Origin of the sequence: Sulfurovum sp. TSL1, from assembly GCF_019972135.1 — a bacterium.
Classification (GTDB): Bacteria; Campylobacterota; Campylobacteria; order Campylobacterales; family Sulfurovaceae; genus Sulfurovum.
This window is the reverse complement of record NZ_BPFI01000002.1, coordinates 230,687-288,357: the sequence shown is the minus strand read 5'-3', so window position 1 is coordinate 288,357 and position 57,671 is coordinate 230,687. Positions and strand designations below refer to the sequence as shown.

Annotated in this window: 63 protein-coding genes, 1 pseudogene and 1 riboswitch (1 of these 65 cut by a window edge); of the genes and pseudogenes, 18 read left to right on the top strand and 46 right to left on the bottom strand. The window is 41.2% G+C overall.

Annotation, left to right across the window (positions count from 1 at the left end):
• The 12 genes from LDM98_RS10360 to LDM98_RS10305 form a co-directional block, all read right to left on the bottom strand.
• The gene (locus LDM98_RS10360) at positions 1-810 is read right to left on the bottom strand and encodes a thiazole synthase (RefSeq protein ID WP_223899333.1); all 810 of its coding nucleotides are present in this window, start codon (positions 808-810) and stop codon (positions 1-3) included.
• 1 nt (position 811) lies between these two features.
• On the bottom strand, positions 812-1,015 hold the full coding sequence (thiS, locus tag LDM98_RS10355; protein ID WP_223899332.1) for a sulfur carrier protein ThiS: 204 nt from the start codon (positions 1,013-1,015) through the stop codon (positions 812-814).
• Positions 1,012-2,040, bottom strand: coding sequence for an FAD-dependent oxidoreductase (locus tag LDM98_RS10350; protein ID WP_223899331.1), 1,029 nt, complete (start codon positions 2,038-2,040; stop codon positions 1,012-1,014). The genes thiS and LDM98_RS10350 overlap by 4 nt, the downstream gene beginning before the upstream one ends.
• Before the next feature lie 4 nt (positions 2,041-2,044).
• Complete coding sequence (thiC, locus tag LDM98_RS10345; protein WP_223899330.1) at positions 2,045-3,934, bottom strand: phosphomethylpyrimidine synthase ThiC; 1,890 nt, start codon at positions 3,932-3,934, stop codon at positions 2,045-2,047.
• 96 nt (positions 3,935-4,030) lie between these two features.
• A riboswitch (TPP riboswitch) is annotated at positions 4,031-4,156 on the bottom strand.
• Positions 4,157-4,305: 149 nt separating this feature from the next.
• Positions 4,306-4,860 (bottom strand): porin family protein, encoded by a 555-nt coding sequence (locus LDM98_RS10340; RefSeq protein WP_223899329.1) that lies wholly within the window; start codon positions 4,858-4,860, stop codon positions 4,306-4,308.
• Between the two features lie 151 nt (positions 4,861-5,011).
• Positions 5,012-5,269 (bottom strand): hypothetical protein, encoded by a 258-nt coding sequence (locus LDM98_RS10335; RefSeq protein WP_223899328.1) that lies wholly within the window; start codon positions 5,267-5,269, stop codon positions 5,012-5,014.
• Positions 5,270-5,345: 76 nt separating this feature from the next.
• Positions 5,346-6,095, bottom strand: a complete 750-nt coding sequence (locus tag LDM98_RS10330) for a metal ABC transporter permease (RefSeq protein ID WP_223899327.1) — start codon at positions 6,093-6,095, stop codon at positions 5,346-5,348.
• A complete protein-coding gene (locus LDM98_RS10325) occupies positions 6,092-6,970 on the bottom strand; it encodes a metal ABC transporter solute-binding protein, Zn/Mn family (protein ID WP_223899326.1) in 879 nt (292 codons plus the stop codon). Before LDM98_RS10325 ends, LDM98_RS10330 begins: the two co-directional genes overlap by 4 nt.
• Position 6,971: 1 nt before the next feature.
• Entirely contained in the window at positions 6,972-8,246 is a 1,275-nt protein-coding gene (locus LDM98_RS10320; protein ID WP_223899325.1) for an OprO/OprP family phosphate-selective porin, read from the bottom strand.
• A 66-nt stretch (positions 8,247-8,312) separates the two neighbouring features.
• Entirely contained in the window at positions 8,313-8,666 is a 354-nt protein-coding gene (locus tag LDM98_RS10315) for a hypothetical protein (RefSeq protein ID WP_223899324.1), read from the bottom strand.
• Positions 8,667-8,722: 56 nt separating this feature from the next.
• On the bottom strand, positions 8,723-9,091 hold the full coding sequence (locus tag LDM98_RS10310) for a Fur family transcriptional regulator (RefSeq protein ID WP_223899323.1): 369 nt from the start codon (positions 9,089-9,091) through the stop codon (positions 8,723-8,725).
• 182 nt (positions 9,092-9,273) lie between these two features.
• Entirely contained in the window at positions 9,274-10,464 is a 1,191-nt protein-coding gene (locus LDM98_RS10305) for an Mrp/NBP35 family ATP-binding protein (RefSeq protein ID WP_223899322.1), read from the bottom strand.
• A 201-nt stretch (positions 10,465-10,665) separates the two neighbouring features.
• Here LDM98_RS10305 and LDM98_RS10300 point away from each other — a divergent pair, with 201 nt between their 5' ends.
• From LDM98_RS10300 to LDM98_RS10285, 4 genes are read left to right on the top strand one after another with little or no spacing between them, the layout of a single operon-like run.
• The gene (locus tag LDM98_RS10300) at positions 10,666-11,787 is read left to right on the top strand and encodes a bifunctional 2-C-methyl-D-erythritol 4-phosphate cytidylyltransferase/2-C-methyl-D-erythritol 2,4-cyclodiphosphate synthase (protein WP_223899321.1); all 1,122 of its coding nucleotides are present in this window, start codon (positions 10,666-10,668) and stop codon (positions 11,785-11,787) included.
• Entirely contained in the window at positions 11,784-12,665 is an 882-nt protein-coding gene (locus LDM98_RS10295) for a response regulator (protein WP_223899320.1), read from the top strand. Before LDM98_RS10300 ends, LDM98_RS10295 begins: the two co-directional genes overlap by 4 nt.
• Entirely contained in the window at positions 12,643-13,833 is a 1,191-nt protein-coding gene (locus tag LDM98_RS10290) for a sulfate adenylyltransferase (RefSeq protein ID WP_223899319.1), read from the top strand. The genes LDM98_RS10295 and LDM98_RS10290 overlap by 23 nt, the downstream gene beginning before the upstream one ends.
• A gap of 13 nt (positions 13,834-13,846) precedes the next feature.
• Positions 13,847-14,338, top strand: coding sequence for a phosphatidylglycerophosphatase A (locus tag LDM98_RS10285; RefSeq protein ID WP_223899318.1), 492 nt, complete (start codon positions 13,847-13,849; stop codon positions 14,336-14,338).
• On the opposite strand, the gene LDM98_RS10280 is transcribed toward LDM98_RS10285, so the two are convergent.
• The 27 genes from LDM98_RS10280 to LDM98_RS10150 all read right to left on the bottom strand — a co-directional run bounded on the left by LDM98_RS10280 (position 14,331) and on the right by LDM98_RS10150 (position 42,279).
• Complete coding sequence (locus LDM98_RS10280; RefSeq protein WP_223899317.1) at positions 14,331-15,017, bottom strand: hypothetical protein; 687 nt, start codon at positions 15,015-15,017, stop codon at positions 14,331-14,333. The two genes, LDM98_RS10285 and LDM98_RS10280, sit on opposite strands and share 8 nt — an antisense overlap.
• Positions 15,010-16,425 carry a DUF3482 domain-containing protein gene (locus LDM98_RS10275; RefSeq protein WP_223899316.1) on the bottom strand — a complete coding sequence of 472 codons (1,416 nt, stop codon included), beginning with the start codon at positions 16,423-16,425 and terminating at the stop codon, positions 15,010-15,012. The genes LDM98_RS10280 and LDM98_RS10275 overlap by 8 nt, the downstream gene beginning before the upstream one ends.
• Positions 16,412-17,839: a DUF2868 domain-containing protein gene (locus LDM98_RS10270; RefSeq protein WP_223899315.1), complete on the bottom strand. Its 1,428-nt coding sequence runs from the start codon at positions 17,837-17,839 to the stop codon at positions 16,412-16,414. The genes LDM98_RS10275 and LDM98_RS10270 overlap by 14 nt, the downstream gene beginning before the upstream one ends.
• 3 nt (positions 17,840-17,842) lie before the next feature.
• On the bottom strand, positions 17,843-19,117 hold the full coding sequence (locus LDM98_RS10265; RefSeq protein ID WP_223899314.1) for a malic enzyme-like NAD(P)-binding protein: 1,275 nt from the start codon (positions 19,115-19,117) through the stop codon (positions 17,843-17,845).
• Positions 19,118-19,178: 61 nt separating this feature from the next.
• Positions 19,179-19,652, bottom strand: coding sequence for a hypothetical protein (locus tag LDM98_RS10260; protein WP_223899313.1), 474 nt, complete (start codon positions 19,650-19,652; stop codon positions 19,179-19,181).
• Positions 19,649-20,125 (bottom strand): hypothetical protein, encoded by a 477-nt coding sequence (locus tag LDM98_RS10255; RefSeq protein WP_223899312.1) that lies wholly within the window; start codon positions 20,123-20,125, stop codon positions 19,649-19,651. Before LDM98_RS10255 ends, LDM98_RS10260 begins: the two co-directional genes overlap by 4 nt.
• A 2-nt stretch (positions 20,126-20,127) precedes the next feature.
• A complete protein-coding gene (locus tag LDM98_RS10250) occupies positions 20,128-21,240 on the bottom strand; it encodes a 4Fe-4S dicluster domain-containing protein (protein ID WP_223899311.1) in 1,113 nt (370 codons plus the stop codon).
• Between the two features lie 3 nt (positions 21,241-21,243).
• Positions 21,244-21,882: a molecular chaperone gene (locus tag LDM98_RS10245; RefSeq protein ID WP_223899310.1), complete on the bottom strand. Its 639-nt coding sequence runs from the start codon at positions 21,880-21,882 to the stop codon at positions 21,244-21,246.
• Positions 21,883-22,036: 154 nt separating this feature from the next.
• Entirely contained in the window at positions 22,037-25,366 is a 3,330-nt protein-coding gene (locus tag LDM98_RS10240) for a molybdopterin-dependent oxidoreductase (RefSeq protein WP_223899309.1), read from the bottom strand.
• 13 nt (positions 25,367-25,379) lie between these two features.
• Positions 25,380-26,330, bottom strand: coding sequence for an NrfD/PsrC family molybdoenzyme membrane anchor subunit (nrfD, locus tag LDM98_RS10235; RefSeq protein WP_223899308.1), 951 nt, complete (start codon positions 26,328-26,330; stop codon positions 25,380-25,382).
• A 1-nt stretch (position 26,331) separates the two neighbouring features.
• On the bottom strand, positions 26,332-27,090 hold the full coding sequence (locus LDM98_RS10230) for a 4Fe-4S dicluster domain-containing protein (protein WP_223899307.1): 759 nt from the start codon (positions 27,088-27,090) through the stop codon (positions 26,332-26,334).
• Positions 27,091-27,333: 243 nt separating this feature from the next.
• The gene (locus tag LDM98_RS10225) at positions 27,334-28,311 is read right to left on the bottom strand and encodes a DUF302 domain-containing protein (protein WP_223899306.1); all 978 of its coding nucleotides are present in this window, start codon (positions 28,309-28,311) and stop codon (positions 27,334-27,336) included.
• A gap of 74 nt (positions 28,312-28,385) precedes the next feature.
• Positions 28,386-28,823: a DsrE family protein gene (locus tag LDM98_RS10220; RefSeq protein WP_223899305.1), complete on the bottom strand. Its 438-nt coding sequence runs from the start codon at positions 28,821-28,823 to the stop codon at positions 28,386-28,388.
• 10 nt (positions 28,824-28,833) lie between these two features.
• Positions 28,834-29,601 (bottom strand): thioredoxin fold domain-containing protein, encoded by a 768-nt coding sequence (locus tag LDM98_RS10215; RefSeq protein ID WP_223899304.1) that lies wholly within the window; start codon positions 29,599-29,601, stop codon positions 28,834-28,836.
• Positions 29,598-30,515: an MBL fold metallo-hydrolase gene (locus LDM98_RS10210; RefSeq protein WP_223899303.1), complete on the bottom strand. Its 918-nt coding sequence runs from the start codon at positions 30,513-30,515 to the stop codon at positions 29,598-29,600. Before LDM98_RS10210 ends, LDM98_RS10215 begins: the two co-directional genes overlap by 4 nt.
• 8 nt (positions 30,516-30,523) lie before the next feature.
• Positions 30,524-32,044, bottom strand: coding sequence for a hypothetical protein (locus LDM98_RS10205; protein ID WP_223899302.1), 1,521 nt, complete (start codon positions 32,042-32,044; stop codon positions 30,524-30,526).
• 146 nt (positions 32,045-32,190) lie between these two features.
• Complete coding sequence (gene soxB, locus LDM98_RS10200; protein WP_223899301.1) at positions 32,191-33,969, bottom strand: thiosulfohydrolase SoxB; 1,779 nt, start codon at positions 33,967-33,969, stop codon at positions 32,191-32,193.
• A gap of 9 nt (positions 33,970-33,978) precedes the next feature.
• Positions 33,979-34,755, bottom strand: coding sequence for a sulfur oxidation c-type cytochrome SoxA (gene soxA, locus LDM98_RS10195; protein ID WP_223899300.1), 777 nt, complete (start codon positions 34,753-34,755; stop codon positions 33,979-33,981).
• A 3-nt stretch (positions 34,756-34,758) separates the two neighbouring features.
• Positions 34,759-35,094 carry a thiosulfate oxidation carrier complex protein SoxZ gene (gene soxZ / locus LDM98_RS10190; RefSeq protein WP_008245280.1) on the bottom strand — a complete coding sequence of 112 codons (336 nt, stop codon included), beginning with the start codon at positions 35,092-35,094 and terminating at the stop codon, positions 34,759-34,761.
• A gap of 103 nt (positions 35,095-35,197) precedes the next feature.
• Entirely contained in the window at positions 35,198-35,665 is a 468-nt protein-coding gene (gene soxY, locus LDM98_RS10185) for a thiosulfate oxidation carrier protein SoxY (RefSeq protein WP_223899299.1), read from the bottom strand.
• 13 nt (positions 35,666-35,678) lie between these two features.
• A complete protein-coding gene (gene soxX / locus LDM98_RS10180) occupies positions 35,679-36,254 on the bottom strand; it encodes a sulfur oxidation c-type cytochrome SoxX (RefSeq protein ID WP_223899298.1) in 576 nt (191 codons plus the stop codon).
• Positions 36,255-36,451: 197 nt separating this feature from the next.
• The gene (locus tag LDM98_RS10175; RefSeq protein ID WP_223899297.1) at positions 36,452-36,958 is read right to left on the bottom strand and encodes a DsrE family protein; all 507 of its coding nucleotides are present in this window, start codon (positions 36,956-36,958) and stop codon (positions 36,452-36,454) included.
• A 218-nt stretch (positions 36,959-37,176) separates the two neighbouring features.
• Entirely contained in the window at positions 37,177-37,683 is a 507-nt protein-coding gene (locus LDM98_RS10170) for a DsrE family protein (protein WP_223899296.1), read from the bottom strand.
• A 13-nt stretch (positions 37,684-37,696) separates the two neighbouring features.
• Entirely contained in the window at positions 37,697-39,097 is a 1,401-nt protein-coding gene (locus LDM98_RS10165) for an OprO/OprP family phosphate-selective porin (protein WP_223899295.1), read from the bottom strand.
• Between the two features lie 254 nt (positions 39,098-39,351).
• Positions 39,352-40,497 (bottom strand): HAMP domain-containing sensor histidine kinase, encoded by a 1,146-nt coding sequence (locus LDM98_RS10160; protein ID WP_223899294.1) that lies wholly within the window; start codon positions 40,495-40,497, stop codon positions 39,352-39,354.
• Positions 40,487-41,146, bottom strand: a complete 660-nt coding sequence (locus tag LDM98_RS10155) for a response regulator transcription factor (protein ID WP_223899293.1) — start codon at positions 41,144-41,146, stop codon at positions 40,487-40,489. Before LDM98_RS10155 ends, LDM98_RS10160 begins: the two co-directional genes overlap by 11 nt.
• Positions 41,143-42,279: a cache domain-containing protein gene (locus tag LDM98_RS10150; RefSeq protein ID WP_223899292.1), complete on the bottom strand. Its 1,137-nt coding sequence runs from the start codon at positions 42,277-42,279 to the stop codon at positions 41,143-41,145. Before LDM98_RS10150 ends, LDM98_RS10155 begins: the two co-directional genes overlap by 4 nt.
• Positions 42,280-42,362: 83 nt before the next feature.
• On the opposite strand from LDM98_RS10150, the gene LDM98_RS10145 reads away from it, so the two are divergent.
• Positions 42,363-42,830 carry a DsrE family protein gene (locus LDM98_RS10145; RefSeq protein ID WP_223899291.1) on the top strand — a complete coding sequence of 156 codons (468 nt, stop codon included), beginning with the start codon at positions 42,363-42,365 and terminating at the stop codon, positions 42,828-42,830.
• A gap of 33 nt (positions 42,831-42,863) precedes the next feature.
• Here the strand turns inward: LDM98_RS10145 and LDM98_RS10140 are convergent, their stop codons facing one another.
• From LDM98_RS10140 to LDM98_RS10110, 7 genes are all read right to left on the bottom strand, one after another.
• Positions 42,864-43,850, bottom strand: a complete 987-nt coding sequence (locus LDM98_RS10140) for a sensor histidine kinase KdpD (RefSeq protein ID WP_223899290.1) — start codon at positions 43,848-43,850, stop codon at positions 42,864-42,866.
• Between the two features lie 32 nt (positions 43,851-43,882).
• A complete protein-coding gene (locus tag LDM98_RS10135; RefSeq protein WP_223899289.1) occupies positions 43,883-44,410 on the bottom strand; it encodes a thioredoxin family protein in 528 nt (175 codons plus the stop codon).
• A gap of 6 nt (positions 44,411-44,416) precedes the next feature.
• Entirely contained in the window at positions 44,417-44,800 is a 384-nt protein-coding gene (locus LDM98_RS10130) for a thioredoxin family protein (protein WP_223899288.1), read from the bottom strand.
• Positions 44,797-45,906, bottom strand: a complete 1,110-nt coding sequence (dapE, locus tag LDM98_RS10125) for a succinyl-diaminopimelate desuccinylase (protein ID WP_223899287.1) — start codon at positions 45,904-45,906, stop codon at positions 44,797-44,799. Before dapE ends, LDM98_RS10130 begins: the two co-directional genes overlap by 4 nt.
• Positions 45,903-46,460 carry a YqiA/YcfP family alpha/beta fold hydrolase gene (locus tag LDM98_RS10120; RefSeq protein WP_223899286.1) on the bottom strand — a complete coding sequence of 186 codons (558 nt, stop codon included), beginning with the start codon at positions 46,458-46,460 and terminating at the stop codon, positions 45,903-45,905. The genes dapE and LDM98_RS10120 overlap by 4 nt, the downstream gene beginning before the upstream one ends.
• A 1-nt stretch (position 46,461) precedes the next feature.
• Positions 46,462-46,806, bottom strand: coding sequence for a rhodanese-like domain-containing protein (locus LDM98_RS10115; RefSeq protein ID WP_223899285.1), 345 nt, complete (start codon positions 46,804-46,806; stop codon positions 46,462-46,464).
• An 82-nt stretch (positions 46,807-46,888) separates the two neighbouring features.
• The gene (locus LDM98_RS10110) at positions 46,889-47,230 is read right to left on the bottom strand and encodes a ferredoxin-thioredoxin reductase catalytic domain-containing protein (RefSeq protein ID WP_223899284.1); all 342 of its coding nucleotides are present in this window, start codon (positions 47,228-47,230) and stop codon (positions 46,889-46,891) included.
• A 103-nt stretch (positions 47,231-47,333) separates the two neighbouring features.
• On the opposite strand from LDM98_RS10110, the gene gatC reads away from it, so the two are divergent.
• The 13 genes and pseudogenes from gatC to LDM98_RS10045 form a co-directional block, all read left to right on the top strand.
• Entirely contained in the window at positions 47,334-47,624 is a 291-nt protein-coding gene (gene gatC / locus LDM98_RS10105) for an Asp-tRNA(Asn)/Glu-tRNA(Gln) amidotransferase subunit GatC (RefSeq protein ID WP_223899283.1), read from the top strand.
• A gap of 9 nt (positions 47,625-47,633) precedes the next feature.
• Positions 47,634-47,975 carry an arsenate reductase family protein gene (locus LDM98_RS10100; RefSeq protein ID WP_223899282.1) on the top strand — a complete coding sequence of 114 codons (342 nt, stop codon included), beginning with the start codon at positions 47,634-47,636 and terminating at the stop codon, positions 47,973-47,975.
• Between the two features lie 12 nt (positions 47,976-47,987).
• The gene (locus LDM98_RS10095; RefSeq protein WP_223899281.1) at positions 47,988-49,046 is read left to right on the top strand and encodes a type IV pilus twitching motility protein PilT; all 1,059 of its coding nucleotides are present in this window, start codon (positions 47,988-47,990) and stop codon (positions 49,044-49,046) included.
• Positions 49,047-49,129: 83 nt separating this feature from the next.
• The gene (locus LDM98_RS10090; protein WP_223899280.1) at positions 49,130-49,780 is read left to right on the top strand and encodes a CvpA family protein; all 651 of its coding nucleotides are present in this window, start codon (positions 49,130-49,132) and stop codon (positions 49,778-49,780) included.
• Positions 49,777-50,214 carry a Fur family transcriptional regulator gene (locus LDM98_RS10085; RefSeq protein WP_223899279.1) on the top strand — a complete coding sequence of 146 codons (438 nt, stop codon included), beginning with the start codon at positions 49,777-49,779 and terminating at the stop codon, positions 50,212-50,214. The genes LDM98_RS10090 and LDM98_RS10085 overlap by 4 nt, the downstream gene beginning before the upstream one ends.
• A 130-nt stretch (positions 50,215-50,344) precedes the next feature.
• Positions 50,345-52,000, top strand: coding sequence for a lysine--tRNA ligase (lysS, locus tag LDM98_RS10080; protein ID WP_223899278.1), 1,656 nt, complete (start codon positions 50,345-50,347; stop codon positions 51,998-52,000).
• Positions 52,001-52,044: 44 nt separating this feature from the next.
• Positions 52,045-53,295: a serine hydroxymethyltransferase gene (locus LDM98_RS10075; protein WP_223899277.1), complete on the top strand. Its 1,251-nt coding sequence runs from the start codon at positions 52,045-52,047 to the stop codon at positions 53,293-53,295.
• Positions 53,296-53,304: 9 nt separating this feature from the next.
• Positions 53,305-53,487, top strand: a pseudogene (locus LDM98_RS11830) (DUF1882 domain-containing protein); the annotation flags it as partial.
• Between the two features lie 27 nt (positions 53,488-53,514).
• On the top strand, positions 53,515-53,799 hold the full coding sequence (locus LDM98_RS10065; RefSeq protein ID WP_223899276.1) for a hypothetical protein: 285 nt from the start codon (positions 53,515-53,517) through the stop codon (positions 53,797-53,799).
• A 66-nt stretch (positions 53,800-53,865) separates the two neighbouring features.
• A complete protein-coding gene (locus LDM98_RS10060; RefSeq protein ID WP_223899275.1) occupies positions 53,866-54,762 on the top strand; it encodes an SPOR domain-containing protein in 897 nt (298 codons plus the stop codon).
• A 6-nt stretch (positions 54,763-54,768) separates the two neighbouring features.
• Positions 54,769-56,175, top strand: a complete 1,407-nt coding sequence (locus tag LDM98_RS10055) for an anthranilate synthase component I family protein (RefSeq protein WP_223899274.1) — start codon at positions 54,769-54,771, stop codon at positions 56,173-56,175.
• A 19-nt stretch (positions 56,176-56,194) separates the two neighbouring features.
• On the top strand, positions 56,195-56,989 hold the full coding sequence (locus LDM98_RS10050) for a shikimate dehydrogenase (RefSeq protein ID WP_223899273.1): 795 nt from the start codon (positions 56,195-56,197) through the stop codon (positions 56,987-56,989).
• Positions 56,990-57,058: 69 nt separating this feature from the next.
• A protein-coding gene (locus LDM98_RS10045) for a response regulator transcription factor (protein ID WP_223899272.1) crosses the window boundary here: on the top strand, positions 57,059-57,671 show its 5' portion. It continues 41 nt past the right edge of the window; the window shows 613 of its 654 coding nt (coding positions 1-613); its start codon is at positions 57,059-57,061; its stop codon lies off the right edge, out of view.

The following is a 57,671-nucleotide window of genomic DNA, read 5'->3' as shown; positions in this document are numbered from 1 at the left end:
TTAATTAAACTGATGCCAAAAAGGTGTACCGACAGTAGGAGTAGAAGGTGAAGCAAACTCACGCTCTTTCATCACACCTGCTTCATACCCCAAACGTCCTGCCTCAACAGCCAGTCTAAAAGCATCCGCCATCTTTACCGGGTCCTGTGCCAAGGCTATGGCCGAATTCAACAATACTCCATCATATCCTAGCTCCATCGCTTGTGCTGCATGGGAAGGTTTTCCTATCCCAGCATCAACAACCAGCTGTAGGTCAGGGAACTGCTTACGAATAGCGGTAAGGTTGTCCGGATTCATCAGTCCTTTACCTGAACCTATCATCGATCCCCATGGCATAATGATCTTACAACCCACATCTGCCAGACGTTTTGCAACGACCAGATCATCTGTCGTATAAGGAAACACTTCGAATCCTTCTTTGATGAGTACTTCAGCCGCTTTTACCGTTTCAAACGGGTCCGGCTGCAGATTGTACTGGTCGCCTATGACTTCGAGTTTTACCCAGTTCGTACCAAAAACCTCTCTAGCCATCTGTGCCGTAGTGATCGCCTCTTTGGCAGAGTGTGAACCTGCTGTATTTGGCAGAACCTCTATGCCTAAGGATTTGATAATATCCCAAAACGGATTACCCCTTCCCTCACCGGCTGCTTGTCGTCTCAAAGAGACTGTAACGATCTGGGCACCGGAAATCCTAATCGCATCTTCCATATTTGCCGGACTCGGATAGAGTGCAGAGCCTATGAGCAGCCTGCTGCTTAAGGTTTTTCCGCCTATCTGCCATGTGTTGTTACTTTCTAACTTTTTGGTCATTTTATCCACCTTGTACGGGAGCCAAAATATCTATGGTATCTCCCTCTTTTATAATTGTCTCATCATATTTGGCAATGGGAACAAATGTCGTATTGACAGCGACAGCAAAACCTTTGACTTTATATTCAAGTGCTTCTATCATCTGACTGACATTTAAATTTGTTTCAAGCTCTTTTACTTCACCGTTCACTGATACATTTATCATCTGTATACCCCTCCATTTAATGCTTCTTCTACGACAGCAGGTGCCAATAGATAACCATGTCGATACAACCCGTTGATACACGTCATCTTTGCACCATGCTCGATCTTTGGTAAATTGTCTCTGAGTGCCGGACGACAATTTGTCAGCATATTGACGATACGTGCTTCTGCAAATCCGGAATGCATACTGTAGACTGCTGAAAGCAGCTCCAGACTTGAACGTACAGACATTGGACTTTTATCTTCGCTCTCTATCTCGGTCGCACCGATAACGTATCTGTTATTAGGCCGTGGAACGATATAGATCTTATAGCGTGGGTGCAGCATACGTGTAGGTCTGGTGATCTTTACTTCAGGTGCATCAAGCCAGAATACCTCACCTCGTACACCGCGCAAACCATCCATATCCTCTTGCGCACCCAGACCTCTTGCATCAAAAACCCAATCAAATGGTTGACGCTCATCACCCACCGTGATCGTACCATCAGAGACATGGGTTACTTTAGACTCCTGATGCCATGTCACATCCGGATGTGCAAGCAGATAATCACTTGACGCTTTCATAAAACGCTGTGCATCCACCTGCCCCTCATGTGGTATAAAGAACGCTTTGGCATGTTGATCCAGATCTGGTTCAAGCTGTGTCAATGCCTGTCTGTCCAGAAGCTTGATCTCTGATGCTTCCTCTACCTTTGACTTTAGTGTATCGATAAAATGATCCAGCTCATTATAATCTTGAGGATGTGCCGTAATAATGCTCCCCTCCTGCTGATACGCATCTGCAATCCCGATCTGTTCTAACAGAGCAGGCCACAGTGAAATAGAACGATTTCCATGGTCAAAAATGACAGACTCTGCACTTTCCAGTTCTGCAAAGACAGCCAGCATACCGGCAGCAGTGATGCCTGCCGCCTTGTCACCATAGGCTGTATCTTCATCAAAAAGTGTGATTGTATGGCCACGTTGTAGTAGATTAAGTGCCAGCACTCTACCTACTAAACCAGCACCTGCAATACCTATCTTCATGTTTTTACTTTTCTTCTATCTTGGATGCTTCAACATAGACTTCTGAACCCATCTCTTTGAACTTCATGGACATTTCATTCATTCCCTGTTGTTTTGCACTCTCTACATCTGTTCCCAGTGAATCTGCATATTCACGTACATCTGCAGAAATTTTCATAGAACAGAACTTTGGTCCACACATTGAACAGAAGTGAGCCACTTTCGCTGCTTCCATAGGAAGGGTCGCATCATGGTAATCACGTGCACGTTCAGGATCAAGACCGATATTGAACTGGTCTACCCATCTGAACTCAAATCTTGCTTTACTCATCGCATCATCTCTGGCGCGTGCACCAGGATGTCCTTTAGCCACATCTGCAGCATGTGCAGCGATCTTATAGGTAATAAGCCCCTCTTTCACATCTTCTCTGTTAGGAAGTCCCAAGTGCTCTTTAGGTGTCACATAACAAAGCATCGCACATCCGTACCAGCCTATCATTGCTGCACCGATCCCTGATGTAAAGTGGTCATACCCCGGTGCGATATCCGTCGTTAACGGCCCGAGTGTATAGAACGGCGCTTCATGACACCACTCAAGCTGCTTATCCATATTCTCTTTGATCATATGCATTGGCACGTGGCCAGGACCTTCGATGATCGTTTGAACGTCATGCTTCCAAGCAATTTGTGTTAAACGTCCCAGCTCCTTAAGTTCAGCGAATTGTGCTTCATCGTTTGCATCTGCTCCGGAACCTGGACGTAATCCATCACCAAGAGAGAAAGTTACATCATACGCTTTCATAATTTCACAGATATCTTCAAAGTGTGTGTTCAAGAAATTCTCTTCGTGGTGATGTATCATCCATTTTGCCATGATCGCTCCACCACGAGAAACGATACCCGTTACACGCTTCGTTGTCATTGGTACATGGTGCAGTAAAAGCCCGGCATGAATGGTAAAGTAGTCTACCCCTTGCTCTGCTTGTTCGATGAGTGTATCTCTAAACACTTCCCATGTAAGATCTTCAGCAATACCGTTTACTTTCTCCAGTGCTTGATAGATAGGCACTGTCCCGATAGGTACCGGAGAGTTACGTAGGATCCAGTCACGGGTCGTGTGGATGTTTTTACCAGTTGAGAGATCCATCACTGTATCTCCACCCCAACGTGTTGACCATACCATCTTTTCTACTTCTTCTGCGATAGAAGATGTCGTTGCTGAGTTACCGATGTTTGCATTGACTTTTACAAGGAAGTTACGGCCGATGATCATAGGCTCCACTTCCGGGTGGTTGATATTACAAGGAATCACCGCACGACCGGCTGCTACTTCTTGACGTACAAACTCAGGTGTGATCACCTCTGGGAGGTTTGCACCAAAATTTTCACCTTTAAGTCTTGCTTCTCTCTCTTCATCTTGAAGATACATTTCATTCATCGCTCTGTCTTGATTTTCACGAATGGCGATGAACTCCATCTCCGGTGTAATGATCCCCTGTCTTGCATACCAGAGCTGAGAGACATTTTTGCCTTTTTTGGCACGAAGCGGTGTACGTACAAGCCCTTTTGCGCCTGCTGTTACGAACTCAAGCTGTTCATCCGTGTTGTAGCCATTGTCTTCAGGCGCCATAATGCGTCCTTCATACTCTTCTACATCACCACGCCCTACGATCCATTCTTTACGGATGGCAGGAATACCTTCTCCTACATCGATCGCAACACTCGGGTCTGTATAGGGACCGGATGTGTCATAGACTCTGAGTTTTGATTCGTCACCTAGCGTGATCTCACGCACCGGTACTCTAATATCTTTATGTATTTCACCCTTGAGATACACTTTTTGAGACGCAGGAAATGGGTCTCTTGTTAAAAGTTCGTTCGATGTCGTTAATGTGTCTTTATATGCTTTTGTCATAATATTCCCTTAAAATGTTATATTTAGGGAAGAGGTGTAGAAATTAATGAAGTTATAAATAAAAAAGCCCTCGTGGCATGATATTTATAGTTAATAATTAGATACAAGTCTCTTCCTTACGCTGGTATTGTCCAGTTCAAGTTCGACGGGTCAAGCAATTGCTATCTCAGCTATGCATCAGATATGTTGCCATAAATGATCAAAGCTCCCCGAGAGGTTGAAGCCGTACTATAATATAAAAATGATAAAAATAAGCTTAACTGAATCTGTAAAATAGTGGAAAGATATTTAGAGAAGAATTGAAAATAGTTGTTTGGAAACAGCCTTTGGCGGTCAGAAAAGATCTGACCGCCCGCCGGATCAGTATTTACTTAGAAAGTATACGTTACACCTACGTTGATAGCATCAGCAGTCACATCTTCCCTAACAGAAACATTATCAAATCCTGTATCATCATACAGTTTTGTATAGTCAGCGAAAACACCGATATTTTCAGTCACTGCATAGTTTGCACCTAGACCCCATTGGAAACCACTTTCTGAAAATGAAGGACCCTTGTCAAATGTAGTTTCTCCGTATCCAAGCAATGCATATACTTTAGCATCACCGAATGGGTACATTGGCTTCACATAGATAGCAGCATTTTCAAGACAGTCTGTAAAACCGGCATATCTAGCTTCTACACCGATATATGGGTTGAAGTTATACCCTGCCAATAAAAGTGCTGCATCACCATCGTGCTCACCAAAGTTCCCTGAAGCATCCAAATTCATATAAGAATACCCTGCACCTACATAGAAAGATCCTGTTGATTCAGAAACTTCCGGTACTGTAATTTCTGGTTCTACCGGAGCGATATCTCCACCTGCGAATACGAATGTATTCATTGCCAATACAGCAATGATTGATAGTGTAACTTTTTTCATTTTTTTTCCTTGTTTTTTGAATTATTAAAAAATCTGCGGATTATACTCCTATCTATATAGGAAAGTCAATGGAAAAATGAAAGTTTTTTGATGATTTTTTTGGTGTCAAAATGGGGGGGGTAACCCTTACTGAAAAACAGACAAATATTGTCTATTCTTCAGTCTTCATATCTACAAGTTCGGCTAAAAGTTCTTCGATCTCTTCTTCTTCAAGCTCATTACGTCCAAGTTCTTCAATGATAGCGAAACATTCTGTACGCATCTCTCTCATCTCTTCCAGGTCTTCTTTTTGCTCTTTTGAAGCAGATTTAGCTTTGTCTATGGCCGCAAAAAGTTCGTCAATAGCGACTTCCAGATCAGGAATGATCTCAAGTTCTAATAGGTTTTTTAGTTTTTCTGCTGATGTCATTGTCTGTTCCCTGTGTTTCTTTTTACGTATTGTAGCGAAATAAATGTGCAATCGCTCAAAAAAATGATCTCACCGATCATTTTTTCTGTGCGCTTTTGGATGCCATCATAACGATAACAACAGTGAGAAGTGCACCCATAAAGACAATGCTGTACCCTGTCGGAAGATCATAGAAATAAGAGATCACAATGGCACCGATACTAAAGAACCATCCAAAAATAAAACTGCTAAGCAATGGCCTTTTCGCATTGAGAGAAAGAGAGACAAAGGGTGGAGCGATCAGAAGTACAAACACTACGAACACACCTGCAAGAGAAACGGAAGACGTGACCGTTATCGCAAGAAGCGAAAAGAAAAAGAGTTCCCTGAAAAACCCGTTTAATTTCGGATAGACAAAGTAAAGTGCCATGGCGATAAAAGCATAGATAATCGTACTTTGCAACACATCATTAAGGGGCGTGAAAAGTATATCGCTTGCAAGAAGTGATTTAAAATGCTCCATACCTTCAGAGGAATGTGAAAGCACCATCATGATCCCACTGGCACCCAAAATATAAAGGATCCCTATAAAGGCTTCCAGATGAAGTTTCCTCGTCGAAGCGAAAGCGATCAAAAAAGCACACAACAACGCAAAACTCAGGGTCAGAGGGTAAAAATACTCCTCATGAAAATACCCCAGGCTGATCGATGAGCCTAGCGCAGCAAACTGGGCAATGGCAAGATCAGTAAAGATGATCCCCCGTTTTAAAATTTCCATACCAAAGTAGGCATGAAGCATCACAAGCACCACGACCAGAGCAATCGGAATGAGTAAAATATCTATCATTTGATCGCACTCGTAAGATAATCAAAAAGGGCACTCAGGTTATCGATATCTTCAAGTGCCTCTATGTCATGCGGCATAAGGATGATCTTGATACCCGTTTTTTGGCTGATAAAATCAGCGGTTTTGGTTGAGTGATAGACATCATGCAAAATACAGCACGGCTGCTCTTTTTTGATCAGTTCAATGATCTCGATCGTATGTTTTGAAGAGGGCGGGATACCCGGAAGAGGTTCGATCGTTCCTATATTCACAAGACCATACTCTTTATTAAAATAAGCAAGATTGTCATGAAATTGAATGACCTTCAAGCCTTTTTTATCTTTCATTTTCTTCTGCCAAACAACCATTTTCTGCTGCCAGACCTTGGAAAAATCATGATAGTTTTTTTGATACGTATCTCTGTTTGATGTATCTATGCTGCTAAGAAACTCTTCTATGACCTTTGCCAGGCTCAGGATATTTTTCGGACTGATATGAAAATGCGGATTCCCGTCAGGATGGATATCGCCATGTTTTCTGTCGACACTTTTTGGCTTGTTGATAAGCTTGATGTGGTGCGAAAGATTTAAAAATGTTTTCGTATTGGGCATGGTTTTGGGATTGCCGGCACGATTGATGATCGGCGGGAGCCATCCGATCTCAAGCTGTCCGCCGTTCATGATCATCGCGTCTGCATTTCTCATTTTACTGATAAGCGAAGGTCGCGGAATGATAAAGTGGGGGTCCCACTTTCCTTTTGCCAAAACCGTTACCTTGACATTTTCACCACCGATCGTTTTTGTCAATGCACCAATATAAGGATAACTCACCGCAATATTGAGCTGCGCGAACAATGTCAACGGTAGAAGTGTCAGTAAAGCAAGTAACTTTTTCATCTTAGAAAGCATGTGCCGCGTGCGCACCGATAGCAATATTTGCCTGTAACATGATCGTATCAATATTTTGTCTTAAACCAGCTTCGTCATACATGGCTTCATTACGATTATACTGCAGTCTAAAACGTGCAAATTCACTCGTGTGGTATTCGACCATGGCTGAGTATTTGTTGAAATCATCGACTTCATTCATATCGACACCATCCTTTGTAATATCATTTTGATATATTGTATCATACCGCACACCCATTCTCCAATTCTTGTCATGGGTATAGATCAGTTGAGAATAGAGACCGCTCTGTTCTTTGTTGATATCTGCAGAGGCAGTTGGAGTATATTGTACCCCATCAAGCTCTCTGCTTAGCCACTCCGTTTGCCATTTAAGAGATCGGTAAGAGTCAAACGCATGCAACACTACCAGATCAGCACCGTAAAGCTTCCCATCACCTTTAAACACATGAGGTTCATCTTCATCTTCACTATGGTCTATGAGTGAATCGCCCTGTGCATAAGAAAGTCCACCGAAGATCGTCGTATCCCCAACATCAAAAGAGGATTTCACATACCCTACATAAAGAGATGGCGCATCTGTACCCTCAATGTGCTCTTCCCCTACACTTGTCCACGTATCTTCTAGTTCGATTGAACCATTTCCAAACATTTGTTCATTTTCACCTTGAAGTACCTCAACTCCTGCCATCAGATAAAATGGCGTTGGTGCTGTCCATTGGATCTGGGCACCCAATTCGTTGATTCCATGTGTACCTAAAAATGATTCATAGACAAGTGGCATATCCCCGAAATCCCAATAGTGATGGTGTTGTGCATTGATATATCCGAAATTTGAGAGAAGTTTACCGCCTCTTAATCTCAGTCCATTTCCCAATGCGGTCGAAGTAAAATAAGCTTCCTCTACTTCTACACCACTTTCGCTGAAGTGAAACGTGGCATCCATACTGAAAAATGGATCCACACTGCTTGAAAGAATCAGCTCCGCATAGTTAAAATTAAATCCCTGATTTGCATTATATGTAGCCTCGTTGCTGCCACCGTGTGCATGTTCTGCATAGAGACCATGTGCGATACCAGGAAGTCCGAGATGAGACAGCTCATCATCGTTTATACTACGATTTACATAAGAGAAATCCCCAATGAGCGAGATATCCGGAATATATTTTGAACTGTCAAAAGTTCTTTTGTCTTCGTCTAAAAGTTGTGCGATATCACCGTATGCAAATCCTGCACACAGCATACTTGTTAATACTATTTTTTTCATAGTCTATTATCCTTAATGATTAATATTTTTGTTGTTGAAAATGGTTTTTGTTGAATTATTTTTGGATTATGAAAAATATACCGGAGGTGCAGTAGCATTAAAGCCCAGTGCTAGGAGTCTATTGGGATATTGAGAATGTTTGACAATATCGATCTGCTTCAACAGGGGTTCATCTGTATAGTCAAACCTTACATTAACAACAACTTGTTCTATTTCTCTTCTTATTTTTACGGCAAGATTCTCATTCACCACAATCACAGGAGTATTGTGTTGATAAAGCTTCATCTTCTGGGATGTATCACAGACGTTACATTCTGAGATCTCCTTCTGCTTATGATGCTGAAAGTGAATGGTTGTACTTTGAAATGCCCATACAAAAAGAGCAATCAAGAGTACATTAATAGACTGTTTTAGTTTCATCCAGATCGTCTCCTTTCCTATGATTAAATGCAATAAAGTGTTACACTATTCGTTGATTACACTGAGGCTGAACATGATGGACAGATACCATTGATGATCACATTATTAATTTCATACTTTGGCAGTGTAATATCAATATTTTTAATACACTCTACACTATTACACTTTACACAAACAAAATGTGCATGTGGATTTAGTCTGACCTCAAAGTATCTTTTTTTATCATTGGATTCAAAAGCATTCAAGATACCCTCTTCCTCAAATTTGGCAATATTTCTATAAAAAGTCGCTTTATCCATAGAAATATCATTTTTGATCTCTTCATAACATAAAGGTCTGTCCGCTTCTTTGAATATCTCTAAAAGTTTTACCCTTGCAGTGGTAAGCTTGATATTTTTATCTTTGATCAGTGCTTCTATTTTCATGGCGGGATTATAACTGAAACTTTATTAAATGCGACTAAGTTGCACTTGGATTATATTCAATGGGGTTTACTATAGATTTGATTGAATGGTATACGTGAAGTGGAAGTAAGAAAGTATATTTTAATATTGATGACCGAATCGCTTTATTGCGTTCGGTCAAAGATGCGATAAAATCTGAAGGGTTAGTGGCAGCCGCAGCCTGTTCCGCAGCTTTCATCACCATCAGATTTTTTCTCTGCTGGTGCAGAAGCTGCTCCTGCACCTGTGCTGCATGCACTGACACCTGGAGGCGTCGTAGGCTGTACACTTGAGTTATCTGCCAAACCTTCAGCATTTACCTTATCGATAAATGCAAGAAGGTTCGATGCAGCTTCCTGATAACGTTTAGCCGTTTCAGAATCCGGCTGATGATAAGTCACCGGCATACCCGTATCTCCACCTACTCTGATCGCTGGTTCTATCGGGATACGCGCGATCACATTTGTATCGTACTCTTTGGCTACCGGTTCTGTTGTACCCATACCAAAGATATCAGACTCAGTATCACATGAAGGACAGATGAAACCGCTCATGTTCTCAATGATACCCGCAGTCGGGATATGGAGTTTTTGGAACATATCCAATGAACGTCTACTGTCATCAAGAGAAACTTCTTGTGGTGTCGTGACTGTGATACCCGCAGTGATAGGTACAGCTTGTGCAAGTGAAAGCTGTGCATCACCAGTTCCTGGAGGCATATCGATCACAAGTACATCCAGTTCAGACCAAAGAATATCTCTCAAGAACTGCTCGATCGCCTTCATGATCATAGAACCTCTCCAGATAAGAGACGTTCCCGGCTCCATCAATAAACCCATAGACATAATTTCAACACCGTAGGCTTTTAACGGCACTGCTTTGTTACCCTGGATTTCGGGTTTTTGATCTTCAACACCCATCATACGAGGAATGTTCGGTCCATAGATATCTGCATCAAGAAGACCTACTTTTTTACCTTGCATTGCCATAGCCACTGCAAGGTTTACAGATGTGGTAGATTTACCAACACCACCCTTACCTGAACTTACCATTACAAAGTTCTTAACGTGTGGCGCGATGTTCTTACCACTGACAGAGTTAGACATTTGTTTTGGTGCTTCTGGAGCAGTGATATTAATGTTCACGTCTTTAAACCCGAGTTTATTGAGCTCATTTGTCGCTTCAAGTCTAAGTTGTGCTTTTACCTCATCCGCCGATGATGTAATATCTATTGTCAAACCTATAGTATCTCCATCGATAAGGATATCTTTGACAAAACCGAATGTTACGATGTCTTTCGTGAAGCCCGGATATGTTACGTTCTTCAACGCTTCTAATACATTTTCTTGTGTCATGTTCTTTATTCCTAACTTAATTTTTATTTCGTTAATGATATACGAGTTATACCACTTGAATCTTAAATTAGATTGAAAAAATAGACTAATATCGTAATTAAGAGTAAATTTGTCCGATAAAGTATGACTAAAGGGTTCTATGAGTATAATTCGTTACTATTTGATACACACTATACTTGATATAGATATTTAGGAATGAACTTGTCAAACACTACTTTGATACTTTTAGGCGCAGGAAGCTCCTCAAGATTTAAAACTCAGATGAAAAAACAGTGGCTCTATACCGGGGATATCCCTCTATGGCTGCATGTTGCTGAACACTTTGAAAAGAGTGCCGTTTTTGATCAGGTCATCATCGTATCCACACAAGACGAGATACGTCTGATGAAAAATTTTGCTTCTTATACCTATATAGAGGGGGGAGAGAGTAGACAGGCGTCACTTAGCAATGCGCTTCAGAAGGTAACTTCAGAGTATGTACTTGTCAGTGATATCGCCAGGTGCTGTGTTCCTTCAGATATGATAGTCCGCATTATGGAAGCAAAAGGAGAAGGAGCCTGTATCGTACCTGTACTCCCTGTGGCGGATACACTCTATCTGGATAGTACACCGATAGACAGAGACAAGGTAAAGATCATTCAGACCCCTCAACTCTCTGTTACAAAAATGCTCAAAAGAGCACTCGAAACTGAAACGGTATTCACCGATGACAGTTCTGCGATCGCTTCTCTTGGAGAAAAGGTACATTTTGTGGAAGGCTCAGTGGATGCGCATAAACTCACCACCCTTGAAGACCTGAAAAAACTCTCGTGTCTTCAGCCACCTTCAACGAAAACACTCACCGGCTTTGGTATAGATATCCATCCTTTTGAAAAAAACAAAGAGATGCTCTTAGGTGGTGTCAAGATAGATGTTGACTATGGCTTTAAAGCGCACAGTGACGGTGATGTCGCCATCCATGCACTGATAGATGCGCTTCTAGGTGCTGCGGGCATGGGTGATATCGGCGAGCTTTACCCGGACAGTGAAGAGGCCTATGCCGGAGCAGACTCTAAAATGTTGCTTCATAATACCGTAAAAAAGATCACCTCTTTTGGGTATAGCATAGGCAATGTAGATCTGACTATCATGGCTGAAGCACCAAAAATTTTACCGTATAAGGAAGAGATGAGAGCCACACTCGCTTCCATACTCGGTATAAGAAAAAACTTTATCAATATCAAAGCTACGACAGCAGAGAAACTTGGTTTTGTAGGACGTAAAGAAGGTGTGACAGTACATGCCGTAGCAAACTTAACTTATTTGAATTGGAAAAACATATGAAAATAATCATTGTAGAAAATGAACTCTATTTGGCGCAAAGTATCGCCTCTAAACTCAACGAAAATGGCTATGAGACTGAGATATACAGTTCCATTAAAGAGGCTATGAACAGTCAGGGGGATGCCTATCTGCTTTCGACAAATTTACCGGGGCAGAACACTTCACCGCTGATCAAACAGTTTAAGGACAAGATCATTATCCTGATGGTGAACTATATCAATAATGATACGGTTGGAGAACCACTGAAACTGGGAGCAAAAGACTACATTGTTAAACCATTTATGTTAGAAGACCTTATGCGCAAGATAGAGCATTATAAAGAGTACCAGTCCCTCAAGAAACAAACCTCTCTCTATCAAGAGTATATGCAAAATCTTCTGCATGATATCGAAACCGACTTTGATATCGCAGAGATCACCACACCGCTTGTGATAGAGACAAATTATCAAAGACTTGTGGACAAAGTCGTTTTTGAACATGCAAAACAAACAAATATGCTGCTTACTTTTGTCCCTTTAAGTGACAAGCACTGGAAAGAAAAAATACTCCAAAGCAGTCCTTCTTCCCTGCTTTACATTACCGAGATCCATCAGCTCAAGAAAACAGACAAAGAAGCGCTTTTGGAAATGCTGAAGGAGTATGATTTCATTCTATGCAGTACCACAGAACTGGAGTCGGATTTCGAGACGATCACTCTCAACACGGACTCTAAACTCTATGATCAAAACGAGATCCTGACCATAGACGATTATGTCAAATTCATTGTGAACAGTTTTCAATACAAATTTCCAGATACAGAACTCTCTAAAAAGTTAGGGATCTCAAGAAAAAGTTTATGGGAGAAAAGGAAGAAATATGGTCTATTCAAAAAGAAATAAATCACTCTATATAGATACTGAGGCCCTTTCTACTCTGGCCTTGGTAAAGGCAGGGCTTATCTCTCCTGTAGAAAAGCTGATGAATAAAAAAGAAGCCCAGAATGTGGATGAGACCAAAATGTACAAAGGTGTACCTTTTCCTTTTTCTTTTATCCTTGCACCCCAAGGTAAAAAAAATCATCAAACTTTGCAGACGCTGCAAAAAGATGAAGTTGTTTCGCTGATCAATGATGGGAACATTGTGGGTGAACTGATAGTGGAAGAGACATTTGAAGTCGATCCTGCACAGCGTCTACAGAACATCTATGGTACTTCAGACACGACACACCCTGGTGTGAGAAATACCATATTGAGACTGGGTAAAATAGCTGTATCCGGGGAGTATACTGTCACCTATCCACTGATCGAAGACAATATGAAACGTATAAGAAATATGATCACAAGGACAGGGGCCAAGCATATCTCATCCATGATGCTTGCAGCGAATCCCTTAAACCGTGCACACGAAAGAATGATCCGTGAAGCGATCACAAATTCCGATCTTCTTGTGATCTTTTTACGTAAACCTTTTACCACTGAAGGTCTTCGTTATGACATACGCCATAATGCACTCACGACTTTTGTCGATAACTTTTTACCACGCAATAAGGTCATTATCATCCCATTTGAGAATACCTACATCTTTGCAGGGTACAATGAACTCATTTTAGATGCGCTTTTAGCGAAAAATTATGGATGCAGCCAGCTGGTCATTGGTAAAAATCATGGCGGGCTTGGTCTGTATTATGATAAAAACCGTCTAAGTTCTGTCTTTGATCGATGCCAGAATATCAATATTGAGATCAAGACCATCGATGAGCTTGTCTATTGTGATACCTGTAAAACACTTGTGAGTACACGGACCTGTCCTCATGGACAACATCACCATGTACACTATGACTCAGCCTCCATTATGAAGCTCATCCAGGCAGGACTCATTCCCCCTTCTATCCTGGTCAGAAAAGAGGTCTCTGCAAATATCCTTGCTGCACTTTTACCCGACAGGTTTGAGAACCTTCAAGAGATGCATTACTCTTTAATGCCAGGTTCAGGTCTATTGGAACAACAGAGTGAAGAGCAGTTCTATCTGAAACTTATCGAACTCTACCAAACATCATCACTGACGTAAAAGAGGGGATCTTATGACAATTCAAAAACTTTTTCTCACATTCTTTGGTGCAGGGCTCAGCCCCAAAGCACCTGGTACGGTAGGTTCCCTGGCTTCCCTTCCTGCAGGCGTGGCACTGATTCACTACTTTGGAATGGAAACACTTTTTATGCTGACACTTGCGATTACCATCATCGGTATCTTCGAAGTGAACAAATATGAGAAAGCTACAGGGATACATGACCATCAGCAGATCGTTATAGATGAAACGGCCGGTATGTGGCTTAGCCTTATGATCGCATATTCAACGGCTGTTACGATGCACTATCCTTATGTTGAACTCTTAGCTATCGTGTTCAGTTTTGCGGCATTCCGTCTTTTTGACATCTGGAAACCCTCAACGATAGGCTGGATAGACAGAGAGCTTAAAGGCGGGCTTGGTGTGATGCTCGATGATGTATTGGCCGGGATCGCCGGTGGATTTTTAACTGCTGCAATACTTATGGGGATCGAGAGACTTATTTAAAAGTCTTTTTTTCTCTACGCCGTCCCCTCTTTACGCTTTTCTTATGCTTATTGGGAAACGCTTCGAAAAACATTCCTATGACCGCGGCAAGCATGATCAGATACGCTATGAACCTTGTGAAACCAGCGATCAAAGATTCATATGCCAAAAGCCCCATTACACTGAGCATATAGTTAAAGTCATGGATCGCATCTACACCTAAAAAGGATTTATGTGCCGGGAGTATACGGCCTTCATGGGCGGTCGAAAGATACCAGGCAGTGTATTGGAGAGAGAAGCCCACGAAAAAGAGTGCTATCAGCGCAGCGAACAGGTTGCCTCTTCGATGGTAATAATAGGCGATCAATCCAGGGAAAAGCAACTGAAAGAGCGTTCCGTTGGCCATGGTCACAAACTCTGGACAGCGTAAGATATAGCAGACACCGTGTCCTCCTTCATGTACGATACCCAAAGTCTGATTGGCCACGAAAAAGTAAAGGGTAAATATCCTCTGTAGTAAAGAGTCACCCTGAGCATAACCCGGCTCCCATGGTGCATAATGGGGGAAAAGCAGGAGGAATACGACAAAGATCCCTAACGTGACCCGCTTTGCCACTGTTTTGGAGTGCAAAGAGGATTCTGACCGCTCATTCTCATCATGGTCTTGATGTAAATGTTTAAAAGGATTCTTTTCAGGCATCGATCAAATGCTTTAATATACGCTTTATGAGCGTTTCATACGCTTTGAGTTCTTCAGACTCCAGCGCAGTGCCTGAACGAAATTTTTTATGGTATTTTTCCAAAGACTTTCTTGATGTCTCATCCAGCCATTTCTCTTTAAAGGTCTGATCCATTTCAATATCGAACACATCTCTTTTGGCATGGGAAGTTTGTGCGACCTTCATCGTATGATAGATGGCACGTCCCAGTAAGATATAAGGAAAATTTCTATTTTCCATAGGCCCCATCTCCAAATAGCGTCTACCCATGGTTTGACCTAACACTTTTACCTCTGAAAGCTCATTGAAACCAAAATAGGCACCTGTACCGCCTACCAGTGCCCCTATGGCTCCGCCCAAAAGAAGTGTATGCCCTGCGAAAAGCAGGTCGATACCTGCACCCGTGACTGCACCTGAGGTCATTCCTGTAATGAGAAGCTCTTTACGCGTCAATCCAAATACAGAAGCTGTCTCTTCTGAAAAAAGATCCATCCCTTCAAACGTCAACACTTTCTCTTTTTTTTGAAGGTGGTCATGGTTCCATATCTCCTCAATATCCTTTTGTGCTGTAACTTCTAAATCACGTAACCGGTCTTTATACTGTGTTTCAATCTTCCCTCTCTCTGCTTCACTGGCCTCATGGGTATAAAAAGAGAGTGTCTCCACAGCACTCACAGATTCATACACCAATCTGGAAATGCGTGCCGCACTACGCTCAAGCTTCTGTTCCTGATACTGTTGAAAAAGTTTGATCGATGCTTTCAGAGGGGCTATCCACTCTTCTTTCATCTGGGCCATGCTCTCGAGTATGCTCATATGCTGTTGGAAGTCTGTCCGCATAGGGTTAAAGGTACGTACCATCTTAAAATAATGTTCCAGTGCCCGCTTCCACTCTTCACTGTAATCCGTCTCGTCGATATGGTTGATCAGTGCCATGGAAGGCTGTCCTGTCCAGCGAAGTATCTCCATCTCTGTTTCGTACTCTTCTCCATAAGGTTGAGAACCGTCTACCACATAAATGATACCTGCTCCATCCATGATAGGTTCAAGAAGTTCTATTTCATCATGAAAACGTTCATCCTCTTTATGTGTATCGATAAATGCCTGTACCACCTCATGTTTCTTATTTGCGGGCACATCATGTTTTTCCAGCCATGCAAGTACCCTTCGTGCTCTTTGAAAACCAGGGGTGTCATAAAGTTCATATAAAACCTTTCCATCCACGCTTAAAGGAAATGAGCGTTTTTTGGTGGTGGTTCCGGGGGTGTCAGATATCTGCACAGAGTCATCCAGTGCCAAAGCTGAGACAATAGAACTTTTTCCTTTGTTCGGATGCCCTACAACAGCAAATGTAGGATGAGGTACATCGATCTGTCTACGACTCGGCATTCTCTACCTCCCTCCCCACTGCATCAGTGCCAGATCTTTTTAACCATACTTTTCTATCACCAATCCCAAAGAGTTTATTTTCCCATACGTCTATCTCTTTAGCAGATGCTTCATAGTCATTTTCTGCCGTACCTATGGGTACTACTATCACTTTATCTACTTTGCCGGTCAATTCACTGAGATAATCTACGAAATCCATCGTCGGAGGTTCCCACGCTTTCACGAACAACACTATTTCCCCATGACTTTTAAATACGATCTCCGTATCTTCTTCAAGTGTGTTGGCACCCCCCACTTCATAGTGTGCAGGTGCGATGACCTTCATACGTTCACCCAGCACCAAAAGCGTATCATGCGGTATAGCCCAGCCTTGTATCCCATCATAAGAGGCATCCAATCTATTGACGATCTGACCATAATTGCCATCTTCAGATAGAAATACCTTTTCACTTTTATCTGCATGAGTAGTGATGATAGGTTCATTGATCTCTCTAAGCAGTTGTGTCGTTCCATATAACGTAAAAAGCGATTGCTTGATCGCATTTTTCAATCCGAAAGAAGCAAGGATGCATATCCAAAAGCGTAAGAAAATGGCATAAAACAGGGTAGAACAAGCCAAAAACTTCCACCACTCTCCAAGCTGCGGTGCATGTGCGATCATCTCTTCATCCAGCGTATCACCCAATCTGAAATATTGACTCTGCTCTATCAGTTCAAGTGATGGCACGGCAGAGGGAACGAACTCCCTCCATGGAAATGCAACAGTATGTAAAAAACTATGAAACAGTTCAGGCGAAATATGCAGGGTTGTACTCCAGGAAAAAGCGATATCTTTCGTCACGATCACGCCCAAAAGTGACAAGAGCAATCCAAGAGAGAAGAACAACACGATGATCTGTGAACGTTTAATGATGATCCAGTTTGTAAGTAGAGGGTTTAACTTCAAACCTTGTATCTGCTCTTGTACCCTACCAGGTAAAAACCCCATGATCTTTTCCATCCAGAAAGCCGGTGAAAGATGTATCAGAACGTTCTCAGCACTCCTGGCCCTAAGCATCGCAAAAAATGTAAGCAACATCGTAAAAATAGGGAGAACAATAGTCACAGCCATAAAATAAATGACATTGACCGGTTCATCTCCATGGTAAGAGAGTAAAGCCACACCCGAGAGCAGTCCGAACGCAAATGCAACCATGACAAGTAGAAAAGTGACGCGGTAGAGATAGGAAGAAAAAGTGTCAGCTAAAAGTGGTTTTCTCAACTTCTCTTGATGCTTCTCTACCCATGCCAAAAGTTGTTCCGCAGGTTTATTTTTTAACATCACATGGGTTAACCCAAAAGCACGGTTCTCTTCCCGAGTAGCAGGATCTAACGCCAATAGCTCATACAGATTTATATACGATTTTATATTCATCTGTCACTTGTTCTCAGGACAACCATAAATAATACATCCCAATTGCTCTTTATAGGTCTCATGATCATAATGCGCTACCCGTGAGACACCCTCTTCAAAGGCGGCTTTTGCTACAGCTGAAGCGACCCAGACCAGGACTTCCTTGTTAAAAGGCAAAGGAATGATATGCTCTTTTCCATACGCTATCGTATCATTCTCATAGGCGGCCTTTACATAGTCAGGCACAGGCTCTTTGGCTAAAGCTGCCAGAGCTTTGGCTGCTGCCATTTTCATCCCTTCTGTGATCTTCTTTGCATGCACATCCAATGCGCCTCTGAAGATAAAAGGGAAACCCAATACATTGTTGATCTGGTTGGGATAATCAGAACGTCCTGTGCCAATGATCGCATCATCACGTACTTCTTTCACCTCGGACGGTAAAATTTCAGGTACAGGATTGGCTAAAGCAAAGATAATAGGTTCAGGTGCCATTTTGGCTACCATCTCCTTGCTCAATGCACCGGCAACACTCAAACCTAAGAACATGTCGGCATTCTCTATCGCATCATCCAGTGTCTTGGCATCTGTATCTATAGCAAAAGGTGCTTTATAGGCATTGAGATCTGATCTATCCGTGCTAAGTACCCCTTTGCTGTCACACATAACAATATGTTTAACACCCAAGCTTTTATACATTTTTGCACAGGAGATACCCGCAGCACCTGCACCGTTCACTACGATTTTGATCTCATCCACTTTTTTACCTGTCAATTCAAGTACATTCATCAATCCCGCCGTCGTAATGATAGCCGTTCCATGCTGATCATCATGAAACACAGGGATATCAAGTGTTTCCTGTAACTTTTTTTCTATCTCAAAACATTCAGGTGCTTTAATGTCTTCAAGGTTGATTCCCCCGAAAGTAGGAGAGATCGCTTTACATGTAGTGACGATCTCATCTACACTGTGTACATCCAGTTCTATATCAAAAGCATCTACATTTGCAAACTTTTTAAAGAGTACGGATTTCCCTTCCATGACAGGTTTGGATGCAAGAGGACCGATGTTCCCCAGACCTAGTACTGCCGAACCATCAGAGATGACTGCAATCAGATTAGAGCGATTGGTGTATTCAAAAGAGAGATTTTCATTTTTGGCAATTTCAAGACAGGGGATCGCCACACCGGGGGTGTAGGCAAGTGAAAGTTCATGTTGCGTGTCACAGGGTTTCGTAAGGTCTATACCTATCTTCCCCTGCTTATGATATGCGAGTACTTCTTCTTTTTTGATTTCAGACATTGTCTACCTTACAATTTCAAGATAATCTATTATACTTAAAGTATGATAAGGGCCACTCTAGTTATTCAGGGAAATACTCTTTTATGATCTGAGGGAAAAGCTTCATTGTTTTTCTGGCCTTGTCGATCTTCGGCTGAAAGACTTCTGCAGAGTTTGGAAATTTAGTCATACACTCTGTATATATCGCAATTTTATCTTCCATATGTGCTTCAAGTGCATCAAGTACAGATTGCATATTCTCCCTGCTCGTTGCGAACTTCATGAGTAACTCAAACATACGCTTACGCGGATGGATCGCCATAGAATCCCCTGCATCAAGCGCAATATCTTTAATGTCCCATCTTGAGATATAAATACCGCTTACATGTGGAGCGATAAGCTTCGCATACAGTGCTTCAGTATAAGAAGGATAATCTTTGAGGTCTACCTTTTCATCCGCAGCACATTGCCCATCAGGGCCAAATGCAGGGGTGCCGTTAAAATTTTTCTCATTGAAGTTTTCAAACTCTTTTCTTAAATCGTCTATATCTCTCATTCTTTTTCTCCTATTAATAACGGAATATCATCCACATTTATTTCTGCATCAAACCATCTATGGGCTATAAGCATCATCTTTGTCACAAAAATGATCTGGTCATCCAAGAACTCAGGTTTGTCATAGAACGCTTTTGCCACATCATCCAGACAAAATCCCTGCACCTTACCATCAGCAACTTCAACAAAATCGACACGCCCTTCTCTCTGGGCACAATCATTCAGATTTTCACAGTAAGGTATAGCCTTGGCACCAAACTCTTTTTCAATCATCATTTGCGTGACCTTTGACTTTCCGACATTTGCCATAGTAAAATCAAAATGTTCATCTTTAATGTTCAGGGCAATCGCTGTTGCATTGATACCATTGCGTTTCATGATCTTGTTAAAGTATCTTCGCATATACCCTGTTTGGGCATTATAACCAAGGATGGTACAGAGTCCAGTATCGGGTTTGATCTCATGGGGTTGCATAACTATTCCTCCCCTCTCATACGCTTAGCATTATCATGCAGGAACATCGCTTCTTCCTCTTCCACTGCACAGCGTGGGCACATCTGTTCACCGCCAGTATAGGTAAAGTTATTACCACACTCGTTACAGCGCTTGATATTGAACGTTGCAAGGGTTCTTTGTGTAGGTTCAAAGAACTCTTTGATCTCAAATCCGCTTTGCAACTGTATCGCTTCGGGTTCACACACATCATGACACAAACGGCACTTCACACAAAGCATGGAATCAAAATGTATGAGTGAGAACTTACCGTCAGAGGAAAGTGCCCCGGTAGGACAGATACGGTAACAGATCTGACAGTTGGTACAACTCTCATCCACGAATTTTTGGGAAGTGAAGCTCACTTCCTCTTCCGGAAGTACTTCAAACACATTAGGTACTTCCGCACGTTTGAGTGTGGTAAAAAGTATTTTGCGTTTATTTGGCAGTTTTTTATCTTTGATCTTGGCTATCACAGAGGCATCTATCTCAAAATGTTGCAGTTCATCTTCATCGACCGCATCATCAAATGCTTTTTTGTGTTTTACCACACCTTCAAGTGAAGCATTGCCTAAAAAGGAGCGTCTAGATACCACTTCATCTTCATTCTCTGTCTCATTCTCTCGTGTAACTTCTTTGGCTGCCATATGGTTCGTAGTGAGCTGTTTGGTAGAAAAACTCGATAAGACAAAATTCGCTTCATCTATACGCTCTTCAATATGCTCAAAAAGGAGTGAATCTTCATCATACGAACTCATATCTATCGTGATCGTCTCATCACTTGCCAGAGCCAGAGAGATCAAATGTTCCACACTCAACACTGAAATACAAGGGACATTGAACTTTGGCGAAATGAGCCTTACTTTGGATTCTAAAAATGTAAAGAAAAACTCTGTGGTAGAAAAGTCCGAAAGTGCAAAAGCTTCTGTAGGACAGATACCCACACATGCCGCTGCTTCCACTCCAGTGGCTGCACTAAAACTAGGGAGGTTGTCTACAAGGCTTATAGAGTCCGGACAGATATCTACACACTTGGTACACTGAGAAAATTTACTTGTCGCTCTTACACACGCACCCACATCAAAATGTAAACCCATAAACTACGCTTTATCCCCACAATATGTCGATAATTTTTCTGTCACATATTCAAAATCACTGAGCAGGAACTCTAAAGCCAGCTCTGCACCGTCATGGTACAGCGGCGTACGTGATTCACGTTTTGCATTGATAAGGAACAAAGGTGCCCACTCCAAAAGGTGTTCTTTTAAAAATGCACGTTGTACCTGAAGCAACTCACAGATACCGTCTTTGTCTTCGGCATCTAAAGCTTTTTGCAGTGCAACACATAACATATACATGAATTCCAGTTCCACACCTATATGGTCTGCACTGACTACTCTCGCAGCATCCAGTTCAACACGAAAATCCAACTCATTATAGAGTTCAACGACAGGGTTGTCTCCACCGCTTTCTATCATCTGATCATCTCTTGTATAGAAGCTCTCATACGGTACAAGGTGCATTAAAAAGAGGTTGGTAAAGTCCACATTATAGTACTGGTCTATGAGCTCTTTACGTGAAAGTTCTTTGCGTTTGGACCAGTCCCTGTAGTTAGGGAAAAAAGATAAAAGTCTCTCATCTTTTTCAATGTTCTCCAAAAATGTCTCATCGACTTCTACAAGCATCAATCTTGAGATCAAAGCATAAATTGCGATACGGTTTTCTATCTCTTGTTTCATTAAATCCATGTTCTATATATCTGCTTTCATGTTAAATATTTTGGCACTATACCACTTTCAAGATAAATAAGTAATAAGAAATTAATTATCTGGGAAATTGTATGGTGTAGGCATCCCCAGGAAAATGCCTGGAAATGCATCAGTAAGATTTGCCTTACTTGATTTTTACTGCATATGCTTTGTCAGACAAAGGCACAGCTGGACGCTTAATGTGTTGAGGACGTCTAAGCGTATCTGTACTGTCAAGAGGACGTGTTAAGTCGTCTCTCCATGCCTGGTACACTTTCATATTGTTCTCATAGTTCACATAAATGTCACCGATCTGATCATCTTTACCTGCAAGTTCTATCACAACTTTTTGGTGCCATGCATGGTTACCTGCAACCGGATCCGGATGTGATGGTGCCACAGCATTTTGCCATGAACCAGAAAGACCATCCCACCAAATATTGTCAAGGTCTCTGTTGTACGCTTTGAACTGCCAAGAGTCTTTGTGCTCGTCCATACCGGCTACGATACCCTGAGTTGGTTTGAGTGTTCCCTCTTTACCATCCATGGTCATCTCATATAATGGCGCACCTACACCCATAATCCCTAGTTTGTGTTCAAATCCAGGGATATCGACTGCATTTTTAAGTTTCCATCTACCTGCATGGTGCGAACATGCCATTACACCTGGCATTGTAGCTTCGGTCGGTACCGCCATAGCAATGAAGTAACCTGATTCCAGACCAGATACAGTATCTTGGATCGTTACCTTAACGGCATCGCCTCTTTTAATGCCAAGTCTCTTCGCATCTTCAGTGTAGATCCATACCGGGTTATGGTTTTGAGAGATCTCCATAAGGTGTTTAGAGTTTACTGAACGGGTATGGATGTTATATGGCAATCTAAATACCGTATTCAACGCGAACTCATTCTCTTTTTGCATGAAATCATGGTGTACTTGCGTAACAACATGTGTCATTTTCTTTCTCTCTTCAGCATTTTTTGGATAGATAGGTATAGCATACTCAGGCCATTTCCATTCTTTGAACCACTCACAATAGAAGTCTAGTTTTTTAGTCAGTGTATGGAAACCTTGTACCAGTTCACCGTCTACTTCTACACCGATCGCAGTCTCTTTACCATCATGCCCCGTTGCAAGAAGTACACCGAAATCATCTTTAGTCACTTCACTTTCATGATACTCGTGACCATGCGCGAAATATGTATCGCCTACTTTTTTCAGTGGTCTCTCTTGCGGTTTATAGATATTTGCTTCTTCTAACCATGTACCTCTGTCTCTCATCATCTCATAGTTCGGATACTTAGAGTCAGGATATGCTGCTTTTGCTGCTTTTCTAAGGTTAGGCAATTTATCAAAGGCTGCCTGATACCACTCTGCAATGGTTACAGCTCTGCTTGGATCTTCTTTTGAAGCCCAGTGCTTACGAATTCCCAATGATCCGTCTGGATCTACATAATGTGTCATGATGTTTGCCCAGAACTCTACCTCTTCCCATACCTCACCAAGACCTGCTTTGATGTGTGCTTCCAGTGTAGCTCTTGTTGGATCTTTTGGCTTCCATCCCATTTTTTCCAATGCAACTCTAAGTGCCGGGTTACGGAAACTTAACCATCTTTTCGGTTCGGTTGCCTCTGAGTGTTGGTCATGTCTTTCACCAGCAAGTCCCACAGGTAAGATAAAGTCACAGTACCAGTTTGTCTCAGACCAAGTCGGAGAAAGGTTGAATGACAATTCGATCTTATCTTCTCTTTTAAGTGCTTCGATCCATCTGAATCCATCCGGGTTGATCCAAACCGGGTTATACATACGAGGAATATACACAGAGATCTTTTCAGGAACGTTCAATCCTTTGGCATTCCATTTATTTCTCCACTCATCATCCATAAGAAGGTGAGGCAGAATGTGACTCATTTCATATGAACTCAACGGATACTCAGGCGGCCATGCCAGCTCGTTCCATACATCTACTTTTGCAGGTGCTGAACCGTCCACAGTGGCAGCATCTCCTTTACCGTTGACCGAAATAACATGCCAGTGGTGAAGCCCAACACCACCTTTGTCACCTGCCATCGCACCACGAAGAACAAATGGTAAGAATGCTGATCTGGCGATCATCCATCCACCTTTGTGACCTATCGGTCCTGCTCTCCAGATATAGGTTGCAACTCTTGCACCCGCATCAATGAACATATCGTAAAGTTTTTCTACGATACGTTTCTCTATACGACACTCTTCCGCTACAAAGTCAAGTGTATAAGGGCTGTACATCTCAGCGATCATCTCAATGAACTCTTCATAAGAGTCACCAGCAGGTACGGACTTGATGTATCCTTTTTCAACAAGTACATTCAAGTAGTCTCTGTCTTTCATAAGGTGATCCCAGTTTACCCAGTTCTTCACAAAGTTGTGGTTTACAAGATCTTGACCGTTCAGACCCTTTTCATTCAAGATTCTGTTCGCAAGATAGAGATAGAGTGCTGTCTCTGTTCCTGGCCAACATGGTACCCAAAGGTCTGCCATACCCGCAGAGTTTGACAAACGTGGATCCATAACAACAAGTTTCGCACCTTTTTTACGTGCTTCAGCAATACGACCTGCCGCCTGTTGGAAATAGTGCCCTGCATCCGCAGCGTGAGAAGACTGAAGGAAGATCAGCTTTGCATTAGACCAATCCGGAGAGTTTCTGTCATCGTTTGTCCACTGGATCGTACCTTGTCTCGCACCTGCAGAACAGATGTTCGTGTGAGAATCATAACCATCGATCCCCATAGAGTGTGGTACACGGTGACCAAAACCGTTTTCATTCGGACGGCCAACGTGGTACATGATTGATTTTTTAGAGATCTCATCACCTGTTTTGAGTGTATCGTGCATTTTCTGCCCGATCTCTTTCATCGCCTCGTCCCAGGTTGTTCTTACCCATTTACCTTCACCTCTTTTAGAACCTGGTGCTCTTTTAAGAGGGAAAGGAATTCTATCCGGATCATACATTTGTGACTGCGCTGCATACCCTTTGGCACAGTTTCTACCACGAGATCCTGAGTGAAGCGGGTTACCCATGTATTTACGTACTGCCAATTGTCCACCGGCTTTATATGTAGATAGGTCAACCCATGCAGTTAGACCACAAGATGCTTCACAGTTTGAACATGCTGTAGGGACAAGCATATACTCAGTTGCTTTGATCCCGTCAGGATTGTCTTCGCTCTGTACACCATTTCTACCTGTACCACCTCTTTTCCAATCATCTCCGTCTAACTCAGTAAAGCTATCCCACTCTTCAAGTGGCGGATAGAATGAAAGTGTCTTTGGTGTAGGTGTAAACTTCGTTTCTGCCATTGCAGGCGTATCTGCTACAGTTTTAAATACGCCTGCCGCAAGTGTTGCACCTGCTACAGAGTAAGCTGTACCTTTAAGGAAACTTCTTCTACCTTCGATAAAATTTTTATCTTCTGTGTTCATTGATTTTGTCATAGATATCTTCTCCTTAACTTAATGGTAACATTTGTGGGATCTTAAGCCAAACATCTTTTACCAAGAATAACCCTACCAATGCTAAAATAGCTGCAAATCTAAGCAGCGTCATGTTTTCTGATTTCATGTAACTCATTCCCAAGAAGAATGGGATAATAAATCCAAGTGTCATACCAAACCAGAATTCAACACTATATGCCCCACCTGAGTGTACATATGCTAAAACGGCTTCTGCTTCTGAAGATTTGAATGAGAAGAAATACTCGCCCATATACATCATAAAACTAAAGAAAACAGCAAATGTAAGTACAAGTGCCAAATCTTTTCTTGCTTCTTTACTCCATGAACCAGAAATAAAGATCAATGCTGCAGAACCGGCCATAAGTGCTGCCCACATCATTTGCATGACTTCAGTCGGTGCCTGCCATAACTCTCTTGCACTTGATTGTGCCATAATGATGGCAGTATATGTAGTAACAGGGATCGCTAAAAATACTAAAAATGGCATGATCTTTTCATACACTGCAGAGTTATTTCTAGCGATTTCAGCAAGCTTGTTTTTCTTACCGCCAAGACCTGGGAATGCATCTGCTGCACCGATCACCATGAGCACTGTAATAAGAGCCAAGAATAGTGATGCCATCCATGCACCGACAGTAATAGATGAAGTCCAATGCGGATGTGTGAATATATGTATCATTCTGTACGGCTGATGTAGATCTATCAATGTAAACAATAAGAATACGTTCAATGATACAAATGCGATCACCGGCATAAGCCATCTTAAGTTAGGCATTTCATCTTTGTTATGTCTAAACCATAAAAATGCTGCTAAAAAGACCACACCTGTACCGATACTTTTTGCCCACATGTTTACAGTAATAATACTCCCCCAAATAAGGCCCTGAATCGGTACATCGAGTGTAACAACTGCTTGCGTTGCGTTAATTGTACTTTCTACCATCTTAGTGACCTCCCTCTTGTTCATGAGATTCAGCATCTATCGCTGATTCAATCAAACTTGCGTTGTCTGTTGGACCATGATGCCCAGTGAACGGTGCCAAGAATCTATCAAGGATCCCGTGATTTTTGTCCCCTACATGCTCTAGGTGCGTAATATTATTAAAGAGACTGAAACCTTCAATTCTCTGATGTGCAAGTGGATTCAATGTTGCATTACCTCCACCTACATAAAAGTGTGTCGGAGAAGTATGCTTCTCTGGTTTACGTACCTGAACCGCACCTTTGTGTTCCATAATATAGAGTGAAATATGACTGTGGTCATCTTCAATATCTCCAAAGATATTTGCTTCAACCGGACAGGCAACCACACATGCTGGCATCATACCGCTCTCAATACGGTGTGCACAGTAGGTACATTTGTCTGCTGTGTTTGTTTCAGGGTCCATATAGATCGCTCCATAAGGACACGCCATCATACAACCTGCACAACCGATACATCTGTCACTATCAATATTTACAATTCCATTTTCTAAATAATGTAATGCCGATACCGGACAGATACGCTCACATGGTGCACTCTCACAGTGATTACAACGTAATGGTGTAAATGATCTTCTAGTATCCGGGAATGTTCCCAAGTCTATATATTTAACACGTAAACGCCAAGTACTCAATGGAACTTCATTTTCCACTTTACAAGCAATCTCACAACCTTTACAACCCATACACAGGTTAAGGTCAACTAAGAAACCTAATTTCATGCTTCCTCCTTAAATTTAGCTACCTTATAATAATTATAAGTACCCGTTAATCCGATGAGACCATAGGGAAATGCTTAGATTAATACTATTAAAGTTTGCTTTAAAAATTGGTTATTTGCTTAAAGAAACTTCGCGTTTTTAATCTGATGTAGCAAATAGAACATTTTTGTTAAAAAAAAATGATAAGTACTATCTGCTATTTATATTTATTGAATATATACGTATCGCTATCAGCTGTCCAGACTACTCAGTGAGTCCGGTTAATATCTTATTCATACCTGCCTGTGCAGCTTCTAGGACTTCCATATCTTCTGTGCTATCTATAGCCATGGAGCTCATCCAATTGTACACAGAAGGAAATCCGATCTGCATCTCATCTTCATCTTTCTTTTTACTGAGATAGAGTGAACACGGCGCATAGGCCCCTGCTTCCGGTCTTGTTTTAGCGATAGTGTAGATCACCGGTAGTTTACAAACAGAGTAGACTTCATAAAAAGCAAATGCTTCATAATTTGATTCTTTAAAATCATCACCTAGGTTATTATGTCCTGCGATAACAAAGCCTTTAGGTGCAAGCTCACCTTCAAAGCCCATTTTGAACTCTTCTAACTGGTCTTCCCACTCATCTGGATCCATCTCCATACTGAAGTTCGTAACAAGTTCACCTTTTGCCTCTGTCTGTACATACGGTAATGTTTCAAATGAACCATTTGGCATTGCCTTTTTCAATGTTTGTTTGACAAGTGTCCTTAAATCATGCAGGGTTTTATCATCACTTGGCGTTTTCATGATCTTAGACATTGCTTCGACTGTTAGAGACGAGACCGAGATCGTTTTTTCACCTTTTTTCGTATAGATCGACATACTCATTGGTGCAAAAAGACCCACATTAGGATATTTCTTTACCAGTTCCAGAACAACATCCGGTTTATACAACGTAAAAAGATTATAGATATCAAAACCTGATTCTTTAAACTGCTTCACAAAAGGGCCATTCATATCCCTGTTGGCAGAGATCACAAAACCTGCCTCTTTAAATGCTTCTTCTATGCTTGCAGGAGTGATCTTTCCATCTGCGTTTTCTGAAGTGAATACTTCTATATCCGGAGTAGTACTTTTCATAGCAGCAGGTGCTTTAGCTGCTGGCTTTACAACTTCCTGAGATATCCCGCCTGTAACGATCAATGATGCACAAAGCATCCCTTTAACTAACAATTTCATATTTTATTTCCTTTTGATTTTTATACCGTAATATAACAATCTTCTGTAAATAATATGTAAAAGTTTAATCTAGATCATGGCTGGGCATAGGTATAGCCCCGAAGCTGCCTCTCTATGATCTCGACGATACCCGCAGTTGCAAAGCCAATGTCATCAAGCAGGTCTTTTTTCTCGATATGCAGTGTCCTCATGGTGTTCTCGCACGCAATAAACTCTACATCATAGGTCATGAGTGCTTCTATACGTTTTCGTACATCTGCATCACCTTTTTTCAGTAAAGACTTTAGTCCCTGTCCATAGGCCACGATCACCACTTCAGTGTTTTCCGGTCTATAGAACTTCATGACATTATTGACCGTACTTAAAATACGGTTTATCTCTTTGATCTCTCCGCTAGGTATACCAAATACAAGCTGTCTAGGATTGTCAATTGCGGGCTTTGGTTCGGCAAACTCTGTCTCCGCTGCCGCAAAACTGAATACGCATACGAGCAGTATCAATATCTTTTTCATTGTTTATCCTTTACTTTTGTTTCATTTTGGCTTCTCTCAATATATCAAGAAAATCCTTTTTTCCCCATGCACCTGGTATGTTCAATAACACTTTAGCATTTTCATCTATAAAAATAAAACTGGGGGTCAATTCAGTGTTTAATCCTAAAGGAAGTTCCGTAGTAGAAATATCGATCGCAACGGGGATAAAATCCTTTTCCAGCATCTCGACCACCTCATTTTCCACCATCACTTCTCTCTCCATTTTTCTACAGAAGTAACAATCTTTCGTCATCACTTTAAGCATAATGATCTTATGCTCGTTCTTTGCCTTTTGCAATGCTTTTTCAAATCCTTCATAGGCTACACTATGCTCTTCTACGACCTTCTCATCAAAATCATAAATATAGGTACTGACTGCTTCAAGTTCCTCTTCGCTGACCTTTCCTTCAAGACTGGGCATGGTTTGAAAAGACTGCATCACTTCGTCTAAACAGAGACTTTTTTGTCTGTCTGGATGCAGCACATACTCAGTGATGAATGCAGCTACTTCCATACGATGTATCTCATTGTCACCTTTTGGATCTCCTATACTCTTTTTTAATCTGTAAGAGAGCTGGTTTAACGTGGGTGCAACAAGCTTCAGCAGTGTATTGTTATAGTCTTGAAAATTCTCTTTGAGTTTGGACATAGGGATATAGCCCTGATGACAAGAAGCACATTTTTTTTCATACACTTCCTTGCCTTCCACCGCATAGAGTGCATTTAAATAGAGTAACATAGCTAAGGCTATTCTCATTCTTCATCCTCATCATACATTTCAAGTTCCCGATACGCATCAAATACATTACGGCTGTGCAATACATCATAAAGTTTCATCTTCTCATACTTGGGCATGGTTACTTTTTGGGTGATCTCTCCCATAGGAATATCATTATCCAGTGCATCAAGTACCTCTTCTTTCATTTCAAGGAGGTAGGTTTTGAGTGCCCGTGTAGCATTCGCATCTGTTCGATATCCGTGCCCGCCTATGATGACCTCAGGATGCAATGCATCTATTTTTGCCAATGCCTTGATGGAACCCATGAGCGAACCGTCACGCAGGGAAGTGACCCTTCCATTAAAGACAAGATCTCCTGCGAACAGTACCTTCTCATTCCGTAAGTATACTATAAGATCGCCCTTCGTGTGTGCTTTTGCTACCAATTGCTGAATTTCAAAGGTCTTGTCGCCGACATTGAGCGTAAGGTTATCATCTACTACAGTGTCAAGATTGACGATCTCCGTCTTACCGAAAATTTCACTGCCCAAAGTACGCTGCATACGTGTTTCCATACCCACAACTACATTTTGTTCATACGTCCTTGGACCTATCAACAAAGCGCCTTTGCTTTTATAAAAACTATTGCCTAACCAGTGGTCGTCATGATCATGTGTATCGATGACATATTTTACAGGGAGGTTTTGGATCTTTTGCATTTGGGTATATGCCTGCTTCGCATAGGCATACGTAGGGCCGCTGTCTATGACAACAAACCCCTGTTTTGTTTGGACAAAACATGTATTCACCATATTACCACCGTTTTCCTTGGTGATATTTTCAAGTGCACCAAAAAAGCAATGTACATCTTCAGCGACCTTGACAGGCGCCAAATGATATTCATGCGCCTGCGCAGTCCATAAAAACAGACAGAATGCTATGATGCTCTTCATTCGTACTCCTAGAACAGGTAGTTAAACTCTAAACGATACTCGTTATAAGAAACATCTGTTTTAAGACCGCCACCAGTCGTAATAATATCATCATCAGCAGTGACAATACCGATACGTGTTCTCATTTGCAGTCTTTTTGTGATGTTCGTCCAAGTATCTAAGTGCCATATATCACTGTCTGCTTGTGCACCTGGCTTAGTATCATCAAAGTCTTGGATCGCATATCTTAAACTTGCTGTCCATGTTGAGTTGAACTTATAGTGTGCTCTTGCCATGAATGTTTCCGTATTTGCAACCCAGTTATACTGTGCCATCGCTCTTGTAAATCCACCTGTAGGGAATCCTCTCCATGGAGCCAAGATATCCGCTTCATCAGCCACTTTTGAGTACCCAAGTCTAAAGTAACCTTTTTTGTTTGGCATTTCAAGATCCACTCTTCCACAGAAAAGACTACTGTCTAAAGAACCTACTGCCCCTGCATCATAACCAGTTTCATTACCACTAAGAGCAGCTCCACCTACAGCTCCGCCATCATTATCCATTTGATGGAAATATCTCGCACCTGGTCTTACCGCCCAACCGTTATCCATGTTGAATCTGTAGTGTGCTTCAGCCACAACATCCGTCACAACACCTGGCACTGTTAAAGCACTTAAAGTAAAGTCCAGATTGTCCACAGCTTTAGTGTTGATATCTCCTAGGAACATATCGTGGTTCGGATCTTCACCTGCAAGAACAAACGCGTCATATGTAAGTCCTTTGTGAACCGCTGCATCATCATTGTTACCCCAGTTATCACCGGCTGCATCCTGGAAAGTCACGAGATCATGTGCATCTTCATGGTCTCTTAATTTTTGTTTAGCGAACCATGCTACTCTTGCAGTAGTTTTTGGTGCTACTTTTGCACTTACTGTTACACCATCAAAAGTGTTTGGAATCATTTTTGTATCATTTGAAGCCGTAAAGACAGACTCATACAATTGACGACCTGCTTTTGCATCAACCGTACCGTTATTATATTCTAGATACGCTTGTCCAAGTACATGCATACCGTAAGCACCTGTATGTTTAACTTTATATCTGCTGAATGTATCTTTACCTGCTTTTACGAATCCTACATCTGCATCATCTTCTCTGAAGAAATCAGGGTTTAATGAACCATAATAGCCCATTGTAAAGCTGAACCCGTTCAATACCGCTGATTTATAGATAAGACTTCCCCCTAGCCCCCAAGCTTTATTGTCTTGATTCTTTGCAGTTTCGGTATCCCAATCCCAATAGAATGTATTCGATCTGAGTCTTCCATAAAAGATACCTTCACCAAACATATCACGAAGATTGTCCACGCTTCCCGGTAATGTGTTATATACAACTGTCATATTACCTTTGAGTTGGCGTTTAGGTGTATCTGATTTTGCAGCTTCAACTACCGGCTCAACCGGTGCAATATCTCCACCTGCCATCGCAGATGTACCCATACATAATAGCGCTGATGCCGCTAAACTGATTTTTATTCTTCCCTTGTTCATTTTTACCCCTTTTAGTATTTTTAGTCATAATGACTTTATTAACGCTGTGTTATAATAAAGCTGTGATTATATCACAACCGCCAATGCCCCGCCTTTCAAAAGGAGACTACAACATATCTAGTAGAAAGACGAGGCACGGTTTTAACTTATGAACACTTCGCACCTTCGACCGGACATCCACAATCCATATCCAATATTTTCACATTAGACTCCATAGGAATGTCGATCACTTTTTGTCTACGAATGTAGTCACTGACCACTTCATAGACTGGACGTATCGCTTTTGTATCAAGATTTTCACCTACATTCTGCAGGTTTCCTCCCCATGATGAGACCCTATAGGTTTTTTCCATGTCAATAGGCTTACCACCGATCATAAAGTCAGAAATACGCTTACCCGATGGTGCAGAGATAGTGATGCTGTAACTTGCACCTGTAATTCTACTCATATCGCCACCTTGTTGTAAAAGCGGGTTAGCATTGAATACATTGTCTGCGATATCTTCCATCAATTTTGCTATCACTTTACCTTTAAGATCAAAGGTATAGACCTCTGGGTATGTGATCGCCGTCATCTCATAGACATTGTCTTTTAGGATATCGTCACCCGGAAGTACGGTTGTACCCCATCTGTACCCTGGGTTAAAGTTGATATCACATTTCATCTCATCTTGAATCGCCATACCTATAAGCGAATCAAACGTTGAGTAGAAAGTATCTCTCTTATAGAGAAGTCCTTTGGTTGTACCGAGCACTTCATTGAGCTCTTTGTTATAAGGTTTATACCATTTTTCAACCAAGTCAACTCCCGCTTTATCTGCAGGGATAAGATTTGATGCTACAGGTATGAGTTTATAACTGTAACCCGCTACTTTTTTGTCTTTAATATCCAGATCAAGTCTAGAGATATATTTTCCATGGCTTCCAGAGATGATAATCACTGTATCATTGACAATGATCGGCTCCGGGCTAGGATCATGCGTATGTCCACTTAAAATAAAGTCAACACCTGTCACTTTTTTAGCCAGTTCCTGATCTACAGAGAATCCATCATGACTCAATACAACAACAGCATCCACTTTCTTCTCATCTCTGAGCTCATTCACATACTCTTGCAGCGTTTCATGACGCAATGCAAAACTCCATCCTTCTGTAAACTTTTTAGGGTTTGCAGTAGAAGTGAATGGGAATGACTGTCCGATGATACCGATTTTTGCTCCGCCTATCTCCTGGATAGAGTATGGTGGGAAGATCAGCTCTTCAAACTCATCTGAGAATGGATCATTGTCGATAACATTCTGAGAGATAAAATCACCCTTCAGCATACCGATCAACTCATGAACACGTTCTTTACCATAAGTAAATTCCCAGTGTCCCACCATCACATCGACACCCAAATAGTTTTGCGCATCTACGATAGCTTCACCGTCAGTTTTGAGTGCAACTGCTGTACCTTGCCATGTATCACCACTGTCTACAAGAATAACGTTTTCAGCACCTCTCTCTTTCTTCACATGATCGATGATCGGCTTCATGTGTGCGATACCACCCATTTTTCCGAACTTCTTCGCAAGTTCCGTAAAGTCATTGTGTGTATCAAAGTACGCATCCAGTGAACCTGGTTGGATACCATAATACTTTTGAAAACTCTCACCACAGATGAACCCCGGTGTACCCACCAGGTTCTTAGCTGAGATCAGTGTAGATGGTTCTCTCCAGTAAAGCGGTTTAAGGTGTGCATGCAAATCACAAATATGTAAAATGGTTGCTTTACCTTTTGCCTTGAAATCTACTATATCAGAAAAACTTAAGTTTTTGATACGCTCTTTACCTGCTTCACCGGCAAAAAGATTTGTCCCTCCAGTTGCACCTAGTAAACCTAGTGTTGCAGCAATCTGGAGGAAGTCACGTCTATCTATTTCCATTTTATCACCTTATCTCTTCAAACCTGGGATGGCCATTGTTTTTTTCTTATCTGCTGCAAGTTTATTCACGTATACTTCCAAAGCATTCATCTCTTTAGATCCTAAAGGAATCACTGCAAGCAATGCATTTTTCATACATCCTTGAAATCTTCTTTGTGTCGTTCTAAGACTTGACTTTGTCATACGGTATGCCGGCCATGTACCTGCAACATTGTTCTCACCTAGATCCGGAAGTGGCTGTGTTCGAAGCACTTGCCCAATGATATCTGCACTGTGGCAAGAGTTACAAGCAAGTCCTCTTCCCCCTCTTGGGGTCATATATGTTTTTTCACCTAATGCATAGGCTGCTTTAATGTGTTCATCTGCGTTGACATCGATATTGATCACTTCATCATTTGCCAATGATTTTACATAGGCAAGCATAGAGAACATTTTCCCGGATTTGAGATCTGTTTTCTTTTGACCCTGCTCTACTTGCATTGCTTGCATGACTTGATCCAACCCTACAACATTACCAAGTTTTGCTATATATCTTGGGAAACCGGCAATGTATTTAGGTAACTCTTTTTCAGAGATGCCTAAAAACTTTGCCAATGCAGCTTCTCCACCTAACTCTTCTTCAAACATCTCTCCACCTTCTTCTACAAAGATATCAGCAGGATTGTTCTCTAACATTTCTGAGTACATTGCTCTATCGGCATCGCTCATTGCGAACTGATCAGCAGCATTTACCGTTACAGTTCCCATGGTTGCCAAAAGAGCCAAAGGTAATATTACTCTTTTCATTGCTTATCCTTTTGGCTTAAGTTTTTTACTCTTAGAGTTTTTCTCACCCGTATTGTCTGTATAATCAACCGTAATTGTACCTTTACCAGGCACTTTTAGGTTTACTGAAAAATATGGGTTAGTTGAAACAGTTTCCCACACTTTCATAGTCGTAAATGGCTTACCATCTAAAGAGAAAGTAATATTGTCTATAAAGTGTGCAGGTATGATCTCTCCAGTTTTTTTATCTTTTTGTAATCCTGTATCCATTGGGTGAATTACAATAAAATCAACCTTTACTGTATCTCCCACTTTAAACTTTTTAGGTTTAATTTTTATCATTGACTTTCTTTCTGCCATCTGTTTTTCCTTTGTTATAATTATCGTACTTTCAAAGAAAGGTCATACCCTTCTTTCATTCCTCAAGTTAAAATTTCTATGATCAAAACATCTCTTTATGAGATCAGCCACATCCACCGATAGTTACTTTTACACTTTTCGCTGACTTTATAAATGTACCATCGCTAAGCTCTACCAAGGCAACAACATCTTGCGTTCCACCCAGTTTTATTCTCGTTGCAAAATATCCTTTTCCATTTAATGGAGTAAGCATGACATCTGCACATCTTGCATTACCATTTTTAGTACTTAATACATGGATCGCTTTTACATAATTGCTTTCTTCCATAGGATGATCTACATCCACTTTTACAGGTACAACGGCACCATTTTCTGCAATTTCCGGTACAGTTAACTGTACTTTATCACTGTCTGCTACTGCTTTCCCACCTGTGATCGCTGCTACTGCTGCATCATAACTCAATACATTTCCACCCTTTGGTGCTTCTTTTGCAAATAATGCCGAAGGTGTAACTGTCGCTGCTACAGCTGATGCTGCACAGATACTTTTTATAAAATTTCTTCTTTCCATTCTTTAGTTCCTTTTACTTTTTCTTTTTTTCTGATACTACGTACGCAGTGTAATCACAAATCTCTTGCTCATTAAAGAGCCCTGTTGTAAGATTTACTGTCATGTGTGTATTTGGATTATCCACTCTTGGATCTGCGATTTTCTGATAGACAAATTGTGCATCTCTTACTTTTGTATCCAGGAACATTTCCTTATATCCTGTAAGATCAGGACCAATGTTACCTCCACCTTTTGCACCTTCAATGTTATGACATGCTACACAGTTACCATACTGCTTAGGCTCTTTTTTCACTTTGCCGTCTTTACCTTTTTTCTCAACGAACTTAGACAATCCTGCTGGTAGATTTCCTTTTACTTTTTCTCCGTTGAGATTATGGAACATAAATTCCCCTCTTGCGATTGCCGCAGCATCTGTAAGATCACAGCTCTTTGGCATTGTGTACGTTTTAGCCGCAGGGAATAGATCGTTCTCTATTATCTTTGTTGCATCTGGCATATCATATGCTTTTGTCAAGTCCACAGCACATAGTGACGCCGAAGCTGATAAAAACAATGTTGCATAAGCAAAACATTTGATCTTTGTATGCATTCATACTCCTTTTTAGTTGTTTTTCAGGAAGCATCATAACTAAGAATTGTAAAGAAAATGTAAATTTTGTAAAAATATATTTATTCTATTTTCTAATAAAATAACATTATTATATGAGCTAATATTTTTCATAAGAATTGTTTAAAATGTGGTATAAATAAGTGAAGCTGTCCGTACTCTAGTTTGCTCTTAGAATACTACATTATCTTGACATATGCATATCCTTCACCCTGAAGATCAATGATCTTGATGATTCCTGATGGAGTCAATTCTACATAATCCTCCATTTGTTCTATTCTAACATTTTTCTTCTTCATGGTATTCTGGCATGCAATAATTTTCATATGATTGCCTGCCTTCATGAGTAAGTTCCTGATACGTCCCGTTGTGCCATTTTTTTCAGGTCCGCCACGGTCAATATAAGGCTTTTTCTCAAATTCAGTACCTTTAAAATCCTTTATCACGTATTGCAGACAGGGACCAAAAGCTACGAGATCGATCTCGTACGCTTCTGATCTACTTTGGTAATGATTTACAATATTATCTAGTGTGGTAAGCATCATATGAATGCGCGTGATATCCGGAAAATCACATTGATAGACGATCTTTACAACATCACCCTTTTTCTTCTCACTAGCCAGCGCCGGTGAAACAGATATCATCATAAGTGCTATAATCACCCATAGGTTTTTTTTAAGTTTCATACTTGATCCTTTTTATAGGATACTCATGAAATATCTTAGCACCCCAGTGTGTAAAAGAAGTGTAAGCATGTTGCTAACTGTGTATTGTTATACTTTATTTAAGTATGTGATTTTTTATCAGAGAAAAAGCAAATGATGTTTTGAATATGCAGTTGTAAGGAAAATGAAGAGAAGCACAAACAGTCTAAGCTGTCTATGCTTGATCTGGGTAAGAAGTATTACATTATTTTTATATACGAATAACCCTCGCGCTGAAGATCAATGATCTTAATGATCCCGGCTGGAGTAAGTTCTACATAATCCTCCATTTGTTCTTCTGTAACATTTTTCTTCTTCATGGTATTCTGGCATCCAATGATTTTCATATTGTCACCTGCGGTCATGAGTAAATTCTTGATACGTCCTGCCGTACCGTTTCCTGCAGGTCCGCCACGGTCAATATAAGGTTTTTTCTCAAATCCAGTATTTTTAAAGTCCTTCATCAAATATTGCAGACAGGGACCAAGAGCAACGATATCGATCTCATACTCTTCCAATGTACTCTGGTAATGTTTTACAGCATTGTTCAGAGTATTGATCATAAGATGCATACGCTGTACATCAGGGAAATCACATTGATAGACGATTTTTACAACATCATTTTCTCTCTTCTCTTTAGCCAGTGCAGGTAAGGCAGCTGTCATCATAAATGCCATAATCACCCATAGGTTTTTTTTAAGTTTCATTCTTTATCCTTTCTTAAAAAGCTGCCGTAATCTGAACCGCGATCCGATCACCCATATTGTCTAATACTTTTTGTGCATTTGGATTGCCCGGTGCTTCTGCATCTTTCATAATATAGTTCAAGTCAATACGTGTTGGACCTCTATAACGATAAGAAGCTCCTAAAGTGGTTGTTTTAAAATTGCGTTCTCCCTTGATATCATGGGTCAAACGATCACAGTAGTCATAACGCCCGAACACTTCAAACTTATTAGGTATGATCTCGTATTGTAAGTTCACATAACCACCATCAGCTTCATTTTCATTGCCTACAGCAAACTGAAACTGCCAATCTTCCGTAGCAGGATTCGGATCGACATCTACTTCTTTTGCACCGGTAAATATCATACCTTTTGCTTTCATATACTCTGCTTCAAATCGCAGTCCGTTACGATAGTAGGTCATTCCTACACCATAACGTTTACGGTCAAATTCCATTTCTCCGTCTGCTGCAGAATACAATGTACGTTTACCGTTCTGACCCCATACGTAGAATTTCATCGCTTCGGTATAGAATCCCTTGCCTTTTCCAAATTCCTGTTCTAATGCCAGGTACCCGTAATTGGTTGCCTGATCATTGGAACTGCTGTGGGAAATACCTGTACCGCTACCATACATATAGGCATAACTCAGTGACCAGTCATCCTGAAATTTAAAGGTATCAAAGATCTGTACCCCTTTATCTCTGAATGCCGCTATAGGCTTATCTATGCTTGTACTAGTATAATGCGTTGTCGAAGCACCTCCGGCAGCTGCACCAGTCTGTGCAGAACCCACATCACTGATCTGGCGTTCAAGAAGATGGTGATTTGTCATCGTCGTAAATTCTATATAAGGAGAGACAAATACCGCTCGAAGGCCCTCTTCACTTCCAGGTGTCTTGAACATCCCCATTCGAACTTTAGCTCCTGGTATATGCTTGAGTGTAATAGAAGCATCCGTAAAATAGGTAGCCACATCATGCCCGGCAAGATTATTTACAGCACTGTTTCCAAACTCTGTCATAAAGAAATAGTTGACAAGGTTCTCGCTGTCAGCCATCCCCCTAACTGCCAGCCGTGCTCTGAAAATACTAAAACCTTCTTGATCTTCCAGATTTGGGTTAAGGTATGAAAACGGCGTTTTATTTTTTCCATCCGGTGCGATAAAGACATCTCCAAAATCTTTTTTGTAGTTGGCTTGAATAAAACCCCATACTTTAGGCACCTTGCTTCTATACGGTACTTTCACCCCTTTGGGTGCTACCATATCAGGTTGTGTACCCTGAAGCATGAGCCAGTTTGCTGCATTCACTTCCAGCCCACTAAATAATAGCGGTGCAACCAAAGCAAATTTCAATAGTGATCGTTTTGAAACACTTGTTTTTCCTTGTGTCATTTCCTCTCCTGTTTATAAGTTGAAGAGGTATCTTAGCGGTTAAGTGTAAAATATGTGTAAAATAATTTATTATTAAATATAAAATATTTTAATGTATTTGAAAAATAGTGCTTTATACAATAATCTGTTTTTTTGGTGTCAATCTCCAGCTAAAAAAAAGCTGGCCTTATCTGTTCTATAAAGTTATATGGGTAAAACTATCAACATTTTTTATCTATGTATTTTTGTTTTATATTGTAAAAGGGGAGAGGAGCTTAAAAGGTATAGCGGAATCTTGTGCCTTCTCCAAATTTTGAATCGACCTCTAAAAGAATATTCTCTTCATCAATAATTTTCTTTACGATATTCAACCCTATTCCAAAACCACCTTTGGCTTCATTTTCTCTATAGTATCGTGAAAATATTTTACTGGTATCCTTGATACCGACACCATGATCTCTTACTTCAAAGACTATATGTGCATCCTTCATATATACATTGACCTCAACATCACTATTGTCATTACTGTATTTGATCGCATTGGAGATCGTATTGTCAACAATACGCTGCAGTTTCGTTTTTGAAAATGTATGTGTGAGTCCCGGAAGGATATTCGTATGGAGCTGTATCTGCTTGAGATTTGCTATTTCCTGAAAATAATCGACTCTGTTTTGGATAAATTCTCCAAAGTCCAAGGTGCTTTTTTTATACTTGACCCTCCCTTCTTTCACAAGATAATCCATATCATTGTAAATAGTGGCAAGGGTTTTGGCAGCAGACTTCATACGTAACAGATATTTATTTTCACCATATTTACTGGCAAAAAGATCCGAATTGAGGTTAATGATACTCAAAGGTGTATTGATCTCATGCATAGAATCTTTGATGAAATTATCAAGCTGCATATTGAGTTTTTCGAAAGGCCTTGAAAAGTTTCTCAGTAATAAAAATGAAAATATGAACAGAGCGATCACAATAGCGATCATCACCATCGCGGCAAAAAAGTAAATATCATAGGCTGTATGTACGGTAGATACCAATAGATAGTTTGCACCGAAATAATAACCGTTTGGAAGAGGATAGACATAATAATAACGGTTTCTTTTTTGATGAAACCCTTCCGTAAAGGACAAAGGTTCAAACTCTAAATTTGAAAATATCTCTTCATACTGGTCCGTATAGAGTGCCGCTTTATACTCTTTATAGCGTGGGAAATAGTAGACTTGATCTTCATTTTGGTACTGCTGCATGGAAGTGATGATCTTCTTTGCCTGAGATTCAAGAGAAAGTTTTACTTTTGCTTCATCAATCTGTAAAAGCAGCTGCATATAGACCACCAGCGGTGCTATCAACAGAACAGCCAATATCCCGGTATAGATAAGCGCATATTTACGGGCAAAATCATCGGTATTAAAAATCAATACTATACCCTACACCACGTACATTTTTAATAAAATCTTTTTCAAGTTTTTTACGTAAACTGCCTACCTGTACACGAATATTTGCAGGGTCCACCCACTCTCCCCATACCTCTTCCCAAAACATTTCACAACTTACAACAGAGCCTCTTTTTTTGATAAGAAGTTCCAATATCTTTGCCTCTGTCTTGGCAAGTTGTACCGTTTCTCCATTAAAAGTAAGCTTCATCTTTTTAAGGTCATAACTATACCCCGATGGCAGTTCTATGCTCTCTTCTGAGGAAGCGAAACATTGTACTTTCATCACCTGTTCTACCCGAAACTTAAGCTCTGCAAGGTCAAAAGGTTTCCGTATATAATCACAGGCACCACACTCATACCCCCGACTCAGATCATCGATGTCCGTCAACGAGGTAATGAAAATAGCTGGTGTGATATTGCCATCTTCCCGTAACTCTTCCAACATCTCAAAACCGTTTTTTTCACCAGGTACTTTCACATCCAGAAGCAGCAGATCATACACATTCTCGTAAATCGCATCATACGCTGCCTCAGAATCTGTGAAACATTCAACCTCATACCCGCTCTCTTCCAAAAATTCACTCATACTGAGTGCAAGTATGCTTTCATCTTCTAAAATTAGTATTTTCATTTTATCGTCCCTGACTTTTTCTCATTATGCTTATTTTCAACAATGATATCAATAAGTTCATCTTTGCTGTAGCCATAGAGTATACGTTTCGCTTCTACTTCAAGTTCTTTTTTATCTTCATCGTTCAGCTTCGGCAAGATCCCTATGAGCTCCTTATCATAAGCGTTACGGAAACTGTCGTGCGGTGTCTGCCAGGCATCTACCACATTTTTTATATCTTCATCTGAGAACTGAGTGAAGACCGACACACTTTGATCTGCCTTTTCATATTGTTTCAATACATCCTTCGAGATACATAAAAGGTATATTCCGATCTGTTTTCCTGCTCCATTGACCATCGGTTCATATAAATAAAGTATACCATCTTCATATTCATAATTATTGAGCAACAGAGCATCCCAGTCCATCATTTCTATTTTATCCATGTACTGTTGGTTATAGTTTTGATTGGAGATCACATATCCATTTAACAGAGGGAAATTTCGCATCAGTTCAGCTTGTTCCAGATATTTCTCATCCATCAGTGCAAAAAGCTCGATACCTTTTTTACGTAATTTCAGTGTAAAATCATCGATAAATTTGATCACTTCTAGATAACCCAGGACCTTATCTCCGCTGCGCATAGGGATCGTAGCCTTCAGAGTCAGTAGTCTACCCGTTTCCATCCCTACTTTTGGCTGGCTGTTCTTATCCAGTGAGGCCAGATCCTCTCTGAACCACCAGATAGGCATCCCCTCATACCCTTCATCCCAACTTCGTGCAAAAATAAAAAAGTCCGGGGTGAGTACCTGGATACGCAGGGTTTTGACATGTGTATATTTTTTAAACCGTTCTGTGATCCTACTCAAGATACGATATCCTTGAGACTCATCTCCTGCGGTCAATGCATTTTTAAGTTCACCATCTTCAGAGAGGGCCAAGGACAATGAGAGAAGATCGGCCATCTCATAGTCAAGTCCTGCTCTAAAATCACTTACCAACTGATCACCCAGACTGATGAGCCTGTCCTCTTTACTCTGTTTTACAAAAAAGAAAACAGAGATAAAAAGGATCATTAATACACCAAAAGTAATATAGGCTGCTATTTTACTGATGTACTTTGAAGGTGTACATGATTTCATTTTTACACGCATAAAGTGGGATCCTATTCCTTAAAATTTATATTTTTTTAATATTATAACGCTATCCTATCTTAAACTTACTAAAAGGAACATACATGAAAAAAATTATCTTGAGTCTACTGCTCACTCTAGGCATACTCTACGCACAAGAAGCGCCTGCCAAAGTAGTGTACGATCTGACAACCAAAGATCTGGATAATTTTGAACTGCGTATTTTAAGTGCCATAGTCGCAAATAAAGCACATTATGAAAGTACTCTCCGCGAGCTTGATGTTACGGTTGTCATTCATGGCGGTAGCTACAAGTTCTTTCTAAAAGACCCTGCAAACAGTAAGTACAAAGATGACAAAGCATTACTTGCTACGTATCAATCACTTGGAAAACGTATTCAAACACTGGCCGAAACCTATGATGTAGAATTTTTGGTATGCGGGGTGGGCTTGAGGAAACATGATCTGGAAAAAAAAGATGTCTATGACTTTGTAAAGGTCATCCCCAATACAACGATAGGTTTGATAGACAAACAGAATGAAGGGTATGCCTACGTACCTATCTGGGATTAATAGATTAAAAGCGGTATGTACCAACGAAAAATTTTAAAGCGTAAAAGAGAAGGTAGAGCCCTTTTCCTCCTCACTCTGGATCTCCAGTTCCGTACCGTGTAACGCGAGGATACGCTTGACGATGGAGAGCCCCAGTCCCATAGAGTTATCCCAGCTGTGTGTACCCGAACGATAAAACTTTTTAGTGACTTTGTCAATATCCGAAGGAGAGATACCTGCACCTTTATCTATCACCGAGATATGTCCCTCATCCATTGTGACCACAACTTCATCTTTTGAATACTTCAGTGCATTTTCTATCAGGTTTTTGAGTACGATCTCCAGAAGTGTACGGTCCGCTTCGACCCTATAACTACGCCCCTGCAATACGATCTCTCTTTGAGGGTACTTCTCTTCCAAAGATGTTGTCACTTCCTGTGCCAGTGTATAGAGGTCAAACTGACTTGGATGCAGTGTGGCTTCACCACTCTCAAACTTATTCCAGAGTACCAGTCTGCTGAGGAGTGCTTCAATTTTTACACCATTATTATAGATCTTATTTAAAAATTTTTCCTGCAATGCCTGAGGGATCTCTTTATCTTCCTCCAATGTCTGGGCATATCCCATGATAGAAGCGATAGGGTTACGAAACTCATGGGCGATGGCTGAGATCATATCTGCACGCTGGCGATTTTTAAGCTTCAGTTTTGCGTTGTAACGCTGCTTGATATCTTCACGTTTCTTAGCACTGTCAAGTACTTTGATCAGGTTCTGGTTGATATCTTCAAACTCTTGGGTAAAAAATTGTGCCTGATAGTCTATCTTTTCTGTTTTTTCAAGATTTTCCAAATATGTATTGATAAGCCGGAGTTCATTTTCCATGTGTCTTGCCCCGCGGTTTATCGCATAAATAAATACGGAGAAACCTGATATCAAAAGTACTATAGCAACAAAAGCAATATCGGCTTCAGGAATAAAGATATACAAAAGTGTACTAAAAACAAATCCGGTAAAAACAGCCAGGGTTACGAGCCTTGCCATAATATATTCTGTAAAATAGGGACGCCTGAAGATCATAGATCAAAGACCTCATTCTCTTCTTCAATACCCTTGAGAAAACTTAAAAAATCCTCTGTAGCAAAATAGCCCACTACCGATTCAAACAGTTCCTGGTCCGGCTGCATAAAATAAAAACTCGGGATCGCGCCGGTGAAATCCTCAATACGTGCAGCGGTCTTCTTGTCTGATCTTTGTACTCTTAACAAGATATAAGATTGCAGTTTATCCTGTACATTTGGATCGGACAAAGCACCTTTTTTGATATTTTTACACCATTTACACCGTGTATCTTCTACCATGATCATGACATTTTTATGCTCTTTTTTGGCACGTTCAAAAGCATGATCCATATCTGTTTCCCAACTCAGTGTCTCATAGGCAAGAGGGGTACCTGCTTTGTGTTGCACGATCTGGGTCGTTTCATCTTTTTGACCTTTAAAAATAGTGGTCTTCTCTGTTTGGACTGTTTCTTCAGCACAGGCGGGAGAAAAGAGCAGCCCGATCCATGTAATAGCTGTGATGATGCCTTGACTCTTTAACACTGATCTCTACTTTTTTTCTATATCATTGATATAATAGATAATATCCTCTACATCCACATAACCCAGAATTTCATCTGAAATGACCTTGTCTTCATTCATAAAAAAAATCGTAGGGACACCTTTGACCTCCGGCAATTCAGACATTGCAAAAGCATCTTCTCTCATGACCTTGACGGTCACAAACTTTTCGAGTCTCTTCTCTACCGCTTCATCTGCCAGCGTACGGTGTTTTAGTTTTTTACACCATCTGCAGTTTTCACTTTCTACCAAGACCATAATGTTTTTATGTTCTTTTTTTGCTACAGCAAATGCTGTCTCCAGGTCTTTACTCCATTCTACGGAAAAGAGCAGACTTGAGAGAAGTACAACGCTTAATACTATTTTGTTCATATCGATCCTTCATTAAAATGTTTCACTGTATCTTTAAACACAGCACAAAGTGCTTCGACTTCTTTGATGGATGTCCTTTCATTGGGTGCATGAATCGTATCATTGATCACACCGAACTCTACCACATCTATGCCATAAGCCCCCATAAACCTGGCGTCACTCGTACCACCGGCGGTAGAGAATTTGGTTTCCACCCCCGTAATATTTTTAATGCTTGAAGTGAGCTTCTGTACGATCTTGGAATCTCTTTTCGTTACAAACGGGTACGAACCCTGCGTTAATTCCAAACTGTAATCCAGGCCGTCAAAACATTTGTCAATGTGAAGTTTAACCTCTTGTTGTGTAGTTTTAGTGGAATTACGTACATTGAACATCATTTTTAATGTCCCTGGTGTCACATTGGTCACTTCCATACCTGCACGGATATCCGTGATCACCATTTTGCTCGGTGCGAAATCATCATCCCCTTGATCCAGATCTATCCCCGCGATCTTATCTAGAATCGTGGCTATCTGATGGACCGGGTTGATCGCTTTCTCAGGATACGCAGCATGCCCCTGCTTGCCGTTCAACGTCAAATATCCATTGATCGAGCCACGTCTGCCTATCTTGATCGCATCTCCAAAGACACGCTCGCACGTCGGTTCTGCAACAATACAGTAATCCGGCAAAAAGTCTATCTCTCTGAGGTGCTCAAGCATCACTGCCGTACCGTATTTTCCCTCACCTTCTTCATCGGAGGTAAGCAGTACGGAGAGCGTACCTTCAAAATGTTCACTCTCTTTACAGGCTTGTACAAAAGCGGCCACTCCGCTTTTCATATCTTGTGCCCCACGGGCATAGATATTGCCCTCTTTGATCACGGGAACAAAAGGGTTTGTATCCCACTTATCTCCCGCAGGAACGACATCTACATGCCCGGCAAAACAAAGATGCGGCCCTTCTGAGAACTTTTTACTCAACATGAGATTTTTCACACCCTCTTTGTTTACATAGATCGCTTCATACTCATCAAGATACGCTTCAATGAATTTTAACGATCCTGCATCATCAGGTGTTAAAGATTCAAAACTCAACAGTTTTAGCAATAGATCAACTACATTCATTCAGACTCATTTTTTATAAATTTTTCTACCATGGAGAGATACTCATCCAGGTTTTCAAAACGGTGATTCCCGCCATACTCAACGATCACTTTGTGTTTCTTATAAAGAGATTGTGCTTTTGCATAATCCAATACTTCATCTCCACTTTGCAAAAGCAGTAGATATTTTCCTTTATCCGGAGCTGTCTGTAACATTTTGAGTTGTTCGAGATAGACCGGTTTGAATTCAAATATCTCTTCATCACAAAAACGTTTTTGCCACCCTGTATAGGCAGCCAAAGTTTCCCATGGCCGGGTCGACGGGTTAAGCAGTATGGCTTTCATGCGGTATTTTTCAGCCAAAACGGTTGCATAATATCCGCCTAACGATGAACCTATCAAGGTATCAATGTTTGCAGAGCCTAAGATCTCTTCGGCCAATGCCAGAGCATCGATAGGAGAAGGCGGAAGATCCGGTGCGATGACATTGTCTGCACCAAAATAGGATTTAAGGAGTGAAGATTTATTCCCTTCTCCGCAAGATGCGAAACCGTGAAGATAGAGGATTTTAGACATTTTATTTTTCTATTTCACCATGGTAGGTCACAATACCGCCAAAATGGTTCAATACGCCTGTATGCCCATGTTGCTTGAATACATGTTGTACCTGCCCGCTTCTGCTGCCTGTACGACAGGTAAAGATGACTTTCTTCTCTTTGGTCTCATCAAAAAGCTCTTGTGCCCATTGTTGAAAAGCAGTCGTAGGTTTAAGCATGTCCACACCTTTAATGTGGCCCATCTCATACTCCATCTCTTCTCTTACATCGACCAAAAGGAAATCTACTTTCCCTTCATCCCGTGCTTCTAATAAAATTTCCAACTCTTCCGAATTGATATCATCTTTTTCAAGTAACTCTTGCATATTGTGATCTCCTGACTAAAATAATCAAGTATTATAGTCAATCAAAATTATAACCTGCTGTTAAGTTAAAAATACACTTTACTTAACTATTTGCTTCGCGGTACTCAGGAGTACAGAAGATCTGACAATGGCAGATACCATCTTCAGGAAGCTCTTTTTCTATCGCAGGTTTACACGGGCAGATCCTGTCATCAACACTTTTGAACTTACCTGGCTTTGACTCATCCGGTTCAACCATGAAACAGGGACAGAATCTTTTACCATAAAGTAATTTGTGACGTGAAAGCCCCATGATGATGGCTTCATTAACCTCTTCATTGCTGTTATAGACCCAACCTTTACTTTCACATACTTTATCTGTAAACTGTTTTGTCTTCACCATTTCTGCTTTAAATTCTTCTGAGTTCATATCTAATTGTTGCATCGTTTACACCTTTATCTCTGTTATTTTACTTGTAGTTATATCTTAAACTAAATTAATATATAATAAGAGCCATTATAAAAATTGACCAGAAATAAGGGATATCATGCACATAGATCACACTGTTTTAGAGAAACTTGAAAAACTTTCACACCTAAGGATCGACGATTCTAAAAAAGAGGCGGTGATCGAACAACTCTCAGGTATCCTCACTTATGTGGATAATCTCAATGAACTTGATACAGAAGGCCTGGATGCTTCATTTTCAACGCTCGAAGGGGGAACACCTTTAAGAGCCGATAGTCCCAGAGAAGCCGATGATATTGCAAAAGATATACTCTCTCATGCCCCTCAGGCACAAGACGACTTTTTCATCGTACCAGCGATCATCGAATAAGTGTATTGCATGCTGAAGATCTATGGTATAAAAAATTGTGACAGTGTCAGAAAAGCGATAAAATATCTTAAATCCCATGAGATAGCCTACGAGTTCATAGATTTCCGTGAAACGCCGGTGGACGGGGAGACGATCGCTTCATGGTTAGAATATACCGATATCAAGACCCTCTTCAATACCAGAGGTACGACCTACCGCACCCTAAAACTGAAAGAGCTTGATCTGTCTGACGAAGATAAACAGCAATGGCTTGCAAAAGAGAATATGCTTATCAAACGTCCCGTTATCGAGCTTGATAACCAGGTGATAGTTGGGTATAATGAGTCTCAATATCTAAAAATCATACATTAAAAAAGGATAATCATGGCTGCTTTTGATATCAAGAAACTGCTTCAAAGTGTTGTTACACATGGTGCATCGGACCTCCACCTCGTAAGTCGTACCGAACCACAGATAAGACTCGATGGTGTACTTAAACCCGTTAACCTTCCTGTACTGACAGGGGATGACATTGAGGAGATGTGTTACTCGCTTATCACAGAGAAACAGAAACAACAATTTGAAGAGTATGATGAACTTGACTTTGCACTCTTGCTTCCTGGTATCGGACGGTTCAGGGCAAACTACTATCGTACCTTGGGGGACACTGCTGCTGCCTTCAGGATCATTCCTATTGATGTGCCTTCACTGGATGACCTGGGTGCGCCTGAAGTCTATAAAAGTCTTATCAAGAGAGAAAAAGGGCTTATTTTGGTCACAGGGCCAACAGGTTCCGGTAAATCGACCACACTCGCCGCTATGCTCAATGAGATAAACCTTAATGAACAAAAACACATCGTCACTGTGGAAGATCCAGTGGAATTTATCCACCAGAATAAAAAATCTGTCTTCTCTCACAGAGGTGTCGGTGAAGATACTGCCTCTTTTGCCACAGCCCTAAAATATGCCATGCGTCAAGACCCTGACATCATACTGATCGGGGAGATGAGAGATAAGGAAACCATAGAAGCAGGGCTTACTGCCGCTGAAACAGGTCACCTTGTATTCGGTACCCTGCATACCTCTTCGGCACCGGGAACCATTAACCGTATCATCGATGTATTTACAGGGGATGAACAACCGCAGATCAGAGCGATGATCGCCTCTTCACTGGTTGCGGTTATCGCACAGGCGCTTCTTCCTAAGTTGGGAGGAGGCCGTGTCGCTGCTTCTGAGATCCTGGTCACTAATCATGCGATTTCAAACCTCATTCGTGAAGATAAAGTACACCAGATCTATTCACAAATGCAATTGGGTCAAGGTGATACAGGTATGCAAACGCAAACTCAGGCACTGCTTAAATTCCTCAAAGACGGGAAGATAAGCCGTGATGTTGCTATACAGTATGCCAACAGGCCAGCTGAACTTTCTGGAAAAATATGATCATCACAAATATCTCTCTAAAAACATTTTTAGAGAGATATAGATACAATACGCAAAAACTATAAGTAAAAACAGGGGATAATATGGATTTTTCAATGGAAAGTTTTTCAATGATGGACTTTAATTACTTTGATGTCACCATCTCAGCCATTATACTGATACTGGGGATCAAAGGTTTTATGCAGGGTTTTATCAAAGAACTATTCGGTCTTTTAGGTCTGGTAGGCGGGGTCTACTTCGCCTCCAGACTTTCTGATAAAGCTGCAACATTTATTGATACGAACTTTTTACCTTTAGAGAATGCATCCCTCCTTAAACTTATCGGTTTCCTTGCCATTTTGATCATTATTTGGGTGAGTGCTACCATTCTTGGTACGATATTTTCCAAACTGACCAGTGAAAGCGGTTTAGGTTTTCTCAATCGTCTTTTTGGTTTTATCGCAGGAGGGGGGAAGTATTTCCTTATTTTTGCGTTGATCGTCACTGCGTTATCCAATGTCACACTGATCAAAGATAATTTGGAAAAGTACATCAATGATTCTGTACTCTATCCGTATCTCAGGGCCACAGGTTCGTACCTTATCAACCTGGATACCTCTGATCTGGGGCTGACTGTTTCTGATACAAAAGAGGTCGCTGCTCCGGTCGAAATGAATGTTTCAGTTGAGACAAACGCTTCGATCATCGAAACCAATAGTACGAATACTACTATAGAAAACCAAGGGTCCATATGATTGAATATCCTCTACTTTTAGAAAAGTTCCAAACACTTTTGAAGGAAAACGCACTGAAGTTCACAAAACAACGAGAGCTTGTTTTGAAGTTCCTTTACGAAAACAACGGACACTTTACGCCTGAGGATATCTATACCCTACTGAAAGAGCAACACCCCGATGTCAATATCGGTATTGCAACTGTCTACCGTACACTTGCTTTACTGGAATCATCAGAGATCGCCAGTTCTATCTCTTTTGGTGTACAGGGCAAAAAATATGAACTTGGTCTTAAAAAACATCATGACCATCTTATCTGTACAAAATGTGGTAAGATTATAGAATTTTACGACGAAACCATTGAAGAGAGACAAGAAGCGATAGCAAAAAAATTCAACTTTCAAATGACAGACCATACGATGAAGATCACCGGTCTTTGTGAGAAGTGCCAATAACCGGACTGAACACGCTCATACATTACAATCAATCGTGAGAGATTGCTTGAAAAGCAGCCTCAACATCAAAATACTCCATAGGGCTTGACCCTATAGAGATGCAATAACCAGATCAACAACAGGAGAGAGCTTGATATTTGAAAATCAATATATCCAAGAACGAATCAAAAAAACAGAAAAACTAAGAGAAGAAGGTATCAATCCTTACCCTAACCAGATACAAAAAGGAACTCCTTCAACACAGTTTTTAGAAGAGTGTGCTGATATCCAAGAGCAGAAAAGTGATGAAAAAAAAGATGAGAACAGAACCTACTCACTGACAGGACGGCTCAAGTTTATCCGTATCATGGGGAAAGCTGCCTTTGCAAAGATAGAAGATGCCCATGGTTTGGTGCAGATCTATTACAATAGAGATGAACTTCCGGAAGGTTTTTATAACAATGTGGCAAAGAAACTCTTTGAGGTCGGAGATATCATCGAAGCAACAGGATACCCTTTTGTGACACAGACAGGTGAGCTTACACTTCACTGTAAAGAGATGAAGATCATTTCCAAAGCGATCTCTCCACTGCCTGAAAAGTTCCATGGACTGCAAGACCAGGAGCTCAGATACAGACAACGTTACCTTGATATGATCATGAATCCCGGAGTCAAAGAGAACTTTGTGATGAGATCCAAGATCGTTTCGATGGTAAGAAGATTCTTTGAAGATAAAGAGTTCCTGGAAGTAGAAACACCTATGATGCACCCTATCCCTGGCGGTGCCAATGCAAAACCGTTCATCACGCACCACAATGCGCTGGATGTAGAGCGTTATCTGCGTATCGCACCTGAACTCTACCTCAAACGTCTTATTGTTGGCGGTATGGAAGCGGTGTTTGAGATCAACAGAAACTTCAGAAATGAAGGGATGGACCATACCCATAACCCTGAATTTACAATGATCGAGTTCTACTGGGCCTATAAAACCTATATCGAACTGATGGAGATCACCGAAGAACTGTTTGACTATCTCTTTGACAACCTTGGCCTTGAGAGGAAGCTGCCTTACGGTGAACTGGAGATAGACTTTGCCACACCGTTTGCAAAAGTGCCGTATATCGAATCACTGACCACCATCGGTGGGGTACCCGCAGAGGTTGCCACAGATAAAGAGAAAGCATTGGCCTATCTCCAGGAACACAATGTCAAGGTTGATCCTAACCTTACCTTGGGTTATCTTCAGGCTGAACTCTTTGATGAATTTGTCGAAGGGAAACTCATCAACCCTACGTTCATTACAGATTTCCCTGTGGATATCTCACCGCTTGCAAGAAGAAGTGATGAGAACCCGGATATTGCAGAGCGTTTTGAGCTCTTTATGGCAGGTAAAGAGATCGCCAATGGTTTCTCTGAGCTGAATGACCCTATCGACCAGTATGAGAGATTTAAGGGGCAAGTGGATGCCAAAGAAGCGACCGGTGATGATGAGGCGATGCATATGGACACTGACTATGTGAAGGCACTGAGCTACGGTATGACACCAACAGCCGGTGAGGGTATCGGTATAGACAGACTTGTGATGATGCTGACCAACCAACACAGTATCCGTGATGTACTTCTGTTCCCGGCGATGAAACCGGAAGTCCCAAGAGAAGAGCTTGCACCGGTCTGTGCACCAGAAAGTAAATGTAAAAAGTGTGGAAACGAAAATCTCATTGAACTCAAACCTGCCAAAAAAGGCAAGGGTATGTTCTGTATAGATGTCGCTGCCTGTAAACAGAGAGTGCAAGAGAAGCAAAAGTAAAATTTGGATATAAATCCACCAATAAACCCAACAAAGGATACCTTATGAGTTATGCCATAGAAACATTTGACCCAGAGATTTTTGAAGCGATCGAAAATGAGAGAAAAAGACAAACAGATCACTTAGAGATGATCGCCAGCGAGAATTTTACCATTCCTGCTGTAATGGAAGCAATGGGTTCTGTGTTCACAAACAAGTATGCTGAAGGATACCCATATAAAAGATATTATGGCGGATGTGAATTTGCTGATACCGTAGAGCAGCTTGCTATCGACAGAGCATGTGAGCTTTTTGAGTGTAACTATGCGAATGTGCAACCGCATTCAGGTTCTCAGGCAAATGGCGCTGTCTATGCAGCACTGCTTAAAGCCGGAGAGAAGATACTCGGGATGGACCTAAGCCACGGTGGTCACTTGACACATGGTTCCAAGCCAAGTTTTTCCGGTAAGAACTACTCTTCTTTCACTTACGGTGTAGAGCTTGACGGTCGTATCAACTATGACAGAGTACTCGAGATCGCTAAGATCGTACAGCCTAAGATCATCGTATGTGGAGCTTCTGCGTATGCAAGAGAGATAGACTTTAAAAAATTCAGAGAGATCGCTGATGAAGTGGGGGCTATCCTTTTTGCAGATATCGCACACATTGCAGGATTGGTATGTGCAGGTGAACACCCTAGTCCATTCCCATATGCGGATGTAGTCACAACAACAACACATAAAACACTTGCAGGACCTCGTGGCGGTATGATCATGACAAATGATGAGGAGATAGCCAAAAAGATCAATTCAGCGATCTTCCCTGGACTCCAGGGCGGGCCCCTTGTCCATGTGGTTGCTGCAAAAGCAGTAGGTTTCAAACACAACCTCAGTGATGCATGGAAAGTCTATGCAAAACAGGTCAAAGCCAATGCAGCAGTACTTGCAAATGTTCTCATGGAAAGAGGCTATGATGTCGTATCTGGCGGTACTGACAACCACCTGGTACTGGTTTCATTCCTGAACAAAGATTTCTCCGGTAAAGATGCAGATGCGGCACTAGGTGCAGCAGGTATCACCGTCAACAAAAACACTGTCCCTGGTGAGACAAGAAGCCCGTTTGTGACTTCAGGTGTACGTATCGGTTCTCCTGCCCTGACAAGCAGAGGGATGAAAGAGAAAGAGTTTGAGCTCATCGCAAACAAGATCGCTGATGTACTTGACAATATCAATGATGCTGCCCTGCATGCAACGATCAAAGAAGAGATGAGAGTACTGGCACAAGATTTTGTGATCTATGACAAACCTATCTACTAAGGTGAGACAATAAAAGTTTTTGATTTAGATCTTTTTGATGACCATTATTACATTAAAAGGAATACGATTGTTGAACAGATACAGTTCAGCAATCGTACCTTTTATGCCAAATTTGAACGCATCAATGAACCACTGACACCTCTGCTGTTAGAGCAGCACCAAAATAGGCAATTTACAATAGCCGCACCCTTACTGAAAGAGAACCGTACCAATTACCTTGTGATCGAATACAAAGGAGATGAACACAAAAGGTTTCATCATCTTATTCAGCATCTCTTTAAAACACTCGATATCACTGGCTATCATATCTATCAAGGTAAAGATATTGAACGACTGCAGGTATTTATAAGGGTGGAACACTTACCATTGGAAGAGGCGGATGCACAACTTCAGATACTTTCAAATGCGCTCAAGGAAAAAATGACAAAAAAGTGGAAATGTTTACCTTCGATTACACTGCCCGAAGCATACAATATCGTCACACTTCCCTATAATAGACTCTAACATTTAAATAATATATATAAATATGATATAATCAATACAAAAATTATATCTGGAGACCCTCCCCCTATGCATGATCACAATCTTGATGACCTCATTATCGATAATATCGAACCTAAAAACAGTAAAACCAAAAGCTTTTTAACCATTATCGCACTACTGATCGTTGTATTGATAGTGGCTATTATCCTCACAAAGATCCTACTTAAAACACCTGATGGAAACAGGCTTGCTTATGAAGAGAATATGACAGAGCTGATAGCTCCAGAGCTTCAGTTAAAAGAGACTGCTGCGTCAGAAGAGCTCAAAAAAGAACCATCACTTTCAAACATGATCGAGAGCCAACCTCAAACACCGGTCGCTGATACACCAAAAGAGACCGTTGAAGCGTCGACTGTAGTGGTTCAAAAAGAACCTGTACTCTCAAATATAGAGGATCAAGAGATCAAAGCGCCTGTGTCAGAAACAAGCAACCAAAGCATGGGTCAAGAGCCTGTACTCACGATCAAAGAGAAAAAGGAAAAAGATGCTGCTGACATCGCCTATTGGGAAAAAATGCAAGAGAAGAGAAAGGCTGAAGAATTAGCCTACGAATCCATGAGTACTAACAAAACAACTGTGACGGTCAAAGAAGAAAAAACAAAAAAAGCACTCAAACCAAAAGCAATACAGACACCTAAGCCTGTGGTCACTACTGCGAAAAAGCCTGTTGCTTCCAAACCTGTACCTAAAACGGTTTCTACAGGAAGATACTATGTACAAGTAGGGGCCTATAGACAACAACCAAGCAGACGTTTTATATCGGTCATTCAAAACAATGGGTACAGATATATTATGACAAAACCTAATTCAAGAGGTATCAAAAGATTACTCATAGGGCCTTACAGCGATAGAGAATCCGTGAATCGTGTGCTCATGGATGTAAAAGACCGCATACATAAACAATCTTTTATAACAACAAGGTAGATAACCATGCATAAAACAATACTTTTTGATCAACTCACTCCTGTTGCACTCTATGGGAAAATAAAAGAGATTTTTCCCAAAGAAGTCACCATGCTTTTTGAGAGTGTTGTCAATACCAGTGATGGGAACTTCTCTTTTATCACTGTAGGTGCACAAGAGCGTCTCAGCTATAAAGACAAAACAACCGTCTATACCGATAAAGTCGGTCATAAAAAAACGTTAAAAGAAGACCCCTTCACTTTTTTAAAAACCTATTATAAAGGCCTGGAGCAGGCTGCCTACAAAGAAAAAGCTTTAGAACTCGGTTTCTCTTTTGTGGATGGATTTATCGGTTTTATCGCCTATGATATGGTCAAAGTATTTGAACCTGTACTGGAAGAGAGTATGGATGCACTGCTCGATCCATTGGATACACCTGACCTTGACCTGGTACGTCCAAAGATCATCATTGCCTATTCACACAAAAGTGCAAAACTCACGATCCTTTTAAATGATGACTCTATGAAAGAGGGAGTGCATGCGATTGAAAGTATCTTGACCAACGCATGTACCCCGATGCCTCTCAAACCGGTAGAACTTGAGGGGGAAGGCAGTTTCAGTATCGATGAAGAGCGTTTCAAGGAACTGGTTGTGGAGTCCAAAGAGAACATACGTTCGGGAGATATATTCCAGATACTTTTGGCCAACCGATATACACAAAAAGGGAAGATAGACCCCTTGAGTTTTTACAGGGTACTACGTTCCAAGAACCCGTCACCTTATCTTTTCTTGCTGGACTATGAAGATTTCTCTATCTGTGGTTCTTCACCCGAAGTGATGGTACGTCTGACAGACGGTGAGATACTTCTACGTCCTATCGCTGGGACGCGAAAAAGAGGTAAAAATAAAGCACGGGACAAAGAGTTGGAACTTGAGATGCTCAACGATCCCAAAGAGTGCGCAGAACACCTTATGCTCATAGACCTGGGACGGAATGATGTGGGTCGTGTGGCCAAGACAGGTACCGTGAAAGTGACGGATATGATGCGTGTAGAGAAATACTCTCATGTGATGCATATGGTATCGGATGTTGAAGCGATGCTGCAGGAGGATAAAGATATGTTTGACCTCTTTGCCGCCACATTTACTGCGGGGACCATGACAGGTGCCCCCAAGATAGAAGCCATGAAGCTCATCGCACAATATGAAGGGTTGAAACGTGGTTTCTACTCCGGCTCTGTCGGCTACTTCTCGTTTGACGGGAACATGGATTCAGCCATTGCCATACGTACTTCACTGATCAAACCTGACAGTATCACCCTGCAGGCCGGTGCCGGGGTGGTTGCAGATTCAAAACCGGAACTAGAATACCTGGAAGTGAAGAATAAACTGGGTGCACTCCTCTCCACACTGAAAGAGATGGAGAGTCTCTAAACATGGGCCAAATATTCCTATGAAACAGCTCTTTGCCATCTTTGGAAATCCGGTTTCCCACTCCAAATCCCCACTGATGCATAACCTCTCCTTCCAGGGCTTGCATGTTGACGGATGTTATGCACGCTATCTGCTTGAAGAGGGAAGTAAGCTCAAGGAAACCTTCTTTTCTCTCGGCCTCAAAGGTATCAACATTACTGTACCCCATAAAGAGCATGCCTATGCTGCCTGTGATGTATTGGACCCTTTTGCACAAAAAGTGGGTGCGGTCAATACGATCGTTGAAAAAGAAGGAAAACTCTATGGGTACAATACAGATGCACCGGGCTTTTTAAAAGCGATCTCGGAATTTGAACATATCAAGACAGTACTTTTTTTAGGCGCGGGAGGTACAGCTAAATCTACTTCGATCATCCTCAAAGAAGCAGGCTATGAAGTCACTATACTGAATCGAAGCGGAGGCAGGCTGACCTATTTCAAAGAGCATGGATTTGACACACATACGTTCGATGATTTTCAGCCAAAGCCTTATGACCTGGTCATCAATATGACCTCAGCCGGGCTTGAAGATGATGCACTCCCGGCTCCATCCGAGATACTGGAAAAGGTGATACCCTACGCAAAGGCCTGTGTCGATGTGATCTATGGGAAAGAGACCCCTTTTTTAAAACTTGCAAGGACATACAGAAAACCGACAAAAGACGGATCAGATATGCTGCTCTATCAGGGGATCATTGCTTTTGAGTATTTTACAGAGCATGCATTTGGCTTTGAAGAGATCAAATCGCATATGCGCAAAGCATTTATACTCTAGCATTCCGTTTGACTTTAATTAACCTTTAGTCATTAAAATAAGACTATACAGAGACACTATGAGGTAACCATGATAAATATTTTAATGATTGAAGATGATACAGAGTTTGCAGAATTGCTGACAGAGTATCTTGCACAATATGATATCAAAGTCACTAACTATGAAGACCCCTATCTCGGACTGAGTGCCGGTGTGAAGAAATATGATCTTCTTATCCTGGACCTTACACTGCCGGGTATGGATGGGCTGGAAGTCTGTAAAGAGGTCGTAGAGAAATATGATATTCCTATTATTATCTCATCTGCACGTTCGGACATCAATGATAAAGTAGAAGGTCTTGCACTTGGTGCAGACGACTACCTGCCTAAACCCTATGACCCCAAAGAGATGTATGCACGTATCACTTCACTTCTCAGACGTTACTCTAAATCAGAGCATAACAAAGTAGTCACACCTAAAAGTGATTTTGAACTCAAAGGAGACACCATCTATTTTAAAGGCGAAGCGCTCGCTTTGACACCTGCTGAATTTGAAGTCCTCTCTTTACTGGTAAAACATCAGGGCATGACACAATCACGCGAACAGATCATCAATACTTCCAGAGCGATGAGTATGGATTCACAAGGGAAAAGTCTGGATGTGATCATCTCAAAGATACGTACCAAACTGGGTGACAACAAGC

Bases quoted from the DNA above. Each gene is read 5' to 3' on its own strand.
- LDM98_RS10285 (WP_223899318.1), top strand. From the start codon at position 13,847: ATGACAATTCAAAAACTTTTTCTCACATTCTTTGGTGCAGGGCTCAGC.
- LDM98_RS10240 (WP_223899309.1), bottom strand. From the start codon at position 25,366: ATGACAAAATCAATGAACACAGAAGATAAAAATTTTATCGAAGGTAGA.
- soxB (WP_223899301.1), bottom strand. From the start codon at position 33,969: ATGGAAATAGATAGACGTGACTTCCTCCAGATTGCTGCAACACTAGGT.
- LDM98_RS10340 (WP_223899329.1), bottom strand. From the start codon at position 4,860: ATGAAAAAAGTTACACTATCAATCATTGCTGTATTGGCAATGAATACA.
- LDM98_RS10155 (WP_223899293.1), bottom strand. From the start codon at position 41,146: ATGAAAATACTAATTTTAGAAGATGAAAGCATACTTGCACTCAGTATG.
- LDM98_RS10305 (WP_223899322.1), bottom strand. From the start codon at position 10,464: ATGACACAAGAAAATGTATTAGAAGCGTTGAAGAACGTAACATATCCG.
- LDM98_RS10150 (WP_223899292.1), bottom strand. From the start codon at position 42,279: ATGCGTGTAAAAATGAAATCATGTACACCTTCAAAGTACATCAGTAAA.
- LDM98_RS10310 (WP_223899323.1), bottom strand. From the start codon at position 9,091: ATGAAAATAGAAGCACTGATCAAAGATAAAAATATCAAGCTTACCACT.
- LDM98_RS10315 (WP_223899324.1), bottom strand. From the start codon at position 8,666: ATGAAACTAAAACAGTCTATTAATGTACTCTTGATTGCTCTTTTTGTA.
- soxY (WP_223899299.1), bottom strand. From the start codon at position 35,665: ATGGAAAGAAGAAATTTTATAAAAAGTATCTGTGCAGCATCAGCTGTA.
- LDM98_RS10220 (WP_223899305.1), bottom strand. From the start codon at position 28,823: ATGAAAAAGATATTGATACTGCTCGTATGCGTATTCAGTTTTGCGGCA.
- LDM98_RS10265 (WP_223899314.1), bottom strand. From the start codon at position 19,117: ATGTCTGAAATCAAAAAAGAAGAAGTACTCGCATATCATAAGCAGGGG.
- LDM98_RS10085 (WP_223899279.1), top strand. From the start codon at position 49,777: ATGATTGAATATCCTCTACTTTTAGAAAAGTTCCAAACACTTTTGAAG.
- LDM98_RS10275 (WP_223899316.1), bottom strand. From the start codon at position 16,425: ATGCCGAGTCGTAGACAGATCGATGTACCTCATCCTACATTTGCTGTT.
- thiS (WP_223899332.1), bottom strand. From the start codon at position 1,015: ATGATAAATGTATCAGTGAACGGTGAAGTAAAAGAGCTTGAAACAAAT.
- LDM98_RS10115 (WP_223899285.1), bottom strand. From the start codon at position 46,806: ATGCAAGAGTTACTTGAAAAAGATGATATCAATTCGGAAGAGTTGGAA.
- dapE (WP_223899287.1), bottom strand. From the start codon at position 45,906: ATGAATGTAGTTGATCTATTGCTAAAACTGTTGAGTTTTGAATCTTTA.
- thiC (WP_223899330.1), bottom strand. From the start codon at position 3,934: ATGACAAAAGCATATAAAGACACATTAACGACATCGAACGAACTTTTA.
- LDM98_RS10205 (WP_223899302.1), bottom strand. From the start codon at position 32,044: ATGAACAAGGGAAGAATAAAAATCAGTTTAGCGGCATCAGCGCTATTA.
- soxX (WP_223899298.1), bottom strand. From the start codon at position 36,254: ATGCATACAAAGATCAAATGTTTTGCTTATGCAACATTGTTTTTATCA.
- LDM98_RS10095 (WP_223899281.1), top strand. From the start codon at position 47,988: ATGGCTGCTTTTGATATCAAGAAACTGCTTCAAAGTGTTGTTACACAT.
- LDM98_RS10320 (WP_223899325.1), bottom strand. From the start codon at position 8,246: ATGAAAAAAATAGTATTAACAAGTATGCTGTGTGCAGGATTTGCATAC.
- nrfD (WP_223899308.1), bottom strand. From the start codon at position 26,330: ATGGTAGAAAGTACAATTAACGCAACGCAAGCAGTTGTTACACTCGAT.
- LDM98_RS10270 (WP_223899315.1), bottom strand. From the start codon at position 17,839: ATGAATATAAAATCGTATATAAATCTGTATGAGCTATTGGCGTTAGAT.
- LDM98_RS10325 (WP_223899326.1), bottom strand. From the start codon at position 6,970: ATGAAAAAGTTACTTGCTTTACTGACACTTCTACCGTTGACATTGTTC.
- LDM98_RS10245 (WP_223899310.1), bottom strand. From the start codon at position 21,882: ATGAAACAAGAGATAGAAAACCGTATCGCAATTTATGCTTTGATCTCA.
- LDM98_RS10140 (WP_223899290.1), bottom strand. From the start codon at position 43,850: ATGGCAAGGCTCGTAACCCTGGCTGTTTTTACCGGATTTGTTTTTAGT.
- LDM98_RS10170 (WP_223899296.1), bottom strand. From the start codon at position 37,683: ATGAAACTTAAAAAAAACCTATGGGTGATTATGGCATTTATGATGACA.
- LDM98_RS10145 (WP_223899291.1), top strand. From the start codon at position 42,363: ATGAAAAAAATTATCTTGAGTCTACTGCTCACTCTAGGCATACTCTAC.
- LDM98_RS10215 (WP_223899304.1), bottom strand. From the start codon at position 29,601: ATGAGAATAGCCTTAGCTATGTTACTCTATTTAAATGCACTCTATGCG.
- LDM98_RS10225 (WP_223899306.1), bottom strand. From the start codon at position 28,311: ATGAAATTGTTAGTTAAAGGGATGCTTTGTGCATCATTGATCGTTACA.
- LDM98_RS10075 (WP_223899277.1), top strand. From the start codon at position 52,045: ATGAGTTATGCCATAGAAACATTTGACCCAGAGATTTTTGAAGCGATC.
- LDM98_RS10330 (WP_223899327.1), bottom strand. From the start codon at position 6,095: ATGATAGATATTTTACTCATTCCGATTGCTCTGGTCGTGGTGCTTGTG.
- LDM98_RS10255 (WP_223899312.1), bottom strand. From the start codon at position 20,125: ATGCAACCCCATGAGATCAAACCCGATACTGGACTCTGTACCATCCTT.
- LDM98_RS10210 (WP_223899303.1), bottom strand. From the start codon at position 30,515: ATGAAGAGCATCATAGCATTCTGTCTGTTTTTATGGACTGCGCAGGCG.
- LDM98_RS10360 (WP_223899333.1), bottom strand. From the start codon at position 810: ATGACCAAAAAGTTAGAAAGTAACAACACATGGCAGATAGGCGGAAAA.
- gatC (WP_223899283.1), top strand. From the start codon at position 47,334: ATGCACATAGATCACACTGTTTTAGAGAAACTTGAAAAACTTTCACAC.
- LDM98_RS10060 (WP_223899275.1), top strand. From the start codon at position 53,866: ATGCATGATCACAATCTTGATGACCTCATTATCGATAATATCGAACCT.
- LDM98_RS10280 (WP_223899317.1), bottom strand. From the start codon at position 15,017: ATGCCTGAAAAGAATCCTTTTAAACATTTACATCAAGACCATGATGAG.
- LDM98_RS10290 (WP_223899319.1), top strand. From the start codon at position 12,643: ATGGTCTATTCAAAAAGAAATAAATCACTCTATATAGATACTGAGGCC.
- LDM98_RS10110 (WP_223899284.1), bottom strand. From the start codon at position 47,230: ATGCAACAATTAGATATGAACTCAGAAGAATTTAAAGCAGAAATGGTG.
- LDM98_RS10050 (WP_223899273.1), top strand. From the start codon at position 56,195: ATGAAACAGCTCTTTGCCATCTTTGGAAATCCGGTTTCCCACTCCAAA.
- LDM98_RS10090 (WP_223899280.1), top strand. From the start codon at position 49,130: ATGGATTTTTCAATGGAAAGTTTTTCAATGATGGACTTTAATTACTTT.
- LDM98_RS10350 (WP_223899331.1), bottom strand. From the start codon at position 2,040: ATGAAGATAGGTATTGCAGGTGCTGGTTTAGTAGGTAGAGTGCTGGCA.
- LDM98_RS10295 (WP_223899320.1), top strand. From the start codon at position 11,784: ATGAAAATAATCATTGTAGAAAATGAACTCTATTTGGCGCAAAGTATC.
- LDM98_RS10120 (WP_223899286.1), bottom strand. From the start codon at position 46,460: ATGTCTAAAATCCTCTATCTTCACGGTTTCGCATCTTGCGGAGAAGGG.
- LDM98_RS10230 (WP_223899307.1), bottom strand. From the start codon at position 27,090: ATGAAATTAGGTTTCTTAGTTGACCTTAACCTGTGTATGGGTTGTAAA.
- LDM98_RS10055 (WP_223899274.1), top strand. From the start codon at position 54,769: ATGCATAAAACAATACTTTTTGATCAACTCACTCCTGTTGCACTCTAT.
- LDM98_RS10100 (WP_223899282.1), top strand. From the start codon at position 47,634: ATGCTGAAGATCTATGGTATAAAAAATTGTGACAGTGTCAGAAAAGCG.
- LDM98_RS10250 (WP_223899311.1), bottom strand. From the start codon at position 21,240: ATGGGTTTACATTTTGATGTGGGTGCGTGTGTAAGAGCGACAAGTAAA.
- soxA (WP_223899300.1), bottom strand. From the start codon at position 34,755: ATGAAAAGAGTAATATTACCTTTGGCTCTTTTGGCAACCATGGGAACT.
- LDM98_RS10335 (WP_223899328.1), bottom strand. From the start codon at position 5,269: ATGACATCAGCAGAAAAACTAAAAAACCTATTAGAACTTGAGATCATT.
- soxZ (WP_008245280.1), bottom strand. From the start codon at position 35,094: ATGGCAGAAAGAAAGTCAATGATAAAAATTAAACCTAAAAAGTTTAAA.
- LDM98_RS10130 (WP_223899288.1), bottom strand. From the start codon at position 44,800: ATGAACAAAATAGTATTAAGCGTTGTACTTCTCTCAAGTCTGCTCTTT.
- LDM98_RS10165 (WP_223899295.1), bottom strand. From the start codon at position 39,097: ATGACACAAGGAAAAACAAGTGTTTCAAAACGATCACTATTGAAATTT.
- LDM98_RS10175 (WP_223899297.1), bottom strand. From the start codon at position 36,958: ATGAAACTTAAAAAAAACCTATGGGTGATTATAGCACTTATGATGATA.
- LDM98_RS10260 (WP_223899313.1), bottom strand. From the start codon at position 19,652: ATGAGAGATATAGACGATTTAAGAAAAGAGTTTGAAAACTTCAATGAG.